The 57,671-nt window shown below is 46.4% G+C and carries 58 protein-coding genes (2 of these 58 cut by a window edge); 36 read left to right on the top strand and 22 right to left on the bottom strand.

Translation table 11 applies throughout. The annotated features are described in order from the left end of the window. The 24 genes from F5971_RS09835 to F5971_RS09720 all read left to right on the top strand — a co-directional run. Positions 1–741 carry the final stretch of an NAD(P)/FAD-dependent oxidoreductase gene (locus F5971_RS09835; RefSeq protein ID WP_193494864.1) on the top strand. The gene continues 1,074 nt to the left of window position 1, outside the view, so 741 of the gene's 1,815 nt are visible here — the last part of the coding sequence; its start codon lies beyond the left edge, outside the window; it ends in the stop codon at positions 739–741. Between the two features lie 143 nt (positions 742–884). Then, the gene (locus F5971_RS09830; protein ID WP_193494863.1) at positions 885–1,796 is read left to right on the top strand and encodes a DMT family transporter; all 912 of its coding nucleotides are present in this window, start codon (positions 885–887) and stop codon (positions 1,794–1,796) included. Between the two features lie 298 nt (positions 1,797–2,094). Continuing rightward, complete coding sequence (locus F5971_RS09825) at positions 2,095–3,564, top strand: FAD-binding domain-containing protein (RefSeq protein WP_193494862.1); 1,470 nt, start codon at positions 2,095–2,097, stop codon at positions 3,562–3,564. A gap of 1 nt (position 3,565) precedes the next feature. Continuing rightward, complete coding sequence (locus F5971_RS18685) at positions 3,566–3,751, top strand: DUF2256 domain-containing protein (RefSeq protein ID WP_081763879.1); 186 nt, start codon at positions 3,566–3,568, stop codon at positions 3,749–3,751. Next, positions 3,723–5,246: a cryptochrome/photolyase family protein gene (locus tag F5971_RS09815; protein ID WP_036512785.1), complete on the top strand. Its 1,524-nt coding sequence runs from the start codon at positions 3,723–3,725 to the stop codon at positions 5,244–5,246. Before F5971_RS18685 ends, F5971_RS09815 begins: the two co-directional genes overlap by 29 nt. A gap of 112 nt (positions 5,247–5,358) precedes the next feature. Next, positions 5,359–6,687, top strand: coding sequence for an aspartate aminotransferase family protein (locus F5971_RS09810; protein ID WP_193494861.1), 1,329 nt, complete (start codon positions 5,359–5,361; stop codon positions 6,685–6,687). Between the two features lie 12 nt (positions 6,688–6,699). Further along, positions 6,700–7,257 carry a carboxymuconolactone decarboxylase family protein gene (locus F5971_RS09805; protein WP_036512790.1) on the top strand — a complete coding sequence of 186 codons (558 nt, stop codon included), beginning with the start codon at positions 6,700–6,702 and terminating at the stop codon, positions 7,255–7,257. 822 nt (positions 7,258–8,079) lie between these two features. Beyond that, positions 8,080–9,978 (top strand): tRNA uridine-5-carboxymethylaminomethyl(34) synthesis enzyme MnmG, encoded by a 1,899-nt coding sequence (gene mnmG / locus F5971_RS09800; RefSeq protein ID WP_036512877.1) that lies wholly within the window; start codon positions 8,080–8,082, stop codon positions 9,976–9,978. Beyond that, positions 9,975–10,598 (top strand): 16S rRNA (guanine(527)-N(7))-methyltransferase RsmG, encoded by a 624-nt coding sequence (gene rsmG, locus F5971_RS09795; protein ID WP_193494860.1) that lies wholly within the window; start codon positions 9,975–9,977, stop codon positions 10,596–10,598. The genes mnmG and rsmG overlap by 4 nt, the downstream gene beginning before the upstream one ends. 2 nt (positions 10,599–10,600) lie before the next feature. After that, positions 10,601–11,416 (top strand): ParA family protein, encoded by an 816-nt coding sequence (locus F5971_RS09790; protein WP_036512795.1) that lies wholly within the window; start codon positions 10,601–10,603, stop codon positions 11,414–11,416. After that, positions 11,416–12,336, top strand: coding sequence for a ParB/RepB/Spo0J family partition protein (locus tag F5971_RS09785; RefSeq protein ID WP_193494859.1), 921 nt, complete (start codon positions 11,416–11,418; stop codon positions 12,334–12,336). The genes F5971_RS09790 and F5971_RS09785 overlap by 1 nt, the downstream gene beginning before the upstream one ends. 120 nt (positions 12,337–12,456) lie before the next feature. Then, complete coding sequence (locus F5971_RS09780; protein WP_036512802.1) at positions 12,457–12,906, top strand: ATP synthase subunit I; 450 nt, start codon at positions 12,457–12,459, stop codon at positions 12,904–12,906. Between the two features lie 16 nt (positions 12,907–12,922). Continuing rightward, complete coding sequence (atpB, locus tag F5971_RS09775) at positions 12,923–13,747, top strand: F0F1 ATP synthase subunit A (protein WP_036512805.1); 825 nt, start codon at positions 12,923–12,925, stop codon at positions 13,745–13,747. A 77-nt stretch (positions 13,748–13,824) separates the two neighbouring features. Then, positions 13,825–14,049: a F0F1 ATP synthase subunit C gene (gene atpE / locus F5971_RS09770; protein ID WP_036512808.1), complete on the top strand. Its 225-nt coding sequence runs from the start codon at positions 13,825–13,827 to the stop codon at positions 14,047–14,049. Positions 14,050–14,125: 76 nt separating this feature from the next. Beyond that, entirely contained in the window at positions 14,126–14,596 is a 471-nt protein-coding gene (locus tag F5971_RS09765) for a F0F1 ATP synthase subunit B (RefSeq protein ID WP_036512810.1), read from the top strand. A gap of 12 nt (positions 14,597–14,608) precedes the next feature. Further along, entirely contained in the window at positions 14,609–15,145 is a 537-nt protein-coding gene (locus tag F5971_RS09760; protein ID WP_193494924.1) for a F0F1 ATP synthase subunit delta, read from the top strand. 16 nt (positions 15,146–15,161) lie between these two features. Further along, positions 15,162–16,706: a F0F1 ATP synthase subunit alpha gene (atpA, locus tag F5971_RS09755; protein WP_036512813.1), complete on the top strand. Its 1,545-nt coding sequence runs from the start codon at positions 15,162–15,164 to the stop codon at positions 16,704–16,706. Positions 16,707–16,797: 91 nt separating this feature from the next. Next, positions 16,798–17,664 carry a F0F1 ATP synthase subunit gamma gene (gene atpG / locus F5971_RS09750; RefSeq protein ID WP_036512816.1) on the top strand — a complete coding sequence of 289 codons (867 nt, stop codon included), beginning with the start codon at positions 16,798–16,800 and terminating at the stop codon, positions 17,662–17,664. Between the two features lie 37 nt (positions 17,665–17,701). Then, positions 17,702–19,081 (top strand): F0F1 ATP synthase subunit beta, encoded by a 1,380-nt coding sequence (gene atpD, locus F5971_RS09745; RefSeq protein ID WP_036512819.1) that lies wholly within the window; start codon positions 17,702–17,704, stop codon positions 19,079–19,081. Between the two features lie 32 nt (positions 19,082–19,113). Then, a complete protein-coding gene (locus F5971_RS09740) occupies positions 19,114–19,539 on the top strand; it encodes a F0F1 ATP synthase subunit epsilon (RefSeq protein WP_193494858.1) in 426 nt (141 codons plus the stop codon). 140 nt (positions 19,540–19,679) lie between these two features. Further along, the gene (glmU, locus tag F5971_RS09735; RefSeq protein WP_193494857.1) at positions 19,680–21,053 is read left to right on the top strand and encodes a bifunctional UDP-N-acetylglucosamine diphosphorylase/glucosamine-1-phosphate N-acetyltransferase GlmU; all 1,374 of its coding nucleotides are present in this window, start codon (positions 19,680–19,682) and stop codon (positions 21,051–21,053) included. Positions 21,054–21,064: 11 nt separating this feature from the next. Next, complete coding sequence (gene glmS / locus F5971_RS09730) at positions 21,065–22,891, top strand: glutamine--fructose-6-phosphate transaminase (isomerizing) (protein WP_193494856.1); 1,827 nt, start codon at positions 21,065–21,067, stop codon at positions 22,889–22,891. Positions 22,892–23,409: 518 nt separating this feature from the next. After that, positions 23,410–23,586: a hypothetical protein gene (locus tag F5971_RS09725; RefSeq protein ID WP_205126703.1), complete on the top strand. Its 177-nt coding sequence runs from the start codon at positions 23,410–23,412 to the stop codon at positions 23,584–23,586. Continuing rightward, the gene (locus tag F5971_RS09720; RefSeq protein WP_223116306.1) at positions 23,583–24,110 is read left to right on the top strand and encodes a virulence RhuM family protein; all 528 of its coding nucleotides are present in this window, start codon (positions 23,583–23,585) and stop codon (positions 24,108–24,110) included. Before F5971_RS09725 ends, F5971_RS09720 begins: the two co-directional genes overlap by 4 nt. A gap of 93 nt (positions 24,111–24,203) precedes the next feature. On the opposite strand, the gene F5971_RS09715 is transcribed toward F5971_RS09720, so the two are convergent. The 4 genes from F5971_RS09715 to F5971_RS09700 all read right to left on the bottom strand — a co-directional run bounded on the left by F5971_RS09715 (position 24,204) and on the right by F5971_RS09700 (position 28,184). Then, positions 24,204–25,064: an ABC transporter permease gene (locus F5971_RS09715; protein WP_237748676.1), complete on the bottom strand. Its 861-nt coding sequence runs from the start codon at positions 25,062–25,064 to the stop codon at positions 24,204–24,206. Next, the gene (locus F5971_RS09710) at positions 25,061–25,894 is read right to left on the bottom strand and encodes an ABC transporter permease (RefSeq protein WP_036513401.1); all 834 of its coding nucleotides are present in this window, start codon (positions 25,892–25,894) and stop codon (positions 25,061–25,063) included. Before F5971_RS09710 ends, F5971_RS09715 begins: the two co-directional genes overlap by 4 nt. A gap of 70 nt (positions 25,895–25,964) precedes the next feature. After that, positions 25,965–27,113 (bottom strand): ABC transporter substrate-binding protein, encoded by a 1,149-nt coding sequence (locus tag F5971_RS09705; protein ID WP_036513404.1) that lies wholly within the window; start codon positions 27,111–27,113, stop codon positions 25,965–25,967. A 3-nt stretch (positions 27,114–27,116) separates the two neighbouring features. Then, positions 27,117–28,184 (bottom strand): ABC transporter ATP-binding protein, encoded by a 1,068-nt coding sequence (locus F5971_RS09700; RefSeq protein ID WP_051514595.1) that lies wholly within the window; start codon positions 28,182–28,184, stop codon positions 27,117–27,119. 168 nt (positions 28,185–28,352) lie between these two features. Here F5971_RS09700 and F5971_RS09695 point away from each other — a divergent pair, with 168 nt between their 5' ends. From F5971_RS09695 to chrA, 4 genes are read left to right on the top strand one after another with little or no spacing between them, the layout of a single operon-like run. Next, on the top strand, positions 28,353–29,135 hold the full coding sequence (locus F5971_RS09695) for a ribonuclease Z (protein WP_193494855.1): 783 nt from the start codon (positions 28,353–28,355) through the stop codon (positions 29,133–29,135). Continuing rightward, positions 29,128–30,153 (top strand): LacI family DNA-binding transcriptional regulator, encoded by a 1,026-nt coding sequence (locus F5971_RS09690; RefSeq protein WP_193494854.1) that lies wholly within the window; start codon positions 29,128–29,130, stop codon positions 30,151–30,153. Before F5971_RS09695 ends, F5971_RS09690 begins: the two co-directional genes overlap by 8 nt. Before the next feature lie 7 nt (positions 30,154–30,160). Continuing rightward, positions 30,161–30,946 carry an inositol monophosphatase family protein gene (locus tag F5971_RS09685; protein WP_112159156.1) on the top strand — a complete coding sequence of 262 codons (786 nt, stop codon included), beginning with the start codon at positions 30,161–30,163 and terminating at the stop codon, positions 30,944–30,946. A 41-nt stretch (positions 30,947–30,987) separates the two neighbouring features. Next, on the top strand, positions 30,988–32,193 hold the full coding sequence (gene chrA, locus F5971_RS09680) for a chromate efflux transporter (protein WP_193494853.1): 1,206 nt from the start codon (positions 30,988–30,990) through the stop codon (positions 32,191–32,193). 98 nt (positions 32,194–32,291) lie between these two features. Here chrA and F5971_RS09675 read toward each other — a convergent pair whose 3' ends face one another. Continuing rightward, positions 32,292–33,407: an SLC13 family permease gene (locus tag F5971_RS09675; RefSeq protein WP_246187787.1), complete on the bottom strand. Its 1,116-nt coding sequence runs from the start codon at positions 33,405–33,407 to the stop codon at positions 32,292–32,294. Positions 33,408–33,456: 49 nt separating this feature from the next. Further along, the gene (locus F5971_RS09670) at positions 33,457–34,620 is read right to left on the bottom strand and encodes an alpha-hydroxy acid oxidase (RefSeq protein WP_193494852.1); all 1,164 of its coding nucleotides are present in this window, start codon (positions 34,618–34,620) and stop codon (positions 33,457–33,459) included. Between the two features lie 150 nt (positions 34,621–34,770). Here F5971_RS09670 and F5971_RS09665 point away from each other — a divergent pair, with 150 nt between their 5' ends. After that, entirely contained in the window at positions 34,771–35,670 is a 900-nt protein-coding gene (locus F5971_RS09665) for a LysR family transcriptional regulator (RefSeq protein WP_193494851.1), read from the top strand. A gap of 82 nt (positions 35,671–35,752) precedes the next feature. Here the strand turns inward: F5971_RS09665 and F5971_RS09660 are convergent, their stop codons facing one another. Genes F5971_RS09660 through F5971_RS09650 form a run of 3 tightly spaced genes read right to left on the bottom strand, consistent with a single transcriptional unit; the run spans position 35,753 to position 39,883 of the window. After that, the gene (locus F5971_RS09660; protein ID WP_193494850.1) at positions 35,753–37,696 is read right to left on the bottom strand and encodes a tripartite tricarboxylate transporter permease; all 1,944 of its coding nucleotides are present in this window, start codon (positions 37,694–37,696) and stop codon (positions 35,753–35,755) included. Positions 37,697–37,727: 31 nt separating this feature from the next. Further along, positions 37,728–38,798: a type 2 periplasmic-binding domain-containing protein gene (locus F5971_RS09655; protein WP_193494849.1), complete on the bottom strand. Its 1,071-nt coding sequence runs from the start codon at positions 38,796–38,798 to the stop codon at positions 37,728–37,730. A 26-nt stretch (positions 38,799–38,824) separates the two neighbouring features. After that, positions 38,825–39,883 (bottom strand): 4-oxalomesaconate tautomerase, encoded by a 1,059-nt coding sequence (locus F5971_RS09650; RefSeq protein ID WP_193494848.1) that lies wholly within the window; start codon positions 39,881–39,883, stop codon positions 38,825–38,827. A 110-nt stretch (positions 39,884–39,993) separates the two neighbouring features. On the opposite strand from F5971_RS09650, the gene F5971_RS09645 reads away from it, so the two are divergent. Further along, positions 39,994–40,887 carry a LysR family transcriptional regulator gene (locus tag F5971_RS09645; protein WP_193494847.1) on the top strand — a complete coding sequence of 298 codons (894 nt, stop codon included), beginning with the start codon at positions 39,994–39,996 and terminating at the stop codon, positions 40,885–40,887. A gap of 52 nt (positions 40,888–40,939) precedes the next feature. Here F5971_RS09645 and F5971_RS09640 read toward each other — a convergent pair whose 3' ends face one another. After that, on the bottom strand, positions 40,940–41,143 hold the full coding sequence (locus F5971_RS09640; RefSeq protein ID WP_193494846.1) for a PA3496 family putative envelope integrity protein: 204 nt from the start codon (positions 41,141–41,143) through the stop codon (positions 40,940–40,942). Between the two features lie 187 nt (positions 41,144–41,330). After that, positions 41,331–42,221 carry a transcriptional regulator HexR gene (gene hexR, locus F5971_RS09635; RefSeq protein WP_036513452.1) on the bottom strand — a complete coding sequence of 297 codons (891 nt, stop codon included), beginning with the start codon at positions 42,219–42,221 and terminating at the stop codon, positions 41,331–41,333. Positions 42,222–42,411: 190 nt separating this feature from the next. Between hexR and F5971_RS09630 the strand changes: the two genes are divergently transcribed. Genes F5971_RS09630 through F5971_RS09620 form a run of 3 tightly spaced genes read left to right on the top strand, consistent with a single transcriptional unit; the run spans position 42,412 to position 43,718 of the window. Next, positions 42,412–43,014: a YjaG family protein gene (locus tag F5971_RS09630; RefSeq protein ID WP_036513455.1), complete on the top strand. Its 603-nt coding sequence runs from the start codon at positions 42,412–42,414 to the stop codon at positions 43,012–43,014. Continuing rightward, complete coding sequence (locus tag F5971_RS09625) at positions 43,014–43,274, top strand: hypothetical protein (RefSeq protein WP_036513458.1); 261 nt, start codon at positions 43,014–43,016, stop codon at positions 43,272–43,274. The genes F5971_RS09630 and F5971_RS09625 overlap by 1 nt, the downstream gene beginning before the upstream one ends. Positions 43,275–43,286: 12 nt before the next feature. Next, a complete protein-coding gene (locus F5971_RS09620) occupies positions 43,287–43,718 on the top strand; it encodes a hypothetical protein (protein ID WP_193494845.1) in 432 nt (143 codons plus the stop codon). A gap of 3 nt (positions 43,719–43,721) precedes the next feature. On the opposite strand, the gene F5971_RS09615 is transcribed toward F5971_RS09620, so the two are convergent. The 11 genes from F5971_RS09615 to F5971_RS09565 all read right to left on the bottom strand — a co-directional run bounded on the left by F5971_RS09615 (position 43,722) and on the right by F5971_RS09565 (position 54,346). Next, positions 43,722–44,663, bottom strand: a complete 942-nt coding sequence (locus F5971_RS09615) for an NADP-dependent oxidoreductase (protein ID WP_193494844.1) — start codon at positions 44,661–44,663, stop codon at positions 43,722–43,724. Between the two features lie 42 nt (positions 44,664–44,705). Continuing rightward, positions 44,706–46,037, bottom strand: coding sequence for a phosphate regulon sensor histidine kinase PhoR (gene phoR / locus F5971_RS09610; RefSeq protein ID WP_036513468.1), 1,332 nt, complete (start codon positions 46,035–46,037; stop codon positions 44,706–44,708). A gap of 51 nt (positions 46,038–46,088) precedes the next feature. Then, positions 46,089–46,784, bottom strand: a complete 696-nt coding sequence (gene phoB / locus F5971_RS09605; RefSeq protein WP_036513471.1) for a phosphate regulon transcriptional regulator PhoB — start codon at positions 46,782–46,784, stop codon at positions 46,089–46,091. Between the two features lie 108 nt (positions 46,785–46,892). Next, a complete protein-coding gene (ubiA, locus tag F5971_RS09600; RefSeq protein ID WP_036513474.1) occupies positions 46,893–47,753 on the bottom strand; it encodes a 4-hydroxybenzoate octaprenyltransferase in 861 nt (286 codons plus the stop codon). A gap of 60 nt (positions 47,754–47,813) precedes the next feature. Then, a complete protein-coding gene (locus F5971_RS09595) occupies positions 47,814–47,996 on the bottom strand; it encodes a YgaP family membrane protein (RefSeq protein WP_193494843.1) in 183 nt (60 codons plus the stop codon). Between the two features lie 83 nt (positions 47,997–48,079). Next, entirely contained in the window at positions 48,080–48,622 is a 543-nt protein-coding gene (locus tag F5971_RS09590; protein WP_051514599.1) for a chorismate--pyruvate lyase family protein, read from the bottom strand. A 73-nt stretch (positions 48,623–48,695) separates the two neighbouring features. After that, complete coding sequence (gene phoU / locus F5971_RS09585) at positions 48,696–49,454, bottom strand: phosphate signaling complex protein PhoU (RefSeq protein WP_036513479.1); 759 nt, start codon at positions 49,452–49,454, stop codon at positions 48,696–48,698. Between the two features lie 40 nt (positions 49,455–49,494). Continuing rightward, positions 49,495–50,298 carry a phosphate ABC transporter ATP-binding protein PstB gene (pstB, locus tag F5971_RS09580; RefSeq protein WP_051514608.1) on the bottom strand — a complete coding sequence of 268 codons (804 nt, stop codon included), beginning with the start codon at positions 50,296–50,298 and terminating at the stop codon, positions 49,495–49,497. A gap of 12 nt (positions 50,299–50,310) precedes the next feature. After that, positions 50,311–51,711, bottom strand: coding sequence for a phosphate ABC transporter permease PstA (gene pstA / locus F5971_RS09575; RefSeq protein WP_193494842.1), 1,401 nt, complete (start codon positions 51,709–51,711; stop codon positions 50,311–50,313). 9 nt (positions 51,712–51,720) lie between these two features. Then, complete coding sequence (locus F5971_RS09570; RefSeq protein WP_193494841.1) at positions 51,721–53,382, bottom strand: ABC transporter permease subunit; 1,662 nt, start codon at positions 53,380–53,382, stop codon at positions 51,721–51,723. After that, complete coding sequence (locus tag F5971_RS09565) at positions 53,372–54,346, bottom strand: PstS family phosphate ABC transporter substrate-binding protein (RefSeq protein ID WP_051514602.1); 975 nt, start codon at positions 54,344–54,346, stop codon at positions 53,372–53,374. The genes F5971_RS09570 and F5971_RS09565 overlap by 11 nt, the downstream gene beginning before the upstream one ends. Before the next feature lie 220 nt (positions 54,347–54,566). Here F5971_RS09565 and F5971_RS09560 point away from each other — a divergent pair, with 220 nt between their 5' ends. From F5971_RS09560 to pstA (F5971_RS09550), 3 genes are all read left to right on the top strand, one after another. Then, positions 54,567–55,601, top strand: a complete 1,035-nt coding sequence (locus F5971_RS09560; RefSeq protein ID WP_036513485.1) for a substrate-binding domain-containing protein — start codon at positions 54,567–54,569, stop codon at positions 55,599–55,601. Between the two features lie 78 nt (positions 55,602–55,679). After that, on the top strand, positions 55,680–57,065 hold the full coding sequence (pstC, locus tag F5971_RS09555) for a phosphate ABC transporter permease subunit PstC (protein ID WP_193494840.1): 1,386 nt from the start codon (positions 55,680–55,682) through the stop codon (positions 57,063–57,065). A gap of 6 nt (positions 57,066–57,071) precedes the next feature. Beyond that, positions 57,072–57,671, top strand: partial view of a phosphate ABC transporter permease PstA gene (pstA, locus tag F5971_RS09550; RefSeq protein ID WP_081763902.1) — the beginning only. It continues 777 nt past the right edge of the window; the window shows 600 of its 1,377 coding nt (coding positions 1–600); it begins with the start codon at positions 57,072–57,074; its stop codon lies off the right edge, out of view.

Raw genomic sequence — 57,671 nt, 5'->3', positions numbered from 1 at the left:
GATGTCACCATGATTCAACGTTCTTCGACTCATATCATCAAATCGGATTCGCTAATGGAGCTGGTGTTAGGGGGGCTTTATTCAGAGGAGGCGGTTGAAAATGGGATGACGACCTACAAAGCAGACCTCACCTTTGCCTCCATTCCCTTTGAAATTATGCCGCAGTTTCACATTCCAGCGTATGAAGCGGTTGCAGAAAAGGATGCAGAGTTTTACCAGCGCTTAACCGATGCTGGATTTATGCTCGATTTTGGTGAGGATGGTTCAGGTCTGTTTATGAAATACCTACGCCGTGGTTCAGGCTATTACATTGATGTAGGGGCATCGGACTTAGTGGCCAACGGCGATATAAAATTAAAATCGGGTGTCTCAATCGAACGCATCAACCCCAAATCCGTGGTGCTAACCGATGGCACTGAGCTAGACGCCGACTTAATTGTCTATGCAACGGGCTTTGGCTCGATGAACGGATGGGCGGCAAAGATTATCTCGCAAGAAGTGGCCGATAAAGTCGGGAAATGCTGGGGGATGGGCTCCAACACCGCGAAAGATCCTGGTCCTTGGGAAGGTGAACTGCGCAATATGTGGAAACCCACGCACCAAGAAGCGCTGTGGTTCCATGGTGGCAACCTCCATCAATCTCGTCACTACTCACAGTACCTTTCACTGCAGATAAAAGCACGTATGGAAGGAATCGATACGCCTGTTTATGGCATGGAGCCTGTTTACCATCTGAATTAAACACGCAGCTGTTGAGCAACTCTGCATTGTAGTTGCTCGACTTTTAGTCCATTTTTTACAAAAAAAAATCAAAAATCATCCGTCATTACGCAGGCTTAAGGTACTCTATAAAGCTTAATCATTTGCCATGAACTCTCAATTCGATGAAAAATCAAAAAACCGCACTCATGTTTGCACTGGCCGCTGTTGCGTGTTGGTCAACCGTCGCCACTGCGTTTAAGCTCTCACTGAATTATTTTGCGCCCGCTCAATTGCTGCTTGTTGCGACCTTAAGCTCAGCGGTGCTGCTGATCCTATTACTTGGCTATCAGGGTAAGCTCGGCTTGTTGAAAACGCTCTTCCGTGAACGGCCTTATTTTTACTTACTAATGGGGGCGCTTAACCCCGCACTCTATTACCTTATTTTATTTGAGGCTTACGACTTACTGCCGGCGCAACAAGCACAAACGCTCAACTACACTTGGGCAATTAGCCTAACCTTGCTGGCCGTGCCTTTTTTGGGACAACGTATTCGACGTCAGGATTGGATTGCCATTGGCTTGGGCTATTTAGGTGCCTTAGTCATTGCCACCAAGGGCGATCTCCTCGGCTTACACTTCGAAAGTCCGCTCGGCGTTTCACTGGCATTGCTGTCCACCTTGATTTGGGCAAGTTACTGGATTCTCAACACACGTAATCAGGGGGATTCACTGGCAAGCCTTGCCTTAAGTTTCTTACTGGCACTTCCAATTGTCTTGGCTGCAACTGCGATGGGTCCTGGGTTTTCAATGTCGGCATGGCAGGGTTGGGCAGGGGCCATTTACATTGGCATCTTCGAAATGGGCATTGCCTTCTTTTTTTGGTTGATGGCAATGAAATACGCAGAAAACACAGCGAAAATTTCAAATCTAATTTTCATATCACCTTTTATATCATTGATTTTATTAAAATTTATAGTTGGAGAAGCGATATATCCTGCCACACTTGTCGGCTTGGTGTTAATCATTGCGGCCTTACTGATCCAACAAATATCAACATCGAGAAAACCATCAACACCTGTAAAAACGATTGAATAACCTTACGCACAGTTGGCCTGTTAAATACTTGGATTTATCCATTGATACAAAGGCTTATTCAAGAAGATATACAGTTAGCTAACAGACTTATCAACAGGATTAAATGTATTTTTTATTATATATTTCAATATATTATGTTTTTACTTTTAATCCTTGATATTTTTTAATCACAAACAGAAAGGGTCAGTAGTCAAGAATTGTTGGTAAGTATGTGTATAAGTTGAATGTTTGCTGAAATAGATCCAGAAGTGTTGTTTTTTCGTTAATAGCGACGGGGAAATCTGATTTAGGATCGACGGTGCAAACAATCAACTTAGTATGGCTAAAACGAGATCTTCGTCTACTTGATCACAAACCACTCTCTGAAGCCTGCTCATCAGAGCACCCTTTATGTATTTTCTACACCTTCGAACCCACATTACTTACAGATCCTCACATCAGTAACCGCCACCAAGTGTTTATTGTGCAAAGCTTGAGTTGTTTATCCACACAACTTAAACAGTTAGGCCATCAACTCTACGTATTCTGGTGCGATATGCCTGATCTTCTTATGGCCTTTCAACAATCATTTTTTATCAACAGCCTATTTAGCCACGAAGAAATTGGATTAGATTCTACCTATCAACGAGATAAACGCGTTAAACAACTGTGCGCCGAACTCAACATTCCTTGGATAGAATATCCACAAGTGGCCGTAAGAAGAGGGCAAAACGGGCGAAAAGGATGGAAAAAATTTGCGGATCGCTATCTCAAAGACCCCATCGCTCCCGTTCATCTTAACAAGGTTGCATCGATTCAACTCTCAGAGGACCATCCTCTGCAAGCATTAAGATGTCGCGCACTTCCCAAAGCTTGGCTCAAAACCAACGAAAACGTCCAAAAAGGCGGAGAGCTGGCCGCTTTAGATCGGTTGTATGAATTTTTAAACTCGAAGCTTGCGTCTTACTCAAAAAGTATCAGCAAACCCATGCTCAGTATTACAAATGCTTCGCGACTCTCAGCCTATCTAGCTTATGGCAATCTATCCATCCGCTATGTTGTCCAACAACTCAAATCCATGTCTGAAGCAGATCGTTCAACACGCGCGTTCTATTCACGATTACGTTGGCATTGCCATTTCATTCAAAAGTTTGAATCCAACTCTCTCACTGAATTTAAGCCACTGAATTCAGGGTATGTTGAACTACTCAATACTCAGAAAATGAATCAATCAGCAAGTTATGCACAGCGATATCAGGCCTGGTCGAAAGGTGAAACCGGCTACCCAATGGTAGATGCCTGTATGAGAGCCTTATTAACAACCGGCTATTTGAATTTTAGGATGCGTGCAATGCTGGTCAGTGTTGCGTGCCATCACTTACAACTGGATTGGAAAGAGGTTGCAGAGCATCTTGCACGCTGTTTTTTAGATTTCGACCCTGGAATACATTATCCACAGATTCAAATGCAAGTCGGGTTAACAGGCTACAACACCCTCAGAATCTACAATCCTTTGCAGCAGTCACTGGATCAAGACCCAGATGCCGCCTTTATCCGACGCTATGTACCGGAAGTCGCCCATTTGCCTATTCCTTTAATTCATCATCCTTGGTTATTAACTGAGATGGAAAAACACTTTTATCCGGACTCGCATCAAGTAAGTTATCCACAGCGTATGTTTAACCACGAAGAAACGGGGAGTGAAGCACGTCAGCGTCTCTGGGCATGGAAAAAGCACCCGAAAGTTCAGGCAAACGTCCCTAATTTGTTGAAGAATCAAGTTGAGTAAAATGCATAAAAAACCCCATTTACCCGAGAAAATGTGCCCCGTCTGTCAACGTCCGTTTAGCTGGCGCAAAAAATGGGAAAAAAACTGGGAATCGGTTACCTATTGCAGCCATGCCTGCCGAACTAAACGCAAACCCCATGCACCTAAAGAGGATTCACATGAAACGACTCAAGCTTATTTTAGGTGATCAACTCAATGCTAAGCATTCTTGGTATAAAGCCCGAGATAACAGCACCTATTTTGTTATGTTAGAGCTGCATCAAGAAGCTAAGTACGTAAGGCACCACATACAAAAACTCTTAGGCTTTTTTGCTGCCATGCGTGCTTTTGCTCAGGCCTTAGAGGCAGCCGGACATCAAGTCATTTATATAACTCTTGATGATGCACCAGCGGATTGCTCACTGACTGATCAGCTGAACATATTAATAGAAGAGTATGATATTGATGAGTTTCACTACCAAGCACCGGATGAATACCGCCTAGATAAACAGCTAAGGGAGTGGTGTGAGAATCTAAACATTCCAACCATTATGGTTGATACGGAACACTTTTTGACACCACGTGACGCTTGGCAAACCTACCCAATGTCACGTATGGAGTTTTTTTATCGAGCACTGAGAAAACACTACAGAGTTCTGCTTGATGACCAAGGAAATCCCTTGGGTGAACGTTGGAATTTCGATACGGAAAATCGAAAAAAACTTCCAGAGTCCAAAGTCATTCCAGAGCCTCTGTGCTTTGCAAAAGATGTCAGGGATCTCCTCGCGATGATCGAGCGTCATCAAATCGCCACGTTAGGGACCGTTGATGCTACACAGTTTATTTGGCCAACCACTCGCACAGAAGCGAGAGAATTGCTTAATTTTTTTCTGTGTCATTGTCTTCCCGAATTCGGGCACTATCAGGATGCAATGACATCAAGGGGTTGGAGCCTTTATCACAGTCGCTTGTCCTTCGCGCTGAACACCAAAATGTTGCATCCATTGGATATCATTCGTTGTGTGGAAAGCTATTGGAAAGAACATCCAGAGGAGATAGACCTGGCTCAGGTCGAAGGCTTTATTCGTCAAATTCTAGGATGGCGTGAATTTGTCAGAGCCTTATATTGGCAACATATGCCCGATTATGCACAGCTAAACAGTTTAAATGCCAATCGGAATCTTCCAGACTTTTTCTGGACAGGCAATACGAAAATGGCCTGTGTCAGCCATGCGATTAAACAGTCCTTAGCGCAGGCATACGCCCACCATATCCAGCGCCTAATGATCACTGGCAACTTCGGACTGCTCGCAGGCATTCATCCTGATCAAATGGATCAATGGTATTTAGGCATCTATATTGATGCAATCGAGTGGGTCGAAATGCCCAATACACGTGGCATGAGTCAATATGCAGATGGAGGTATTATCGCGAGCAAGCCTTACGCTGCGTCTGGCAATTACATTCATAAAATGGGGCATTATTGCAAATCCTGTCACTATGATGTGAAAAGCAAGTTTGGCGACAAGAGCTGTCCCTTTAACAGTCTTTATTGGCACTTTTTAACACGGCATGAAGAGCGCTTTCGTAAAAATCCGCGCATGAGCTTGGCCTATAAAGCCTGGGAAAAACAATCCAAAGAGCAACAAACCGCTATTCTGAAAACAGCGGACGATTACTTACACCATCTAAACGATCTTTAGTGTTTAGATCTTTAATTCATCGGAAACTGCCTTATACTGAGATTTCACATTGATGAAATCTCAATTAGATTCGTCTCAAATATGCCCCTTGAATGAAAAATAGGAATGACTCATGAGCCATGTGTTGCACCGCAGTTTACTCCAAGACTATCCAGTCGCGGTTAAAGGAGACGGTGTGTATATTATTGATGCTGACAATAAACGTTACTTAGATGCCTGTGGTGGAGCGGCTGTTTCGTGCCTTGGTCACAGCGATCCTGATGTGATTCAAGCCATTCAACAACAAGTCAGCCAACTGGCCTATGCCCATAGCTCATTTTTTACCACTGAGCCGATGGAAGCCATTGCTGAGTTTTTAGCCAAACGCGCTCCGGGTCATCTCAATTCAGTTTACTTTGTCTCCGGAGGGTCAGAAGCCGTTGAAGCGGCATTAAAACTGGCACGTCAATACTATGTTGAAAAGGGAGAGCCACAACGTAAACATATTATTGCACGTCGACAAAGCTACCATGGCAATACACTGGGCGCGTTAGCAACCGGTGGCAATCTTTGGCGTCGACAACAATTTGAACCCTTACTCATTAATATTCATCACCTTAGCCCATGCTATGCCTACCGCGAGAAACTGGAGCACGAAAGTGATGACGCATTTGTCACGCGTTTGGTCGATGAGTTAGAGGATAAAATTCTTGAACTGGGCGCCGACCAAGTCATGGCATTTATCGCCGAGCCTGTTGTGGGTGCTACGCTGGGTGCCGTACCTGCCGTTGGCCGTTATTTTGAAAAAATGAAAGCCGTTTGTGAAAAATACGGCGTATTACTCATCGCCGACGAAGTCATGTGCGGAATGGGCCGTACTGGTGCATTATTCGCCAGTGCACAAGAAAATCTGGTTCCTGACTTACTGTGCATAGCCAAAGGTTTAGGCGCGGGTTATCAGCCGATTGGCGCAACGCTGGTCAGTGATGACATTATTAACACCTTGAAATCAGGCTCGGGTTTTTTTCAACACGGTCATACCTATATTGGACACGCAACAGCCTGTGCAGCCGCCTTGGCCGTGCAACATAAGATAGAAGATGCCCAACTGCTCAGCAATGTTGAGGCAATGGGCACACAGCTCCAGCAAGCACTCCTTCACCAATTTAAAGATCATCCTCATATTGGTGATATCCGTGGCAAGGGTCTGTTTAGAGGATTGGAGCTGGTCAAAGACCGAGAGACAAAAGCGCCTTTTGATAGCGGCCTTAAATTGCATGCCAAGATTAAGAAAGCCGCCATGAATCAAGGCCTGATGTGCTATCCAATGGGCGGCACTATCAATGGTCGAGATGGCGATCATATTTTATTAGCACCGCCTTTTATTTTTAATGAAGAACACATTGATGAGCTGGTCACAAAACTCAGTGTTGCCATTGATCATGCACTCAAAGTGTCTTAACGGAGGTGTCATATGAAATCAAGATTGAGCCATTTACACTACGATGAAATGACAAAACCTCAGCAGCTGGTTTTGGAGGATATTTTAAAAGGCCCACGAAAAAATCTGGACGGCCCGTTCCTTGCTTGGATTCACAGTCCTGAGTTGGCCAATCATGCCCAAAAACTGGGTGCCTTTTGCCGTTATCACACGCAACTTCCACTGCTACTCAGTGAGTTAGCCATCTTAACAACGGCATCGTTATGGAAATCTCAAGCCGAATGGCAAATTCACGAACCGATTGCGTTGGAAGCTGGGCTATCACCGTCAGTCATAGAAGCTATACGTCTTGAACAAGTGCCTGAGTTTGAAAATGAAGCTCAAAGCCTTGTTTATCAACTAACCAAGACACTCTACGAAACGAAACGGGTCAATCAAGGTTTGTACGATCAAGCCCTTGCTCAGTTTGGCGAAAGTGCCTTGGTCGAGCTTGTCGGTATACTCGGTTACTACGCTTTAGTGGCCATGACACTGAACGTATTTGCTGTTGATCGAGAAACAGGGCAACCACTGCCCTTCATTGAGCCTTAAATTTCGGCCTTTATACTTGGCCTTAACGGCCTGTCAGACGGTTACGCACACCAGCATGGATGCAGGAACCTGGGTGATATCCAGTCGATCGGCGCTAAGTCTGACAGGCTGTTCGTCAATAATCCTCTTATCCCCCTTGTTTAGTCCCTCGTCACTCCATTCATCCACAGCTCTTCTCAATTTTTTTCAGGGTTAATGTGTTTTTTATGCATGCGAAACACTGAATTTTGTCCTAAAAATCCTCATTTTTTCAGCCAAAACCCCGTTATTCAGATCATGATGAAAATAATTTAAAATTTTTTTCACAAAGTTATCAACAGAGAGTGCTATAAAATCAATTAATTGATTTTAATAATAATTTAGAATTTACTCTAGCGTTTTTATGCACATAAATCACACCTTATTCACAGAAAAATAGGGGGTTAAAACTATCCACATTTTTCTGTGTACAATATGTATAACTAGAGAGGGTAAAAATGGTATGAATCTGTTGATAACTTCAGTTGTGAATAACCAGCCCTTTTATCCACAATCGATGAACAGGCAGAAGACCCGAATTAACTGTGCATAACCACACGTTAGCAGGTATGATAAGTACATGATTTTTAGTTAACTATTAAGTTTGTTAACAGAAAAGGTCGTCTTTAATAACAATCACCACTATAAAACTATCTTTTAAAAGATTAGTTTTTATTTTAGTAAATCGCTTTGTAAAAATTTGATCATTTTTTGAGCATTTCTTATCTGTGCATAGAGCGTTATACTTAGCCCATCGAAATTGTCTTGTTTGTTGTTCTTTTATTTAATGGGTGAAACCTGATGGTGGATTATCCTGACCACTTTGATGTGATAGTCGTAGGTGGCGGTCATGCCGGTACAGAAGCGGCACTAGCCTCGGCTAGAATGGGCGTAAAAACGTTATTGCTGACTCATAACATTGAAACACTGGGCCAAATGTCCTGTAATCCAGCGATTGGTGGGATTGGGAAGAGTCATTTGGTCAAAGAAATTGATGCATTCGATGGTGCAATGGCGCGTGCAACGGATAAGGGCGGAATACAATTTCGAATTCTAAACGCTCGTAAAGGTCCAGCCGTCAGAGCAACACGTGCACAAGCGGACCGAATTTTATACAAAGCGGCCATACGCCACATTCTTGAAAATCAAACGAACTTGTCTATTTTTCAGCAAGCAGTTGATGATTTGGTCATTGAAAATGGTCAGGTCAAAGGTGCAATTACACAAAGCGGAATACGTTTTAAAGCACGATCTGTGGTGTTAACCGCGGGTACTTTTCTGGGGGGGGTCATACACATCGGCTTGGAAAACTACCAAGGCGGTCGCGCAGGTGATCCTCCATCCGTGCGTTTAGCTCAGCGTTTAAGAGAAATGCCGTTTAGGGTCGAACGTCTAAAAACAGGCACTCCGCCACGAATTGATGCGCGCAGCGTTGATTTTTCAGTGATGCAGGTTCAACCCGGTGACACACCTACGCCTGTCATGTCCTATATGGGTCAATTAAGCGATCACCCGGAACAGGTCAACTGCTACATCACCCATACGAATTTAAAAACGCACGATATTATTCGCGGTGGATTGGATCGATCACCCATGTACAGCGGTGTTATTGAAGGCATTGGTCCGCGTTACTGCCCATCCATAGAAGACAAAATCCATCGTTTTGCCGATAAAGATCACCACCAAATCTTTGTTGAACCGGAAGGGTTAACAACACACGAACTGTATCCAAATGGGATTTCAACCAGTCTGCCATTTGATGTTCAGCTCGATTTGGTTCGCTCAATACGCGGATTTGAACAAGCGCATATTACGCGTCCAGGCTATGCGATCGAATACGATTTCTTTAATCCGCAAGATTTAAAACACAGCTTGGAAACTCGCTTTGTTTCCGGTTTGTTCTTTGCAGGCCAGATCAACGGGACAACTGGATATGAAGAAGCGGGCGCTCAGGGTTTATTGGCAGGCATGAATGCGGCGCTAATGGCGCAAGAAAAAGAGACATGGTATCCGCGCCGAGATGAGGCCTATATTGGTGTTTTGGTTGACGATCTCATTACTCACGGAACATCAGAACCCTATCGGATGTTTACCAGCCGTGCGGAATACCGCCTGATTCTGCGTGAAGACAATGCGGATATGCGCTTAACTGAAAAGGGACGTGAATTGGGCTTGGTCAGTGATGAACGTTGGCAGCATTTTGAACGCAAGCGTGAAGCGATTGAACTTGAAAAGCAACGAATGCTGTCCACTTGGATACAACCGTCAACGCCTGAAGCTGAACAACTCAATACTAAGTTGAATCATCCCTTGGCACGAGAGTACAATCTCGCCGATCTTATCAAACGTCCTGAATTGACGTATCAAGATGTTGCCAATCTCAAAGGGCAGGCCGTTGAAGATATCGCAGTTGCGGAACAAGTTGAGGTTCAATTTAAATACGCAGGTTATATTGATCGGCAGTCGGAGGAAATTGAACACCTGCGACGTCAAGAGCATACACAACTGCCCGATGATCTGGATTACCAGCAGGTCAGTGGGCTTTCGAATGAACTTAGAACGAAATTAAGCTCGGTGAGGCCCGTCAGTATTGCGCATGCATCGCGCATTCAAGGTATGACGCCTGCCGCGATATCCTTATTGTTGATTTATCTGAAAAAGCGAAAAATGTCTGAAAAACAACTGCAGGCGGTCAGTGAATGACGGAGTTAAAGTCTTTACTGCTTCAACAAAGCAAGGCACTGGGATTGTCTATTTCAGACAAACACGCCGAACAGTTAATGGCTTACCTGTCTCTATTGGTCAAATGGAACAAAGCCTATAATTTGACGGCCATCCGTGATCCTAACGAAATGGTGAGCCGGCACTTGATTGACAGCTTGAGTGTCTTGCCGTATCTCAAGGGCGAACGTCTGATTGACGTTGGCAGTGGTCCAGGATTGCCAGGCATCCCCCTGGCCATCTGTTTACCGGAACTACAGGTTACGACGTTAGACAGTAATGGCAAAAAAACACGTTTTCAACAGCAGGTTAAAATGGAGTTGGGGTTAAGCAATCTTGACGTTATTCACAGTCGCGTTGAAAAACTCGATGCACCGGCCTTCGACATGGTGATTTCTCGTGCGTTTGCATCTTTACGGGACATGTTGATATGGACTGGACACTTAGCGACTGAGCAAGGCGTCTTTTTGGCGATGAAAGGCCAATTTCCAGAAGGTGAACTCAGCGAAATACCGAACACCTTTATGCTTAGAGAAAGCCATCGTTTAGGGTTACCGGACAATGATGCCGAGCGACACTTGTTGATTTTAGGGAGAGCGTAATCGTGGCTAAAATCTTAACCATCACCAATCAGAAAGGTGGCGTGGGGAAAACAACCACCTGCGTGAATCTGGCGGCCTGCTTAGTTGCGGTAAAAAAACGAGTCTTGTTGATTGATTTGGATCCGCAAGGCAACGCAACCATGGGCAGTGGTGTGGATAAACATCAAATTGAACACTCATCCTATGAGTTACTCACAGGGGACAGTTCTGCAAAAGAGTGCATTATTTCCGGGCTTCCAGGCGGTTTCGATGTTATCGGAGCCAATGGTGACTTAACCGCCGCTGAGGTGGAGTTACTGCAGTTGCCGCGTCGAGAGTTTCGCTTGCGAATGGCGCTTACCGATGTTCAAGAGGAATATGATTTTATTCTGTTGGATAATCCACCCTCGTTAAATTTATTGACGGTAAATGCATTGTCAGCGTCCTCGGGTGTGCTCATTCCTATGCAGTGTGAATACTATGCGTTGGAAGGAATCAGTGCTTTGATCGGTACCATTGAGAAAATTAACAAGCGTCTCAATCCCGAATTGCGCATTGAAGGGATATTGAGAACGATGTTTGATCCGCGCATGAGCTTAACCAAAGATGTATCCGTGCATCTGGTCGAGTATTTTGGCGATAAGGTGTATCGAACCGTCATTCCGCGTAATGTCCGATTGGCCGAAGCGCCAAGTCATGGCCTTCCTGTTTTACAGTATGATAAAAACTCACGAGGCGCTCTGGCATACTTAGCCCTTGCTGGTGAGTTAATTCGACGGACCGAAGCCGAAGCGCTTGCACAACTTCAAGAAGAGTCAGAAAGTCAGGAAATTGCATAATGGTAGTGAAAAAGCGGGGACTGGGTCGCGGTTTAGATGCTCTTTTGGCGGGCATAGGTGATGAAGCCGTTGCGGTGCCTGTTTCTAAAGCTAAAGAAGAGTTACAAGCCGATACTCGCCAGAGTGTTGATGGCGAGCTCAAGCATTTACCCTTGGGGACCATCCAGCGTGGGCGTTATCAACCGCGCCGAGATATAGAACCGCAAGCGCTTGAAGAGCTGGCGGCCTCCATTAAAACTCAGGGAATCATGCAGCCGATCGTCGTTCGAGCGATTGAAGATGGACACTACGAAATCATTGCCGGAGAGCGTCGCTGGAGAGCCGCTCAGTTAGCTGGCTTGCAAAGCATTCCTGTACTGGTTCGAGATGTCGGTGATGAAGCCGCCAGTGCTATGGCGCTCATTGAGAACCTGCAACGTGAAAATTTAAATCCAATGGAAGAAGCCATTGCACTGCATCGTTTGCAAACAGAGTTTGAACTGACGCAACAGCAGGTCGCCGATGCCGTGGGTAAATCACGTTCGGCCATCAGTAACTTATTGCGTCTGATGAATTTAACGGATGCTGTTAAAAAGCGTCTTGAGCATGGTGACATTGAAATGGGTCATGCTCGTGCATTGTTGGCCTTAGAAGATGAGCTACAGATTTCAGCGGCTGAGCAGGTGATACACAACAACCTTTCGGTGAGAGAAACCGAACAACTGGTGAAAAAACTCAGTGCAGGTGAACCCTTAGCACCCGTTGTAAAAGCCAAAAAAGTCGATGAGAGCCTGCAAAACTTATCTGGAAGCTTATCTCGGTACTTTTCGACACCAGTTAAGATTACCGAAAATGCCCAAGGAAAAGGAAAAATCAGTATTAGTTATGCTTCAGCTGAGCAACTGGAGCAAATTATCGCGCAATTGCAGGCGAATACCTGAAATATGGGGGAAAATAGTTGTAAACGTTAAGACCTTAGTGCTAGAGAAACTCTATAGCTGTTGAGTCATGGCGTTTAAACCCATATAATCCCCCGACTAAGTTAAAGTTGCGATAATCTGATGTTAGAAAAACCTGAAGAGAGTGGTCTTAACCTTGCGGGGGTGAGATCCAGAGTCCAGGGCTCACAGGGAAAAGTAGTCGCGCAAGCCTTTGCTAAGGTGTTGTTAATACAGGTTTTTATAACCTCGGCCTTATCCTTAGCACTGATATTTAAAGATTTTGTAGCCGCCTACTCGGCATTCATCGGCGGCATGCTGTACCTCATACCGACGGCTTACTTTACGTTGAAGGTGCAGTTTAAGAATAACGCTCATACGGCAAAGGAAATATTAGCCAATGTCTATATGAGCCAATTTGGAAAGATGGTCTTGGCCATTGCGTTGTTTAGCCTTACCTTTATGTTGGTAGAGCCGCTGAACCCTCTTTCCTTATTTGTAACGTTTATATTGATGCAGATATCCGGTTGGTATCTGCAGTTTAAAATCAATAATCGATTTCTGAAACGTTGACTGAGAGTAACTGAGAATGGCAAGCGAAAACCCTACATCCTCAGAATATATTGCCCATCACCTCAGCAATCTCACATTCGGTAAGCATCCTGTTGAAGGATGGTCTTTTGCCGGCGGTGAGAAAGCTGCGGAAATGGGATTCTGGGCGATCAATGTCGATACCATGTTCTTTTCCATCCTGACGGGCCTATTTTTTATATGGCTTTTCAAAAAGGTGGCGGACAGCGTGGTGGTTGGTGTTCCGAACAATCTACAAAACTTCGTTGAAGTGGTCATAGAGTTTGTTCAGGATAACGTCAAGAGTATATTCCATCACAATAATCCAACGATAGCGCCTCTGGCGTTGACAGTATTCGTTTGGATATTTTTGATGAACCTTTTGAAACTCATACCAGTGGATTTTATTCCTTTCATCGCAGGTGAAATGGGTATTCCTTACTGGAAAATCGTACCAACAACCGACATTAACGCGACGTTGGGCATGAGCTTCAGTGTGTTCTTCCTGATCGTTTACTACAGTATCAAAGTTAAAGGTGTCAAAGGTTTTGCCGCTGAGCTGTCCTTGATGCCATTGGGTAAGTACTTTATTCCGTTTAACCTGTTCCTTGAGCTGGTTAACTTATTAGCTAAACCTGTTTCGCTAGGCTTGCGTCTATTCGGAAACATGTATGCTGGTGAAATTATCTTTATCCTGATCGCACTTCTGCCTTTCTGGGTACAGTGGGTGCTGTCTGTGCCTTGGGCAATTTTCCATATCCTGGTAATTGTGCTGCAGGCATTTATCTTCATGGTGTTAACAATCGTTTATATGGCGATGGCCCATGATGAGCATGATCACTAATCATTGATTAGTGATCTGCAATGAAAATAGTTTTTTTGTAAAATTAACTTTAACCTTAAAAATGTTGGAGAAAAAAAATGGCTGAACTGCTGTTTATCGCTGTTGCTCTGCTTCTGGGTCTTTCTGCACTTGCTGGTGCTTTGGGCGTAAGTTTGCTGGGTGGAAAATTCCTTGAAGGTGCTGCTCGTCAGCCAGAATTGGTTCCTTTACTACGTAGCCAGTTCTTCATTGTGGTAGGTCTTGTTGACGCTATCCCAATGATCGGTGTAGGTATGGCACTGTACATGCTTTTCGCAGGTTAATAACCGGTTTTTTTATAGCCTTGGGGCTTACCCAAAGGGGTATGAACCTTATTAATCAATCGCGAGGGGTAATGGCGTGAATATAAATCTCACCATCATTGGTCAGGCCATAGCATTCGCCATTTTTGTTGTTTTCTGCATGAAGTATGTATGGCCGCCGATTACGACCGCCATGGCAGAGCGCAAAAAGAAGATTGCCGAAGGTTTGGATGCAGCTGACCGTGCTGAACGTGATCTGAAGCTTGCTCAAGAAAAAGCGGCTGACAATCTACGTGAAGGTAAGGAGCAAGCTGCTGCCATCATTGAACAGGCCAACAAGCGCGCGAACCTGATCATCGAAGAAGCCAAAGAGAAGGCTCGTGAAGAAGCGGCTCGCGTAAAAGCGGCAGCTGATGCTGAGCTCACCCAGGAAGTTAACCGTGCGAAAGAAGCTTTACGTGCACAGGTTGGCGTTCTGGCTCTTGCTGGGGCTGAAAAGATATTGGAAGCCTCTGTTGACCAAAAAGCACATGCCAAGCTAGTTGAGAAACTGGCAGCTGAGCTTTAAGCGAGGTTTATGATGGCTGAACTCAACACTATCGCTCGGCCTTACACAAAAGCAGCGTTCGATTTTGCGCTGGAAAAGGGCGAAGTCGATCAATGGTCAAATATGCTGTCATTGGCTGCGGCTGTAGTGAATGACAGTGAAATGAAGCGTGTACTGGGTACACCTTCACTGAGCGTGGAGCAAAAAGCAGACTTGTTAATCGCAGTATGCGGTAAACAAGTTAACGAAGCAGGCAAAAATTTTCTGACACTCTTGTCACAAAATCGCCGCTTGGCTTTGCTTCCCGAGATTTCAAATCAATTCAATGAATTGAAAGCAAATCATGAAAAATCCATCGAGATTGACATGGTCACTGCCTACGATTTAGACGCCGAATTGGTTGAAAAATTAGCTCAGGCTTTACGTACTAAGCTGGGGCGTGAAATTAAAGTAACATCAACAACTGATAAATCAATTATCGGCGGTGTTATTATTCGCGCTAATGACCTTGTGATCGACGGTTCTGTTCGTGCCAAATTGGCAAAACTAGCCGAAGCGATGAATTCCTGAGTAACGGGGAATAACAATGCAGCAACTGAATCCATCTGAGATCAGCGAGATTCTCAAGAAGCGCATCGAAAAACTTGATGTGTCTTCTGAAGCCCGTAATGAGGGCACAATCGTAAGTGTATCTGATGGTATCATCCTGATTCACGGTCTAGCCGATGTAATGTACGGCGAAATGATCGAGTTCCCAGGTGGTATCTACGGTATGGCGTTAAACCTAGAGCGTGACTCTGTAGGTGCCGTCGTACTGGGTGACTATCAAGGTCTGGTAGAGGGCATGACTGCTCGCTGCACAGGTCGTATTTTAGAAGTTCCGGTTGGACCTGAACTCTTAGGTCGTGTCGTTGACGCATTGGGTAACCCAATCGACGCGAAAGGACCGATCGAGACAAAACTGACCGACGCCGTTGAAAAAGTAGCACCGGGTGTAATTTCCCGTAAATCGGTTGATCAGCCTGTTCAAACAGGTTTGAAAGCAATCGATGCGATGGTTCCGGTGGGTCGTGGTCAGCGTGAGCTGATTATCGGTGACCGCCAGGTTGGTAAATCAGCGATTGCGATCGATGCGATTATCAACCAGAAAGGAACCGGTGTTAAGTGTATCTATGTTGCGATAGGTCAAAAGCAATCGACTATCTCCAACGTAGTGCGCAAGCTCGAAGAGCACGGTGCAATGGATCACACCATTGTTGTAGCTGCAGGTGCTTCAGATCCAGCGTCAATGCTGTTCTTGGCTCCTTATGCTGGCTGCTCTATGGGCGAATACTTCCGTGACCGTGGTGAAGATGCGTTGATCATCTATGATGACTTAACCAAACAAGCTTGGGCATATCGTCAGATTTCCTTGTTGCTACGTCGTCCACCCGGACGTGAAGCATACCCAGGTGACGTATTCTATCTTCACTCTCGTCTACTTGAGCGTGCTGCTCGTGTTAACGCAGATTATGTTGAAAACTTTACCAAGGGTGAAGTGAAAGGTAAGACAGGTTCGTTAACGGCGTTGCCGATTATCGAAACTCAAGGCGGTGACGTGTCTGCCTTCGTTCCAACCAACGTAATTTCGATTACGGATGGTCAGATATTCCTTGAATCAGACCTGTTCAACTCGGGTGTTCGTCCTGCGATCAACGCAGGTTTGTCCGTATCCCGTGTAGGTGGTGCTGCTCAGACTAAGATCATCAAGAAATTAGGTGGTGGTGTACGTCTGGCATTAGCGCAGTACCGTGAATTGGCGGCATTCGCTCAGTTTGCATCTGACTTGGATGATGCGACACGTGCTCAGCTTGAGCATGGTCAGCGCGTAACCGAGTTAATGAAACAAGCGCAGTACTCACCTATGTCTGTTGCAGAAATGGGTCTTAGCTTGTTCGCAGCGAACGAAGGCTATCTAAAAGACGTTGATTTGAACAAAATCGGTGCATTTGAAACAGCTTTGATTGCTTTCTTCAACAGCGAATTTGCTGATCTGATGAAGTCAATCAATCAGTCCGGCGACTATAACGACGAGATTGCTGCTAAGTTCAAGGCAGGGATTGAGAAGTTCAAATCTACCCAAACTTGGTAAGCACTTTGTTGAAGTAACTTGCAACGAAGTAATGCGGTCTGTAAACCAAGGTTTACAGACCCTACACTGAGTGAGGAATAGAGGCGGAACTATGGCAGTCGGAAAAGAAATTAAGACACAGATTGCGAGTATTGGTAGTACGCGCAAAATTACCAGTGCCATGGAAATGGTGGCTGCGTCTAAAATGCGCAAAGCCCAAGATCGTATGCGATCCTCCCGCCCGTATGCCCTAGGCATCAAAGGTGTTATTCAGCACGTTGCCAAAGCAAATCCTGAATATAACCACCTTTACATGCAAGAGCGTGAAGTGAAACGCGTTGGTTTTATCGTCGTTTCGTCTGATCGTGGTTTGTGTGGCGGCTTGAACGTAAACGTGTTCAAGAAAGCTGTTATTGCTATGAAAGAGTTCCATGAGCAGAAAGTCGAAATCGACATCTGTGCACTGGGCAACAAAGCCATTACTTTCTTCAAAAACTATGGGGGCAATGTTATTGCTGCCAAAGGTCATTTAGGCGACTCACCTGAACTTGCAGATCTGATTGGATCTGTAAAAGTGATGCTCAACGCCTTTGAAGAAGGAAAAATTGACAAGATCTTCATAGTATCGAATGAATTTGTTAACACGATGACACAACAACCCGTCGTCGAACAAGTTCTTCCAGCGCGGGCAGACGATAACGGAAATGAACAACTGAACCGTAGTTGGGATTATCTGTATGAGCCAGATGCAAAAGAGCTGCTTGAGGCGCTTTTCATTCGCTATATAGAGTCGGTTGTTTATCAAGCAGTTATTGAAAATATCGCCTGTGAGCAAGCAGCACGTATGCTAGCGATGAAGAATGCAACAGATAATGCCGGTGACCTGATTGATGAGTTGAAGATGGTTTACAACAAAGCTCGTCAGGCAGCGATTACCCAAGAAATTTCTGAAATCGTGAGTGGTGCGGCAGCTGTTTAATGCAGTTCACAGGTTTAAAAGTTAAGAGGATCCGGACATGAGTAGCGGACGTATTGTTCAGATTATCGGTGCGGTTGTCGACGTGGAGTTTCCACGTGACTCTATACCGAAGGTTTATGACGCATTAAGCGTCACGAAAACCGGTCTGACTCTTGAAGTTCAGCAACAGCTGGGCGACGGTGTAGTCAGAGCCATTGCGATGGGTCAAACCGAAGGTGTAAGCCGTGGTCTTGACGTCGTCAATTCAGGTGCGCCAATTTCTGTACCTGTAGGTACAGCAACCCTAGGTCGCATCATGGATGTTTTGGGTAACCCAATTGATGAAGCGGGCCCAATCGGTGAAGAAGAGCGTATGCCTATTCACCGTAAAGCACCTTCCTACGCTGATCAAGCAGCTTCTAACGAGCTGTTAGAAACCGGTATCAAGGTTATTGACCTTGTTTGTCCATTCGCTAAGGGTGGTAAAGTCGGTCTGTTCGGTGGTGCGGGTGTAGGTAAAACCGTTAACATGATGGAATTGATCCGTAACATCGCGATCGAGCACTCAGGTTTCTCTGTGTTCGCGGGTGTGGGTGAGCGTACTCGTGAGGGTAACGACTTCTACTACGAGATGAAAGAATCCAACGTATTGGATAAAGTATCTCTCGTATACGGTCAGATGAACGAGCCACCAGGAAACCGTTTGCGTGTTGCGCTAACAGGTTTGACCATGGCTGAAAAATTCCGTGACGAAGGTCGTGACGTACTGTTGTTCGTTGACAACATCTACCGTTACACCTTGGCCGGTACTGAAGTATCTGCGCTTTTAGGTCGTATGCCATCTGCGGTAGGTTATCAGCCTACACTGGCAGAAGAAATGGGTGTACTGCAAGAGCGTATTACCTCAACGAAAGTGGGCTCTATCACCTCTATCCAAGCGGTATACGTACCTGCGGATGACTTGACTGACCCATCTCCAGCGACCACCTTCTCTCACTTAGATGCGACCGTTGTATTGTCACGTCAAATTGCTGAGTTAGGTATCTACCCTGCGGTTGATCCATTGGATTCAACTTCACGTCAGCTGGATCCTTTAGTGATTGGTCAAGAACACTACGATGTTGCACGTAATGTACAGGGTGTTCTTCAGCGTTATAAAGAGCTGAAAGACATCATTGCCATTTTGGGTATGGACGAGCTTTCTGATGAAGATAAGCAAGTTGTATCTCGTGCACGTAAAATTCAGCGTTTCTTATCTCAGCCATTCTTCGTGGCCGAGGTATTTACCGGTTCTCCTGGTAAGTACGTGCCACTAAAAGACACCATCAGCAGCTTTAAAGGTATTTTGGAAGGTGAATACGACCATATGCCTGAGCAAGCTTTCTACATGGTAGGCGGCATCGAAGAAGCGATTGAAAAAGCCAAGAGCATGAAGTAAGTTCTGGCGGAACCTTTTAAGAGGTAATCAACATGGCTGTAACTGTTGAATGCGAAATCGTAAGTGCTGAAGAAGAAATCTTCAGAGGCAAAGTCGAGTTCGTTTCAGTAACAGGAAGCCTGGGTGACTTGGGTATTATGCCCGGTCACACTCCGCTATTAACGGAACTGAAACCAGGCCCGATCGAACTGCGTAAAGAAGGCGGTGAGCAGGACATTTTTTATGTCTCTGGTGGCTTTATTGAAATACAGCCTTTCAAGATAACGGTGTTGGCTGATACAGCCCTACACGCGCAGGATCTTGACGAAGCTGCAGCAATGGAAGCTCAGAAACATGCTCAGCATGCCATTTCTGATAAGTCTGGCGAGTTCCAGTACTCACGTGCTGCTACTCAATTGGCTGAAGCGGCTGCGCAATTGCGTACTTTACAGCAGATTAAGAAAAAATTGGGTAAGTAAGTCTATAGCGACTGACTACCGGTACAAGAAAAGCAGCTTTCGGGCTGCTTTTTTTTATGCTTAAAAATGCTCTAGGGAGTCAAGAGTCGCATATCGGTGTAAAATATCCCTTTGCGATTATCCCGTCAGGAGAAAAATGGATGAAAACAGACATCGTTATTTTAGCGGCAGGTCAAGGAAGCCGAATGAAATCTGCCCTACCTAAAGTCCTCCATCCCTTGGCTGGAAAACCTTTACTATTCCATGTAATTGACAGTGCTTCACACATAACCGATGGTCAGCTTCACCTTGTCGTCGGGCATGGTGCCGATCAGGTTGAATCCGCCATTCGCGATAGCGCAGCAGACGTAAAGCTTGCCGTACAAGATCAGCAGTTAGGTACAGGCCATGCCGTAGCCCAAGCTCTACCCAATTGTGCGGAAGACTCCATCGTGTTAATTCTCTATGGTGATGTGCCTTTAACCCCAAGTGCCGTGTTTACATCACTGATTACCGAAGCAAACAAAGGGCAATTGGCTCTGTTAACTGTTACTTTAGATGATCCTACGGGATACGGTCGAATTCTTCGCAATCATAGCAATGAAGTCATCGCGATTGTTGAACAAAAAGATGCCACGCCAGAAGAGTTACAGGTAGAAGAAGTCAATACTGGCATCTTAGCCGTCCATGTGCGTTATCTACGGAAATGGTTACCCTTATTGTCGTCTGAAAATGCCCAAGGTGAATACTACCTAACGGATATCATCGCAATGGCGGCTGCAGATGGTGTACCGATTGCAGCGATACAACCTCAGTACGAACAAGAAGTACAAGGCGTGAATACACGTTGGCAATTGGCTCAGCTTGAACGTTGGTATCAACAACAACTCGCTGAAGCCTTGATGGCGTCTGGCGTGACGCTTGCGGATCCGAGCCGCTTTGATCTAAGAGGTAATTTATCCACAGGCACCGATATCTTTATAGATATTAACTGTGTATTTGAAGGTGACGTTGAGATTGCCGAACAGGTCAGCATTGGCCCTAACTGCATGATACGTAATTCACGCATTGGTAAACATACGGTGATTGAAGCCAATACCCATATAGACGGTGCAGAAATCGGTGAGCACGCGCATCTTGGCCCCTTTGCACGCATTAGGCCTGGCACTCAGCTGGGTAAGGCTACCAAGATTGGTAATTTTGTCGAAACTAAAAAAACTGTCTTAGGGCAGGGCAGCAAAGTAAACCATCTGAGTTACATTGGTGATGCTATTATTGGAGAATCGGTGAATATAGGTGCAGGAACCATTACCTGTAACTACGACGGTGTGAATAAGTCGACAACCAAAATTGGTGACAATGTCTTTGTCGGCTCAAACACAGCCTTGGTTGCACCTGTGGATATCTCTGCCAATGCCACGATAGCTGCAGGATCTGTAATTACCAAAACCGTTGAAGAAGGCCAACTTGCCATCGCGCGGGGCCAACAACGTAATATTATCGGTTGGAAACGACCGCAGAAGCGTCAATCTTAAGGAGCAAGCGCATGTGTGGAATAGTAGGAGCTGTTGCAGCTAGACCCGTAGCTGAAATTCTGCTTGAGGGATTACGTCGGCTTGAATATCGCGGCTATGATTCAGCGGGAATGGCCTTGATTGCGGATAAGGATATCCACAGATTAAGACGGGCAGGTAAGGTCTCTGCCTTAGCCGATGCGTTATCCACAGAACCCTTGCGCGGGCACACTGGAATAGCACACACGCGTTGGGCAACTCACGGTAAACCGAATGAAGTTAACGCACATCCACACATGTCAGGTGAGCAGCTAGCGGTTGTCCACAATGGCATCATCGAAAACTACGAACCCATCAAAGCTCAGTTGATTGAACAAGGCTACGTGTTTGCGTCGGAGACAGATACCGAAGTCGTGGCACACTTACTGGACCAAGCCATTAAATCCGGTATGTCTTTGAAACAGGCAGTACAAAATACTGTGTCGCAACTGGAAGGCGCGTTTGCCTTAGGAGTTATCCACAAAGACTTTCCTGATCTATTAGTGGCGGCACGAAAAGGTAGCCCTCTCGTCATTGGTGTGGGCATGGGTGAATATTTTATCGCCTCCGATCAGCTTGCCTTATTACCCGTTACTGATCGGTTTATGTTTTTAGAGGACGGTGACATCGCTTTACTGACACAAGATCAAGTTGAAATTGTGGATAAGTATGGCCAGGACGTACAGCGATCTATTTCAGTGTATGAACATGGCATTAGTGCTGTGGATAAAGGTGAATTTAAACATTTCATGCTGAAAGAGATTTATGAACAGCCTGATGTAATGGCACAGGTGCTTGAAGGTCGTATTGCCAACGGGCATGTTCTGGAACAGGCTTTTGGCGTCGATGCCAAGCATGTGTTCGATCAAGTCAAACAAGTTCAAATCGTCGCGTGTGGTACGAGTTATCATGCGGGCATGGTGGCAAAATACTGGTTTGAAGAATTGATTGGTTTGCCTTGTATGGTGGAAGTGGCCAGCGAATTCAGGTATCGATCCGTGGTGATACGTGAAGGCACCCTGTTGATAACCTTATCCCAATCGGGTGAAACCGCCGACACCCTCGCGGCGTTAAGGGATGTTAAATCGCAAATTCTTGCCAGTTTGAGTATTTGCAACGTACCGGGTAGTTCATTGGTGCGTGAATCGGATCTCTGCTTAATGACCAATGCGGGGCCCGAAATAGGCGTCGCCTCCACGAAAGCCTTTACCTCGCAACTGGTTGCTCTTTTGCTGACCTGTTTGGTGATAGGGTGCCGTCATGGTCTAACGTCGGAACAAGAAAAGCAGATCGTCACCGATTTGCAAAATTTACCGACCCTTACCCGCACCATTCTCGACCTAGACGAGCCTGTAAAAGCCATGGCAGAGGCCTTTGCAGAGAAGCATCATGCGTTATTCTTAGGGCGTGGAGCACTGTATCCGATTGCCTTGGAAGGAGCGTTAAAGCTAAAAGAGATTTCCTATATTCATGCAGAGGGCTACCCAGCCGGTGAATTAAAACACGGGCCTTTAGCGCTTGTGGATAAAGATATGCCCGTTGTCACTGTTGCCCCGAATAATGAAATGCTGGACAAGCTCAAAGCCAATTTACAGGAAGTACGTGCCAGAGGTGGTGAGCTGTTTGTGTTTGCGGGTTGTGAACAAACATTAAAATCTGAAGAGGGCATGCAAGTCATCGCCCTTCCGGCTTGCAGTAAACTGATGGAGCCGATTGTCTATACGCTGCCTTTACAGCTCCTGTCCTATCACGTCGCGGTGTTAAAAGGGACGGATGTGGATCAGCCGCGTAACTTGGCGAAGAGTGTTACGGTGGAGTAGGAGGATAATCACGATCATTTTTAAGTGTCAGAGAATAATAAATTTTGATAATTATAGGCCTCCTTCTATGCGTGAAGTATATGGAGGCCTTTTTTATGTCAGATACCAATAGGTCAATTGATCCGAAGCACAAGAAGTTACTTTCCTATCTCGTTGGAAGGGATATGGGCGAGACTAGGCATCCTTTATCAAGGCTCATGAATTATGTAACCAAGGTGAAAGTGTCTGTATTCACAGTGCAACCGTTGGCCAAATTCATCACTTGCTTTCTGGTATCGAACTTCATGCATTTCTTATTTTTGACCAGTATCAGCAAACGGTTAATATCAGAGAACAGTTTCCTATCGATGTGGAAGATACCCCTGTGGTTGTTTTACCTTTGGCAAAGCAGCGAGCGATCATTGCGATGGTCAATACCCTGGCAGAAGAACAAAGGTTGATACAGAAGTGAGTTAATAATGGTGAGCGCATGATGGGTGCGATCATTAAGATTTATTCGAAAACAAGGAGGTAATCATATGAGAGATCAGCATCAACCCTTCGAGCAACTGAAGCAGATTGATGAAAATGACATGGAATTTTGGTCAGCCAGATCAATTTCTAAACTATTAGGCTATTCCGAATACTGTCATTTTCAACCTGTTATTACAAAAGCATTACATCAGAACCATGTATTTGACGAGGTTAAGGCATGACGGATAAGCAGCAACCCCAAGCCCCAATCGGCGAGTTTGTTATGTTCGCAAGCGCGGATGGCAAGGTACGTATCGAGTGTCGCTTCGAGAACGAAACGCTGTGGCTCTCGCAAGCGATGATTTGTGATCTGTACGGCAAGGCTAAGGCCACCATCAGTGGGCATATCAAAAATATATTTGAAGAGGGTGAGCTGAACGAGGATTCAGTTGTTCGGTTTTACCGAACAACTGCCGCAGACGGTAAAAACTATCAGGTGCAGTACTTCAGTTTGCCCCTAGTGCTGGCCGTTGGCTACCGCGTGCGCTCAACCCGTGGTACACAGTTCCGCCAGTGGGCGAAACAGACACTGCAGGAATATTTGATCAAAGGTTTTGTGATGGATGACGAGCGACTGAAAAATCCGCCCGTTGGCCAGTTGGTTGTACCGGATTACTTTGGCGAAATGCTGGAACGCATCCGCGACATTCGCGCTAGCGAGCGGCGGATTATTGCCAGAATGAACTGGCTAGGCCAACAGTTGTAAACAAAACAGTTTACAACTGTTATCGACCCAAAAGACAATCTTACACCGACTCTGTAACCTTAAGTGTATGTTATACGGAACGCCCCCCTTAACCTACTTACCCAACTTCGACAACATCTCAGGCCGCATAAACTTATTGATAATCAACATAAATCCAATGGATGGAATCAATAAAATCAGTGCGGTAATCGACGATATCTGGTAATTCCCTTCCATGCTGGCGGTATAGAGCAATAAGGGTAAGGTCGTTACCTCTGGCGCCCCGACAAAAAAGGTGCCGGTAAACTCATCCAATGACTCCAAAAATACAAAGATACTGGCCGCAATGAGACCCGGTGCTGCTTGTGGCAGTACCACATGGATAAAGGTGTAGATTGGCCCGGCTCCCAAATTACGCGAAGCACGGGACAGCATGGGATCAATAGAGGAGAAGGCCGCGACACTTATCCACACGGAATACATCAGCCCATGCACGCTGTGCACCAACACGACACCGAGCAGAGTGCCGTTGAGTCCCCAGTCATAGAAAATGCGGGCAATATTGATGTATACCGTTAAATTCGGGAAGGCTTGAGGAATCAAAAACAGCAGCATAAATCCTACCCGCCAAGGCATGGTGTGTTTGGATAGCGCATAGCCAGCCGGTATCGACACCAGCAAACACACAACAACAGCACAGAGGGCGATGATAATGCTGGTCATCAGTGAACCCGAGACATCACTGTAGGGATTAAACACTTGCTGCCAGTACTTCAATCCCCACTGATTGGGTAAGGTGTGTGGGAAATACCAGGTTTCTGCAATTGTCCAAATCAATAAATTCGCGATGGGGCCAAAAAGCGCCAAGGCTAAGAGGGTGATAAATGCAGTTTGCGCCCAAAAACTCCAGCGTAAGGTGAATCGGGCTTTTAGTGATCGAAATCCTCTGTGTTGGGTTGTCATCGTTTGACTCATGATAAAGCCCCCTTATCCTTTAAACTCTGACGCAAGTAGAACCATGCTAGGCCTGCACAAATTAAGTAAGACACCATGCCTAGGGCATTGGCGACAGGGTAATCACCGTAAGAATTCACTCGAAACGCGATATCGGCGGTGATCATGGTGGGTGAGCCTGTGCCTATCATGAGCGGCACGGATAACACCGACATAATGGTCACAGTGGACAACACAAGCGCTACACCAATGGTTGGCATTACTTGCGGCAAAATTACATCCACTAAAATGCGTAGACGCGAGGCGCCCAGGTTTTGTGCCGCTTGAATCTGGTCTCGGTTTAACGCGGCCATTGCGCCACTGATCAGCAAGGTTGAAAAGGCTAACTGTTTCCAGACAAAGGTAATGATAATGCCGCTCCAGCCAAGTAAAGAAATCGTTTCAAAAGGGGTCATCACACCCATCGCGACAAGGGTGTTGTTCATCAAACCATTTTTCGCTAAAAACGTGCGCATCATTTGTGCGGCAACGATAAATGGAATGAACAAGGGCAAGCGATAGAGCAGGGCCAATACGGCCACCAGCTTGGGAAAAGGAGACAAGGTCAGTGTTGCAGCAATTCCAATTGACAGGATCGCCAGCAATACAACTGAACTCAGGACAATGATTATGGTGAACTTGATATCGTTTGAGTAGAGTTCGAATACCTTTACAAAATGATCGAGCGTGAAAGACAAATCATCCTGAGTAAACGCCGAGACTAGCGAAAAAAACAGCGGATACAAGAATAACGCCACGACCATTAATGCAGCTGGCCCAATGAGTAATAGGTTAGAAGTGGATGCTCGCATAGTAAACCTGAGACAAAACGCTGAGACTAAAATAAGCCCTAAGCAAGCGTATCTCGCTTAGGGCTTGTTATTAATTGGATACCTGACGCTCGTAGCCTTCCTGGATCGCATCAAAGTAAGGGGCGATCGGGAAGCTCTTACCGAAATTGGCAAGATCGTCTGGTGTGATCTCAACAAACAGCTTGTTCCAACTCTCGGTGTCGAGTTCAGGTTGAACAAACTCAGCATCAATGCCGGGGTACCAGTTAAATTGCTTCACAATACCTTCCGCTTGAACCTCAGGACTGGTTGCCAACTCAATAAAGGCACGTGCAAGCTCAGGATTTTTGGCTTTATCCGGTGTGACGTAATACATCGGCTGACCAGGCATTCCTGGGGCAATCAGCGCAAGCTTTAACGAAGGTGGAATCTTTTCATCGGCTTGCCAGCTGTAAAACATATCCACCCATACTGGGCCCATGAAAATTTCACCACGGCTGAGCATGTCTAAGGTGCCTGCATTACCGGGTGTAAAGGTTACGTTCTTGTTGAACTCTTTTAGCTTGGCAAAGGCATCCTCCCAAGAAGCTTCAAGGCTCTGGTCATAAGGAGCACTGGACAAACGTTCAGCATCGGTGCCATAGGCATAGATCCAACCTGTTACGAAGCTGACACCCGACATACCGTTCTTGATGCCGTTATAACCAAAGGCTTTTGGATGTTGCTGTGTCCATTCCACTAGCTCATCGTAGGATGTGGGCGGATTGGCAATGAAATCGCTGTTGTAGGCAAGAGCAGTTTGACTGTGGAACATGGGCATGACATAGCCATCGACATCTGTACCTAACGCATTCTTTGCGGTATCACGTGTCACCAATTTACCTGTACTGATGTCATCACGGAACGCAGCCAATAAGCCTTGCTCGACCATATCGCCACCGGTTTTTTGATGAACAACGGCCACATCCAGATCCCACGTCTCTCGACCACTTTTTTGTTGAGCGCTGAGTTTTTCCATGATTTTATGAGAGCCCGCATCACCAGGACCTGTGCCCACTACGTTGACTTTGACATCTGGATGCATCGCTTCAAACTTAGGTGCTAAGTAGGTTTTGACATAGTCGACCATATTTTGGCTTCCGGCGGTCGCAACATTAAGCACGGTTTGGGCATGGGCGTTTGCCCCAAACTGCGTTACACACACCATCGCTAAAACAGAGAGTTTCGTTTTGAAAAACATAATTTATCCTCGTAGGTTTGATTGAAAAGCATTGGATGTTTCGTGCGTTGCAAGATCAAACACGTGCAGTGCCTGAGGTGGAACAAATAAGGACACCTGTGATGCGATAGGCCAGCATTCGCGAGAGTCGGCTTGTAAAACCTGTTCACCAGAGCGGACGGTATGGCGGTATTGCTGCCCTAAAAACGCGGTTTGCTCGACTAGACCGGATAGCGTTAGGCCTGCCTCATTCTTACTGTTAGAGAACGCCTGCACTTGAGTGGCGGAACTTCGAAAATACAGGGCAAATGTTTGGGCTGTTGAGCGATTGGGTAAGTGTAACTGTACGTTTGGTTCCGAAGTTTTATAGATAATGCAATTATCAGCGCCCATAAAATCGGCAACGAAAGGGGTTTCGGGTTGTTGATAAATATCTTCGGGGGTACCGAGTTGTTCAATGCGACCTTGGTTAAGCACCGCGACACGGTCTGCCATGACTAAGGCTTCTTCCTGATCATGGGTGACGATCAGCGAGGTGAACCCTAATTTCTTTTGTAAAGCTTTTAGTTCGTGGCGAACGCTAAGGCGAACTTTGGCGTCTAGATTTGATAAGGGTTCGTCCAATACCAGTACGTCCGGCTCAACGGCTAAGGCCCGGGCCAGTGCCACACGTTGACGTTGCCCCCCAGATAGGTTGGTTACTTTTTCGTTTTCAAACCCCTCTAAGTTAACAATGCTCAGCAGATCCAATACGCGTTTGTGTGCTTGAGCCTTTGGGATTTTGCGTACCTTTAAACCATAACTAATGTTTTGTGCGACGCTCATGTGTGGCCACAAGGCATAGCTTTGAAACACCATGGTGATATTGCGACGCTCTGCAGGAAGCTGCGTAATCTCGTGTCCAGCGATATGCACTTCGCCTGATTGCGTGGGCACAAAACCGCATATCGCATTTAATAAAGTGGTTTTCCCGCATCCAGAGGGTCCCAATAAAGCAATCATCTCACCTTTTTGCACTTGTAAATTGATGCCATGCAAAATGGTTTTATCGCCATAACCCACTTGTAGTTGTCGTATATCTAGGTGTGCCATCGATTAAATCCACTATCAAATTGCAAAAAAATGCACTAATTTGTATAAATGAACACGTGTTCATCGAGTTGTAAAAAAAATGCAACTTAGTGTCGACATTATGTGTGTCTACTTTGTCGCCTATGTGTGACAGTTTCATTAAGCAAAAAAGAAATTTTCTGGGGTGTTATGAAAATCGACGTAATTGGCAGTGGCAGCGCATTTTCTTTAACGCGCAATACCTCTTCTATTCTGGTAACGGACAAGCATGATCAACGCTGGCTCATCGATTGTGGTCCTACGGTGCCTCGTGCGTTGTGGCAGCGCGCGCTTGATGTGAACGACATCGATGTGCTGTATTTCACTCATATCCACCCAGACCACTGTGCAGGATTGCCGGTTTTACTCAATCGCTGGAAAAGTTTTGGGCGTCGTAAACCGCTGATTATTTATTGCCAGGCGCAGCAGCGTGAATCCCTCCAACAGCTTGTCTCTCTAGCAACCTGGCCTGTACCTCACATCTGTTTTGACATCGACTGGCGGGATAGCCAAGCGCAATGGCAATGGCAGCAATGGCACTTATCCACAGCCGCGACTCAACATGAAATGTCTAACTTATCCTTGCGCATTGAAGCCGATGGACAGGCGCTTTTTTACAGTGGAGATGGTCGTCCAACCGAGGCCAGTCAGGCGTTAATGCAGGGCTGCGATCTAGCGTTTCAGGAGTGCGCCGTTTCAACGCCCTTATCAAAAGAGGCTTCTCATGGCGATGTTGTGAGTTGTTTAGCGCTGCAGCAATCGCTTTCCTTGCCAGTATTAGGGCTTTATCACTGTTACGATGAAGAAATCCCTCATATAGAGGCTCAGATTACAGGGAATCCTCAGGTGTTCTTATCCTATGACGGCCTACGCTTGGATTTAGATCTTGGTGTTCCACTGGACAAGCTGGTACAAGGGCGTTGCCATGAGTAAGCCTCATAAAAGCATTACCGCCCAAGACGTCGCCGATCATGCCGGAGTGTCGCGTGCGGTGGTGTCTCGCGCCTTAAGTGACAAGGGCAGTATCGCCCCCGAAACCAAGACAAAGGTCATTGCGGCGGCTAGGGAGCTGGGCTATCAAGTCAATTTCCTTGCGCAAGGTTTAAACCGTAAGCGCAGCCAGTTAATTGGTGTCGTTGTTGCACGCATTAAAGATCCGTTTCGCAGCAGTTTGCTGGAAGGGTTGATTCACATGATTCAGCGCCGTGGCTATCAAGCATTGGTAACAGAAGTGAACTCAGACAAAGAGTTAGAAGCGACCATGCGTCAGTTTACTCAGTTTCGCGTGTCTGGCGTGATTGTCACATCCGGTCAACCGCCAGCGACGCTTGTAAACGAATGTGTTCAATTCAAAATCCCAGTCGTGGGCATTAATCGTGAATTGGATATCCCATTGGTTGATTTTGTTTGCTCAGACAATCAGCAAGGGGCTGTATTGGCGACGGATCACTTTCTAAAGTGGGGGTGTCATCGCTTTGCTTGGTTAAATTACGCGGGCTCCACTTGGGCCGGGGTGCAACGTGGTTTGGCATTTGAGCAAGCGCTTGAGAGCGCCAAAGTTGGGCCACATTCTGTTCAACAGGTTATCGCAGAGCAGGATGGATACGAAGGCGGTGAAGCGGCTGCGCTCGCGTTCGATCTTAGTCAGGGGTTACCTCAGGGCATTTTCTGTGCAAATGCCCAATTGGCCTGTGGTTTCTTAGATGGTATGCGCCAGCGAGGGTTTGATGCGCCTAAGGATTTTCATTTAATCGGCTTTGATAACACCCCTCAGACAGCCCAGTACAGCTACCGATTGACCACACTTAATCAAGATATTCCCGCCTTGTGTTCTGAAGCGCTCAATTGTCTTGAAAGCCGAAATAAATCGCCTAATCAAGCGGCACGTTTGATAAAGGTTCCCGTTTCTCTGGTCGTACGTTATACCAGCCCTGTTATTAATCTAGGATAATTTTTCTATGCGGATCGAAGCCGAAACCTTACAAAACATTATAGACACAATTGTTGAAATCGGTCAGCAAGCTCAGGTGATCCGTGATGAGGGTCTAAACATCACCACTAAAGCTGATCAGGATTTTGTCTCACAAGCCGATATTCTTGTTGAAAACGCGCTGCAAAACTACTTGGCGCAAGCGTTTCCAAACTCTGGCTTTTTAGGCGAAGAAAGCGGTGTAAAAGAGGGAAAAGACGGTATTTGGGTGATCGATCCGATTGATGGCACCACCAACTTTACGCTGGGCATGGACTATTGGTGTATCTCGGTGGCGTATGTTGTGAAGAATGTTATCCAATTGGGCATCGTGTATGCGCCTGACCGGGATGAACTGTTTATTGCTCAGAAAGGCAAAGGAGCGACTCTAAATGGAGCAACACTCAAGATTGTGGAGCCACTGCCTGAGCGCGTGGTAGTCGGGCTTGGGCGCTCAAATCGTCATCCACTGAATCACTATTTAAACACGCTTGAGCACCTGATTATTGAAGAAAATATCGAATATCGTCGCTTTGGTGCTGGCGCTTTAATGCTGTGCCACGTGGCATCTGGACAGGTACATGGGTATTTTGAAGCCCATTTGAATAGTTGGGATGCCTTAGCGGGGTTATTGATTTGTCAGGAAGCCGGTGCTGCAAGCAATGACTTTATGGCAAATAATGGACTATACGAAGGGAATACCCTTTGGGTTGCGGCTAGCGGCGTTTGGCAGCGCCTGTCAAACTATTTCGATGTCAAAAAAGTGTCTCTATAATCAGTTAGCCTGATTGATTTTATAAGGTTCAAGGAGTCTGTATGCGCGAAACTCACGAAACAAATCAGAGCGCTTGGTCTGTTTTTCTGATTTTTCTTCGATTGGGGTTAACCTCGTTTGGCGGGCCGATTGCTCATCTTGGTTATTTTCGAGAGGAGTTTGTGACCCGAAGACAATGGTTGTCTGAGCGCAGCTATGCAGACTTAGTTGCCTTGTGCCAGTTTTTGCCAGGACCTGCCAGTAGTCAGGTTGGCATTGCCATCGGCTTATCTAGGGCGGGTTATAGCGGCGCGTTGGCGGCCTGGACCGGGTTCACCTTGCCTTCAGCCCTGGCTCTGATTCTATTTGCGTTGGGTATCGCCAGCTATGAAGAGGCGATGCCGCATGGCGTCTTGCAGGGGTTAAAAGTGGTTGCCGTTGCTATCGTGGCTCAGGCCGTCTGGGGGATGGCACGTAGTCTTTGTCCGGATGTTCAGCGCATCACGTTGATGGTGGCAGCGACCTGCTTTGTCTTGCTGATTCCCTCTGTCTGGGGACAAGTGGGGGTCATTGTGTTAGCCGGTATTCTAGGCCTTTTTCTGTTTAAGGCCCAAGAGCAAGCGGATCATGATCCTTTGCCACTTGTTATCTCTGCGCGTGCTGGGGGTGTCTGGTTAGGCCTTTTTGTCATTCTGTTGTTTGGACTGCCACTACTGGCCAGTGTGTACTCGAACCAAACCCTTGCCCTTGTGGATGCTTTTTACCGATCAGGCTCATTGGTGTTTGGTGGCGGTCATGTGGTATTACCCTTGTTGCAAGCCGAAGTTGTTCCCAGTGGCTGGGTTGACCCCGACGCCTTTATTGCAGGCTACGGGGCAGCGCAAGCGGTACCGGGCCCCTTGTTTACCTTTTCGGCATTTCTGGGTGCCTCAATGAATGAGGGGCCGACAGGGGTGTGGGGCGGCTTGATTGCGCTCTTGGCTATTTTTATTCCTTCATTTCTCTTAGTCCTCGGTGCACTTCCGTTTTGGGAAAGCCTACGCCGCAATGTGCGGATGCAAGCAGCACTCTTGGGTATTAATGCAGGGGTTGTGGGATTGCTGCTCGCGGCACTTTATCAACCTGTCTGGACCAGCGCCATTCAAGGCCCTCAAGACTTTGGTTTGGCGTTAGTTGCCTTGGTTGCGCTGATGTTTTGGAAATGCCCTGCTTGGTTGGTGGTGATAGGGGGGGCAGTCGTTGGCGCTTTCTTAGGTGTCGTTGTTTAGCCGTTTGCCTTCCTAACGACTGTATGGATGCGGCCACGCAAAGCGTCAAAGCCGAGTTGATCAGTGCTAAGTGTGGTGGAATTATCGATACTGATTCATTAAAAAAACCATGGTGCTAAAAAAAATGCTCCCAAAGAGCTGAGCAATAACACTGGAATTGACCAAACATGGAAGTGTAACCCCAGGCCTTTTTGCTTGCTTAAGCGCAGTGCGATGAGATTCGCTAGAGAACCTATGGCAAGCCCAAATCCCCCAACATTAGCGCCCCAAGCCAGCTTGTATCCATCCTGAGTAAATTCAGACAAGAAAAGGGTTGCGGGTACGTTTGAAATCATCTGTGAGAGAATAATTGCTGCTGTGATCTCATGCCCAGGGAGGTCAATAAGATATTGTGCGACCACGGCCATGATAGGCAATTTGGCGAGTAGACCTAGCACAATAAACATCAAAATAAAGATGAGAATAATCTGCCAGTCCACGCTCCATAAAATCTTGCGCCAGCCTGTTAAAAAAACAATCAACACTGCGCTGACACCAATCATCACATAGTTCCACTCGACCAAGATCAGAAAGATAGGGTAGCTGAGCAAGGAGAGGTAAAAGAGTGGCAATAACAGGGGAGCGCTTGTGTGGCAACCATCTAACTCAACGCGTTCATTTTTAAAAGCAAATATCGCAAGTAGCAGAACAACCAATAACATCCACAGAGAAATGGGCAGCATCATGGTTAAAAAGGACATAAAACTGTCATTGCTGAGTTGCCAAAGGTACAGATTTTGTGGATTACCGATGGGGCTCGCGGCTGAACCTGCATTGACGGCCAATGCCTCGAAAATGACTAACTTTCCGACTGGTATTTTGGCAACTCGATTAAGCCCAAGCGTGAGTGGAACAACAATGAACAGCGCAACATCATTGGTTATGACCGCTGACAATAAAGCCGAAAAAATGACGATGGCGACCGCTAACTTTCGCTCCGTATGCATGTGAGTGAGCAAAAACAACCCTGCGCGGGTGAGCGCACCGCTGTCTTCAAGGCCTCGACTTAAAACGATTAACCCCACCAGTATTGCAATCGTATTCCACTCGACCAGTTGAGGTAAGTCTTTTAGGTAGCCGGGCATCATGGCGATTAACACCACAAAACCGATCATCAGAGACAGAAGTAATAAATCTTCGGTTAACCGAGAATAAATATAACGTATGAGTTTCAAGGTATTAATGTCTCAGTAAGGTGTAGGTTCTGCATTAAATGATCTCTATTCAGTAGTGCTCCCGTCGAGCAAGATACTCTTTGGAGAGTTGAGCCAAGTCTGTGACGCCTAGTAAGCCCATATCCCGATCTACTTCGTCCATAATGAGTTTAAGCGCATGCGCGACGCCAGCGTGTCCGGCAATGGTGGCCGCATAATTAAAGGGTCGTCCAATTAAGACACCCTTAGCACCCAGCGCGATGGCTTTGAGTGCATCCGTCCCGCGTCGCACACCGCTGTCGAGCAGTATCTCCATCCTCTGCGTAGCCGCCGCAATCTCGGGCAATACGTCCAAGGGAGCGATACTGCCATCCAGTTGTCGTCCACCGTGATTGGACAGAATAATGCCATCAACGCCTATCTGTTGTGCTTTCAGGGCATCCTCAACATGCAGAATACCCTTGATCACCAGCTCACCTCGCCACTGTTGACGAATTTGAGTGATGTGATCCCAGGTTAAATGGCCGCGGTCTGAAAAGTCCCTTAACACATTGCGAGACATAATTGGTGCACCACGTGTGGCGTAATTATTTTCAAAATGCGGCATGCCATGGCGTATCAAGGTTTGAAAAAAAGTATTAATCAACCAACGAGGGTGGCTAATACCTTGCCAAGCGAGCGATAGAGAAGGGCGCAGAGGTGTGGAAAAGCCTGAGCGAATATTGTTTTCGCGATTGGCGGCAACGGGCATATCCACGGTAATCACCAGTGTTTTAACCTTGGCCTGTGCGACGCGTTGAATTAAGGCATCAATCTGTTCTTGGTGACCGGGTAAATAGGCTTGGAACCAGGTTCCAGGTGCGGCTTCCATAACCTCCTCAAGACGAATAAGTGAAGACCCACTCATGATACAGAGCGCGCCCGCGGCCTTCGCCGCTTCAGCAAGGACAACATCGCCTCGATAGCTGGTTAAGGCTGCAATCCCCATAGGGGCAATTCCGACCGGTGTCGTGTAGCGCGTGCCAAACAACTCCATTGACGTGTCACGTTTAGACACATCGACTAAAAACCGGGGTTTGAAAGCGTACTGTGCAAACGAATGGCGATTGGCATGTAAGGACTGATTGTCTTCAACAGCGCCTGAAACGTATCCGTACAGTGGTTTTGGCAGCTGGCGTTTGGCAGCAGCTTCAAAATCCTGCAGTGATAAGAACTCGTGTAAGGAACGTGGCATGCCTAAATCTCCCAAGCGATCTAAATAAAAAGCGATCTAAATAAGAACTGGTGTAAAGATATGAGCATCAGTCTACGAAATGTAAAATTGTTTAAAAAGCGAATAATATCGATGCTATTATTTCGATTTTATTCAACAGTAAAGGTGCATATGACGTTTAAACAGCTGGAAGCCTTTTATTGGGCAGCGTCTTGCAACAACTTTTCGGTGGCTGCCACGCGCTTGAATATATCGGTGTCATCTTTATCCAAGCGAATTTCTGAGCTAGAGGGCTTGTTAAATGCAGAGCTATTTTCCCGTTCAGCCCGTCATGCGGTCCTGACCCCCTTTGGTAAGGAGCTATTGCCCTACGCCCTCAATGTCTTGCGCAGTGCTGATCAGTTCCAACAACAGGCGACCAAAGCAATTACCTTATCCGGTCGCTGCCGTTTTGGCGTTGGTGAATTGACGTCTTTAACCTGGCTACCCAAGATGATTGCAAGGATTCAGCAGCGACATCCAGATCTTCGTGTTGAAACCACGGTAGCCGTGGGTCAGCAACTTGAGGAGGAGCTTGAAGCAGGGGAGTTAGATTTTGCGATCATTGCCGGTCCTTCCACGCGAAGTGTCATTGCCTCGTACATTATAGGTGAGGCCAATTTCGAGTGGGTGATGGCCGCAACACGCAAGGATCAGGAGAGTGAGATGCGTCCTGAGTCGTTAGTGAGTGAGCGCTTAGTAACCTTGCCAAGAGGAGCAGGCACCGTGCGCATTTTAGATGACTGGTTAACGCAGTATCAAGTGACGCCTGCTCAACACCTTTTCTGTGAAAATTTAGGTGCTTTAGCGGGCATGATTCAACAGGGGTTGGCCGTTGGATTTTTACCTTCTGCTTGGGCTGAGTCTTTGATTCGGCGTGGCGATTTGATCAGACTGCAGCACTTTCCAAAGTTAAGACCCTTATCCTATGCGTTTCAATGGCGGCGAGATGACTCGCGTCTCTTGATCCAGCAACTACGGACGATTGCACAGGACAGTATTCATTTTGATCAGTCTGTGTGTTGGGGATGATACATTCCTCTCCTGCAAACGATAAAAGGGCGTGAGCACGGATGCACTCACACCCTTTTTGAACTCATGAGAGTATATAGGACTAATTAATAAGCAATATCTTGTACAAATATGGATCTATTATCCCTTCTGGATAATAAACATTCATTTGTATCTTCATGACTGTTAAAAAAGCTACGAAACCGACAACAATCAATATGATCTTTTTAGCTTTAACTTCGGAAAGATAATGTAAAAATAGCGCTATAAAGATAATTGATGAGGCGATAAACCCAATGTAATAGTAAGCTAAAGATACAAATAAGAAGGCCGTAATGTAGATAATTTCCTTTTTAAAGTACATCTTAGACTCACTACCCATCAATGAAAGTTTGCAAGAGGCAAAAATTCCGATAATCGAAATTACCGTGATTGATAACGCGACAAGAGGAAATGCTTTAGTCAGCTTAGTGCTCTCGTAGATGCTAAAAAATGAAAATGCACAAAATGCAATGGTTAACATGATAATCATGATATCCAACACTTCAACTTTTTCTTTTTCTGTAGGAATAGACGTTGTATCTTTTTTAGAGCGTATTTTTTTGATAATCGGCAATAGAAAACTAATCAGAATTAAAGAGCCAATAATGAGAACGCCAGGCCTATCAATCCAGTTAAATCCATGAAACTGAATACTCTGGAAAAAATAGTTTTCTGCACCCGGTGCCAGTACAAAACCGATTAGAAACGCAGGTCTTGACCAACCGGAGAGTTTCATCAGAATACCAATCGCGCCAATGACACAGAGTACAACTAAGTCAGCCACATTATTTGTAGCCTGATAAGCTGCAAACAGTATGATTGACAGCAGAATAGGTGCCATATTACTGAATGGGATGCGCGTTAGCATCGAAACAGGCGAGGCCATGGTTAAGCAGAGCAGCGCCCCGAGTATATTGGCTAACGCAAGAGACCATACGATGGTATAGGTAAGGCTAAGATTAGCATCGACCATCGAAATCCCAGGCTGAATACCGAGTAACAGCATCCCCCCTAAAAATACCGCCGCTGTACCTGAACCCGGAACGCCAAATAGAATTGTTGGAATCATGCTGCCACTGGCGCAGGCATTGTTGGCTGACTCAGGTGCAATGACGCCACGGATGTCGCCATGACCAAATTGAGAGTTATCTTTACTTGATTGTTTTGCGAACCCGTAGGTCATCCAATCGACTACAGAGCCTGCTAAGCCGGGTATAGCTCCGACTAAGCTACCAAAAACAGAGCATTTACCGACCAATGGTAGATTGGAAAATACATCTTTTATCCCTGTAATCCAGCCTTGTCCTAATGACACAGATTTACTGGATATAGACTTGTTCTTGATCAGTAAGTCGATGATTTCGGGTAGAGCAAAAATACCTAATCCAATGATTACGAGGGGGATGCCATCATATAGGTAATCAATCCCCATCGTCATTCGAAACTCACCTGTTGCTGGCGCTGAACCGATGGTTCCAATTAAGAGCCCAATACCGCAGGCGGCTAAGCCTTTAAAAATATTGCCACCCGATAAGGTGGCGACGACACTTAACCCCAGCAGAGTTAGCATAAAGAGTTCGGCTGATGAGAACGCAAGGACAAGTGGTCGTGCGACCACGATAAAAATGCTGAGTATTAGAGCGCCGACAAGGCCTCCCAGCAAGGATGAGGTGAAAGCCGCGGATAAAGCGCGAGCGGCCATGCCTTTTTTCGCAAGAGGGAAACCATCCATAACGGTCGCTTGTGATGCACTAGAGCCGGGAATTCCCATCAGAACAGATGCAAATGTATCCCCTGTTGGGATCACAGCAATTAACCCCATCAACATACCTAAGCCGACACTAGGATCCATGCCGTATAAGAAGGGTAAAAGCAGTGACATCCCAGCAATACCGCCAAGACCTGGAATGATTCCAACAATAAGGCCAATAACAACGCCCATTAGCAAATGGCTAAAATGGGCGAAAGTTAATATTTGGCCGAGTGCGTCTACTAAATCAATCATGAGTTATAGTGCTCCCGGTTTTTTATAATAGTTATTCAATCGTTACATTGTACTTAGACTTTAACCAATCTTTAACCCAGGAATGTAACTCAGGCGTCATTGCAATGGCTTGTTCTAAATGTGCTCCAGCAAGCTCCCCAAGAATATTTTCGTAGGGACCAATTTGCTCCATAGCATCATTTTTAAAGTCAGGATCCTCAACCATCTTTGTTAAGGCTTCCAATAGTTTAGTTTTTACACTTTCAGGAGCTTTGCTGGGAATGAGTATAGCTTTTTGTAGCGCAAAACCTGCCGTCATAAATTTATTATAGGCTTCGTATTGGAGGCCAGAAGGCTCCTCTCCTTTACTTAACGTATAAAACTCTTCAAAGGTTGGAATGTCTGGGAAAGCCGGGTCTCTGATTGTTTTTCCAGACTCATCCAAAATACCTAATGAAAATAAAGGAATGGCTTTGCCATCATTGACTAAACCAGCTACGGAGTTTATGTAAGCGGATGTAGTTTGGAAATCAATTTTCGACTCACCTCTTTCAAACGCTAAACGACCTTCACCACGGCTCGTCATCCCAAATACAGCGCGAACATTAAGACCGAGCATATCGAGCGCTATTAAGACCGGGAGCTCAAGCTGTGTAGGGCCCTGAGCTGCAAAGGGTAAAACGACATCTTGAATTTTATGTAAGTCCTCTGCAGAGGTTACATTGAATTCAGGTTGAATATAAACAACGCCACCTGTTGGAGACGCCATTAAAGGAGTCCATTTATCAAAGCTGTATCTGACACGAGAGTCTCCCAACATTAACGGAAAAATGGTGGAGGCGGAGATACCAATGATATTACTACCGTTTTCTCGTGCTCTCTGATAAAAAAGGTTCGTACCTGTGATCGATCCACCCCCTGGAACATTTTTGATAATGAATGTTGTGGGTGTATCAAGTTGCTTTGATAGGTGAGGTGAAATGAATCTGGCCCATACATCGGTGCCACCTCCGACTCCAAAGGGAATGGTCCACTCAATATTAGAGGGAACCTCTTGTGAAAAAGAAGGTGAGCTTATTAAAGAAAAGGTTGCAACAAGGCCTGCTATAATTATTTTTTTCATTTTAGATTTCCTGGTTTTTTCTGTTATTATGGAAGGTAAATTGTTCCGGTCAAAATTTTGCGTGCCGTTCTGATTAAACTGACAGATTCGGGTTTTCCATCTCGAATTTTAACGGATAGGTCAATTTTTCCAGAAGGATGCTCAATGGTTATCTCATTATCATCTCCTATATTTTTATTTTCAATTAAGTTAGAGCTTACAGTATTTTCCATCGCATACGAGGTGGATATAGCAATACTGCCCGTGACGGCTAAGGATTTATGACACGAGTTTGGTACAAAGTACCGTGCGCAAATATTGCCCCCATCTTTTGGTTTAGCAACGATGACGGGTTTAGGGATCACTTTATCTGTTACATCTCCCAGGCCCATTAAAATACCCGCTTGAATTCTAATGGACTCTAGTTTTTCCATGAAAATTAAATCGTTGTCTAGTTCGGATGGTTGCTCATAACCTGTTTTTTCAACATCCTTTGCATTTATAATAATGCAAGGTGTTGCAGCATCGATACATGTCACAGGAACGCCATCAATAATATCGATTGATTTTCCTGTTGGAAAAAGCTTCCCTGTTTTAGCACCCGCTACATCAAAGAATGTTAATTTAATAGGAGCCGCTGAGTTAGGAACGCCACTGATAAATGTGTCACCTGTATAAACAACCTCGCCATTCGCTGTCTTTACGTCTGCATGAATGATTTTATTTGTGTTTAGGTTTCGTATTCTAACACAGGTGATATTATCTTGTGGTGTTACTAAGCCATTATCTATTGCAAAGGGACCTACGGCCGATAGCATATTCCCGCAATTCGGTGAGAAGTCTACCTTTAAATCACGCGTGCCAACCTGTGCAAATAAATAATCAACATCAGCATTTTCATCAGATGAGGGTCCCACCATCGCTACTTTACTCGTTAAGCTGTAGCCTCCACCAATTCCATCAATTTGAAGTTCATGCCCAGAACCCATAATTTCCCGTAAAAGATCCGCGCATTCCTCTATGGAGCTAGGCATCTCATCTAACTTTAGGATTGGCCCTTTCGAAGTACCGCCTCTCATTAAAGTACATGAAATCGTTTTAGTCATTTTAGTGGCTCGATGTTTAGTTGTTTACACGGCCATAATTTCATAAAGTTGATTTTTGCATCAAATGAAAATATAATCGGCAATTGATAACAATTTTGCAATAATAATCAATGCATCAAATAGAATTCAAAGACTTAGCCATATTTATTCGAATAGCTGATAGTGGTAATTTTCATGAAGCCGCTCAGTTTGTTCACTTGTCACAACCGGCTCTGAGTCGACGTATGCAACGCTTAGAGTCGTTACTTGGTACAGCTTTATTTGAGCGAACGACTCGGAAAACATGGCTAACGCCTGCGGGCAGAGAGTTTTTACCTAAAGCACGTCGAATGTTGGAAGACTTTGAACTATCTGTGTTAGGTATTAAAGATATGGCCAGTCACCAAAAAGGTAAGGTGACAATTGCCTGTATACCGACAGCCGCTTTTTATTTTTTGCCAACGGTCATCAGTAACTTCAACCAAAAATATCCAGGAATTAGAATTAAAATTTTGGATGTAAGTGCGAATGAAGGCCTAGAGTGTGTGATTCGAGGGGATGCGGATTTTGGGATTAATATGGCAATTGCTCAGTACCCAGAGGTCAGTTTTACGCCATTACTTGACGACCCTTTTGTACTCTGTCTCAGAAGAGATCATCCATTATCAGAAAAAAAAACCATTTTGTGGAAAGACCTTGAACCCTATAAATTGATTACTGTAAGTAAAGACAGCGGTAATAGAATACTGCTCAATACAGCATTAGTAGAGAGAAACGTTCAGCTTAATGGTTTTTATGAGGTCCAACACTTATCGACCTCATTAGGATTGGTCGAGATGGGGTTAGGTATTGCAGTGGTACCGAGACTTGCCTTACCTGTGAATGAAAGTAATATGCTTACGTTTCGATATATTACGGATTTACCTTTAAAGAGAGTCATTGGCGTTGTCAAACGAACGTCAACAAGTGTAGCCCCCTCTGCCGATCTGTTTATAAATATGTTGCTGGATAAATGGATAACCTAAAACATATGAGACAAGTCCTTAATCACTTGTCTCACAAATTCAAAGTACTTAATTAACCTTCAAACCAGCTTTCTTGATCCGTAAAGGCGGCAAGTTCAAGTTCTTCTCGTCGTTTTTCAATGGCTCGACGTGCCTCCAATAAGCGTTTAGAAGCAAGCTTCTTACGCATGTTTGTTTGTTCAACATCGTACCCAATCAGCAGGTCGAATACTTCCGTTTGAATTGGCGATAGATCCTGTTCACTACGTATCAGCATAATGACCACTCCGATCTGAATTATCAGACTCACGGGCGTCGGCCTAGGATGCCTCGCCCGGCTCCAAAGGTTGTCACAGATCAATTATTAACCGATTTTAGGGCTGAGATCAATTGCAAACGGTTAATTTTTGATCTACGGACTGATCATATAGAGGGAAAATGACAGAATAATGACGTTTTATGGCTTAATCGGTTAAATCGTTTTGACGACGTGTCGGCAGTAGACGGTCGTTCTGCCGCAAACTGCGTAAGCTTCGTTTGATGGTCTTTAAATGGTCAAACAAGCTAGGGCCCAACTTCATGGCCACGCCCACGGCTAAAATATCAATGACGACCAAATGCACCACACGAGACGACATTAAGGTGCTGAGATCTTTATCTTCTTCGACGTCAACGTGGATTGGAATCGTGGCGAGCTCTGCTAAGGGAGTGGTGCCTGGACACAGAGTAATCACGGTTGCGCCCGTCTCTCTGACTAACTTCACCGTATGGAGCAAGTCTTTCGTGCGGCCGGTTTGTGAAATGGCAACGACCACATCACCTTGACGCAGCGTGACCGCCGAAATGGTTTGCATGTGCGGGTCGGAGTAGGCGGCAGCCGAGACCATCAGTCGATAAAACTTATGCTGAGCATCCGAGCAAACGGGTGCTGATGCACCAAACCCATAGAACTCAACACGATTGGCTTTGGCGAGCGCATCGATGGCTTCTTCTAGGGTTTCTGGATCAAGCTGTTCGCGAATGTTAATCAGGTTGCCAATCATCGAGTCAAAAATCTTTTGCTTGAACTCGATAACGGTGTCTTTGGTGTCTAACGAGAATTTTTCAAAACTGGTGTTGCTCGCCAACCCTTGCGCTAACGTCAGTTTAAAGTCTTGAAAACCATCATAGTTGAGTGCCCGACAAAAACGGACAACGGTGGGTTCGCTCACGTTGGCTTCAGAAGCTAAATCCACAATTCGCATATGAATGACGTCATTGGGGTTTGCTAACACATAGTCAGCCACTTTTTGCTCAGATTTACGCAGTTTTTCACGCGACTCTGCAATCGATTTAAGAAGATTGAAGGGGTTCAACTCTGGTTCCTGTCGGAGCAATTGGTTTCAAGGCTTTAGTATAGCAATGAAAGTTGGCTTGAACGAAGCGTTTTACACTGTCGTCTGTATTTGTTTGCGACAAATGCGTGAAAAAAGCCATTGATGCTACAGATCCGAGACTCAAGCACGTACAATAGACTTAACACAAGCCAATTATGCGGAGCGCTCAATGGGCGATAGTCAAACTCTTATCAAGCAATTGAATCAGCTGAAACCCTGGCAACTGACCGCAGTGTCGGCTGCGTTTACTGAACGCATGTTGCCGAACTTCATGCTTTTCTCCAAATTATTGAATTTTGGTGATACCGCTAAGGTTCGCACCGTCATGGATGGCGTTTGGCAGCACTTATCCGGTGGCGCCAAAATGAACTTTGAAGTTCAATTGGATCATATTGATAGCAACATTCCATCTTTAGATGAGTTTGATATGTATGGCGCCATGCCAGCCCATGATGCGATTGTAGCCTTGTACTCAACCCTGACCTGCATATTGGAAGAAGATGCGTCCGAGGTGCTGAGTGTGATTAGCTTATCGCATGAGTCCGTCGCGACCTTTATTGAAGTGAATCAAGCGGACACTCAGATGTCAGATGTTGATCTGATGCGCTTTATTTCAACGCATGAACTCATGCAAGACGAAGATGCCTTTACAGAAGAGGTGTTCGAGCGCATTTTGAGTCAGGAGCATCCTGATAAAGCCTTTATTCAAAGTCTTCGGACGTTGGCTGAAAATCAGGGTATTAGTAACATTGGTATTAGTGATAGCGAGTAATGCTTAGAATTGGTTTGTGTCTACTGATTATTCCCGGTCTTGTTCTGCTGTTTATATTTTTTCGTGAGCTGATGTGGGTCGACGATTGTTTGGCCAGCGGAGGCTCTTGGAATTATGTCAAAGCAGTCTGTGACTCGTCGCAACAACATCCCTTTGTGCCATTGATGACTCGCAAGCCGTTGCTGGTCAATGGTGGAATGTTGCTGTCTTGTTTGGGTTTGCTGATCACCATCGCAGGCCTGTATCGTCGTCGGTCTTAAAGCGAGCTTTTCATGCGTCGTAAAATTGTTCTGTTCAGTCTTGTTTTTCTAGTTGCTATTGGACTTATCGCTTGGCAACAATCGCCACAGTGGTTGGAGTCTTTTAATGAAACACGAGCAGAAGAGGCTAAGCAGTATCGAGCGAAGGGCCTAGCGCTCGGAGACGTCTCAGATCAAGAGACTTGTGTGACCCGCGCGCTCAGCGACTATGCAAGTTGCACCGATTCGACCTACGCCTGCACGGTCAATCAGGGCATTCAGTTAAAAGCCTGTTTAGAAGTGGCTCAACCGAGCGAAAACTTCTGTGCAGATGTCCCTGAGTTCAATGAAAAAGCCACCGAAGAAGAGAAGAACTGGGCGCGTTACGGATGTTGGGATGCGGATATTGCTGGCGAAGGCTGCAGATTGCTGCTGCGTCAAAAGCAGCAGTTCTGCAGCCAATAGGTCTTATTCCGAAATACTGAGCAGGATCTTACCCACGGTTTTGCCTGTTGCACTCAGTTTATGAGCGGCGGCGGCATCCGATAAGGGGAAGGTCTTCGCCAGCTTTAAAATCAACTTGCCGTCGGCCACTAAATTGGCAAGGGATGCCAGTTGTTGTGGGTTAGGCACCACACGGATCGGCTCAACGGTGACATCGGTGCCTTCTGCCGCAGCGGTAACCTGAGCGGCTGTGACGGAAGGTAAGGTCACCATGCGTCCACCGGGTTTCAGCGTAATCAAAGCATTGATGGCCGTATCGCCGCCTACACCATCGATAATTAAATCAAAGGTGTCTGCATAATCACGCATATCAGCACGTGTGTAGTCAATCACTTCTTGGCAACCCAAGCTTTGAAGAAACTCAATATTGGCCGTTGAACAGGTTGCACTGACTTGCGCCTCATGGATGGCAGCTAATTGAACAGCTAAATGACCCACTCCACCCGCACCCGCTAGAACCAGCACTTTTTGTCCCGTTTTTAGCTCGCCTTTGTCGAATAAGGCTTGCCATGCTGTTAAGCCCGCTAAGCCTAAACCGCCAGCGGTTAAGGCATCCAATCCTTCTGGACGCAGTGCGATTTGGTCAGCTGGCGCTGTTAAATACTCGGCATAGGTACTGGCGGGTGTTGGAAAACGAACGAACCCTAAAACAGCGTCTCCTACGTTAAAAGTGTCAACTCCTTCACCACAGGCTTCAATAATACCGCTAAATTCCCATCCAGGAATAAAAGGAAATTGTTCAATGAAGCCAGAAGCGCCGCCACCTGAGCAGGTTTTCCAATCGATTGGGTTGACGCCAGCCGCTTGATTGCGAATTAAGACTTCGCCAGGGCCTGCTTTTGGCTGCTCGGTTTCTTCGTAGACTAAATTGTCGGGTTCGAACGCATGAACACGGATTGCAAACATCAGGTGTACTCCACAGATATTGGCTAAAAACTCTCCACTGAGTCAGTGGTGACTGATGTTATTATCTACTTCAGACTCTTCAATTTCTACGTCGGTGAGCATATCAACAGGGAAATGGCAGATAAACTCACTGCCCACACCCAATTTGCTTTTGATTTCAAGTTTGGCGCCATGCCGAGCCAAGACATGTTTGACGATGGATAAACCCAGTCCAGTGCCGCCTGTTTCCGATGATCGCCCTTCATCAACGCGGTAAAAGCGTTCGGTGAGATGCGGAATATGGTGTGATTCAATACCGCGCCCGTTATCAATGACACTTAAGTGCCCGCCGGATGCGTCGCTTCGCCATTCTATCTTTATTTCACACCCTTCTGGCGTGTACCTGACGGCATTAAATACCAAATTGGAAAAGGCGCTGTGAAGTTCGTTCGGTTGTCCGAGCAGGTCTTTATCTGACGCAATGTTGAGTGTCAGGATGTGTTCTTTTGTACCACTGAGTAATATGCCGTCACGCTTGATTCGATATAGAAGAGAAGGAAGGTTAACGGGTTGCTCATCTTTCACGTGTTGGCTTGACTCTAAACGTGACAGTAACAGCAAATCGCTGACTAGACTTTCCATGCGCAAGGTTTGTTGCTGCATTTGGCTTAAGCCACGCATAATGGGTTTGGGTAACTCTTGATCTAAGAAGGTTTCAAGATACCCTCGAATCACCGTTAGCGGGGTTCTTAACTCATGGGATGCATTCGCGACAAAGGTTTGGCGAGTCTGCTCAAGCTGCTTAAGGCGGGTGATATCACGTGCAACGAGGAGTCTGTCACCTTCACCAAATCGAGTAATGTGATATTGCAATGTCATCTGGTGATGAACGGGTGACATTAACTCAAAGGGTTCGGAGTATTCTTGTTTTTTGTAATAACGAATAAAGCGCGGGTCGCGCAGTAGGTTGAGAATGGACTTTTTCTTATCGATTTTGGGTTTGAGGCCCAATAAGCGCTCAGCTGATCGATTCCACCATTCTAACTTGTCTCTGGCATCAATAATGACAACGGCATCTTCTAACGCAGCGGAGGATTGTTGGAAGCGTCTGATGACCGACAGGAGCTTTGTTTCATGCTCCTTGTTGGAGCGTTGTAAGCGATACAGAGCATAGGATAAATCGCCCCAAGAGGACGGCAGATCCGGTGGTTCACTGTTGTCTGTTTTGATGGCCCAGGCATATAAACGCTGAAACTGTCGCAACTGATAGAGGCTCCACGAGAGCGAGCCCAGCAATAAGCCAAGCAGAAAGTGCTCAGTGACGAACCCAACCAAACCCCCGACAACACAAAAAGTGAATAGGCTAACAAACAATTTTGGTTTGGAGATAACCATAAATATGGGGGTCCATAGCGGGTTGGTTCAATGCTAAGTAGAAGGTTAACTCTAACTCAGTTGAGCTGAAAACCGATAGCCTGTTCCTCTCACGGTTTGAATTAAATAATCGTGTCGTTCGCCCAGTGCTTTGCGAAGGCGGCGAATGTGCACATCAACCGTGCGCTCCTCAACGTAAACATTCCCACCCCAAACCATGTCCAATAACTGCCCACGGGAGTATGCCCTGTCTTGGTGTGTCATGAAGAACTGCAACAGACGGAATTCTGTTGGGCCCAGTTCTAAGGGTGAGTTGCTGGACAAAACACGGTGAGAAATAGGATCAAGTGTTAAATCATCCACGGTAACCGGCTCTTCAATGCCTTTTGGGGTCGTGCGGCGCAGGACGGTTTTTAGACGAGCCACTAATTCGCGCGGTGAAAAGGGCTTGGTGATGTAGTCATCAACGCCGACTTCAAGGCCTTGAATTTTATTATCTTCTTCGGCTTTGGCCGTTAACATAATAATCGGGATGTTGGACGTTACTTCGTCACGACGTAAACGACGCGCGAAATCGATTCCATTCGTACCTGGCATCATCCAGTCCAGCAATACCATATCCGGCTTTTGGTCCAATACAGCGGCATGCGCTTGTTGAGCATTCTCAGCTTCTATGCATTCGTAGCCAGCCATCTCAAGTGCGACAGCAATCATCTCGCGGATAGGCGCTTCGTCATCAACAATTAATACCCGTTTAGCAACAGACATCCCTAAAACCTCAACATTAAAAACCAGATACCTATTACAAGACGTTTCTGTTACATAAATATGACAATCACGGCCTTAGTATTATCTATTTTATGAAAACAACCAAGTTTAGGCAGCATAATGCAGAACAATCCCGATCAGAACGGATAATTCGGCCAGGTGATTATTTAAAAAGGCTTTAAAGCACGGGTCGCGTTCCCTGTGCCGAATCAGCAAAAATTGATAGACAAAAAAGCCAGCGGCACCCAGTAGACCCGCATAGTACCAGCCACTCATAGAGAGCTGCAGGCCGACAAATGCCAACAATCCTAAAGCAGACAATTGAAGAAGGCTAATGATGAGCACATCGCGCTGACCAAACAAAATGGCGGTGGATTTAACGCCGATTTTCAGGTCATCGTCACGATCCACCATGGCGTATTGAGTGTCATAGGCAACGGTCCAGAGCACTTTTGCGAGATATAACAACAGCGCAAGGGTTGGCAGACTTTCAGTGACGGCGGTAAACGCCATAGGAATGGCCCAACCAAATGCAGCGCCTAACACCACCTGCGGTAAATGCGTGTAGCGCTTCATAAAGGGATAGGTGAATGCAAGTGCGATGCCCACCACTGACATTAAAACCGTCATGGTGTTGGTAAAAAGAACGAGAAAGAATGAAATCAGCATTAAGCCGATGAACAAATAAATGGCTTCCTTCTCAGAGACTTCGCCAGTGGCTAAAGGGCGATTGGCGGTGCGCTTAACATGACCATCGATATGCCGGTCTGCATAGTCATTAATGACACAGCCAGCCGATCGCGTTAAAAATACACCCAAAATAAAAATAATGAGGAGATGGGGAGCGGGGACGCCTTCCGATGCAATCCAGAGCGCCCAAAGTGTGGGCCACAGCAGAAGCCAGGTGCCGATAGGTCGATCAGCACGCATTAAACGAATATAAACGGAAACTTTATTTGCAACATTCATGACTCAGCTCCTTTTAGAGGCGCTATTGTACGCCTTAAGGCGCTGAGTCAAAATAACGTCTTACTTTTTCGTGCAAATTCCCAAAAGTGGGTAGAGTGGGCAATAGCCGACCAATCCCGTCAACAAGGGTACAATACCGATCCAACCCCAGATAGGCAGTGCACCGAACAGGGTTGCGAGGACCAACGCTGCGCCAATCACAATTCGTAGGATGCGATCAATTCCGCCGACATTCAGTTTCATGATATAACTCCTTTATCTAAATTAGACTTTATTGTAATAGATAGAGTTGAGAATAGAAACGTTTAAACGATCTTACAAAGCACTTAAGCGTTAGGGTGATAGGTAATTTGCTGCATCGGCGGTAGGAAGATTTCGGTGACGAGTAGCGGATGTGCCGCGATCCAAAACACAGAGCGGCGGCTCGGGTAGGCTTGTCCATTGGCGTAGAAGTGGCAAAGCTCAATGTCACCTCTTTTGATGGTTGGGTCTGTAAACAGCATCGTTCCTAACGAGCGACTGCCGAGTCGATTCAGACGCTGATGACACTGTTTTAGTGTTGCGACAGGAACAACTGAGCGCGCGTAAACCCAAGGTTGTTGGTGACCCAAGAGCTCGACTTCACGAATGAGAACACGTTGTTTTGGGTTTAAGCCCAAGGCGGATGCTTCATCTTTTGTGGGGATAGCTAGGTTTTGAGAGAGAAGCTTAACAGAAAACTGTCCGTGACTGGCGCGAATTAGGGCCTCAGTTAATGAGCCCTTGTCGCACAGCCAATTGCGCCAGTGGCTAGACAGGGCAGGTCTGCGTTTTGCACTGAGCCAAGTGGATCGTGTAAAGCCGTTAAGTGGAATGTCTGAATAGTGCACAAAAACATCACATAGCCGTTGTTATGGGGTCGGCAGTATAACATTTTTGTGCAAATGGATACGTTCTGAGCGGCTAATTATCTTCGTTCAGCTCCATTTCATCGTCTGGAGATTCGTTGCGTAATGAGCGTTTAATGCTGATGAGGCTTTGGTGACGTACATCCATGCCGCTGACTTGATAAATTAAGTGTTCGGAAAGGTTTCGGGCATGATCACCGATACGCTCAAGACTTCTGAGTACCCACATAACGTTTAAAATGGCAGAGATTGAACGCGGGTCCTCCATCATATACGTGGCCAAGGAGCGCATCGCTGTACGGTATTCCATGTTCACATTGCTGTCTTGTTTGGCCACGTTATAGGCCAACTCCAGATCGCTGCGTGCGAAAGCCGTTAGAACATCTTTGACCATACTCGAAACGAGCTTACCGATATGACGAACCTCTTGATAGCCTTTAGGAGAAGGGCCACTTTGTGCAATCTCGATCGCATGCTTACAGATGCGGCTGGCTTCATCGCCCATGCGTTCAAGGTCAGTCACTGAGCGGCTAATTGACACAATTAAACGTAGATCACTGGCCGTGGGCTGGCGCGTGGCGATCATTTTTGTGCACTGATCATCAATGCTCAGTTCCATCTGATTGGTTTGCTTATCCATGCGTCGCGACTCTTCAGCCATATCGAGGTTATTGTTGATCAGTGCCTCAATCGCATCACTGACTTGCCGCTCAACAATCCCGCCCATGGCTAAAAGTTCAGTTCGTATTTTTTCCAACTCATGATTGAATTGTTGTGAAATGTGCCGTGAAAAGCCTTCGTTACTTGTGAACATGATGTTGTCCTATTATTGTTTGATGTCAACGCACATCGTGTTATTCAACAAATCGGCCTGTAATGTAGTTTTCGGTAGCTCGTTTACGAGGGTTTGTGAATAGCTGCTGTGTTTCGCCATACTCAATGAGAGTGCCTTGGTGCAGATAAGCCGTATAATCCGATACGCGCGCAGCCTGCTGCATATTATGCGTCACTATGATTATAGTGTAATTATGTTTCAATTCTGTGATGAGCTCTTCAATTTTAAGTGTCGAAATTGGATCCAATGCGGATGCGGGCTCGTCTAGCAGCAGAACTTCAGGTTCAACAGCTAAGGCTCTGGCTATCACCAATCGTTGTTGTTGACCTCCGGAGAGCTCATAGGCATTGGTGTTTAATCGATCTTTCACTTCATCCCATAAGGCTGCACGCGTCAAGGCATGCTCAATGGCGGTGTCCAATCGGCGACGGCTGCGGATGCCTTGTATTCGCAATCCATACGCGACATTCTCGTAAATGGATTTAGGGAAAGGGTTTGGAAGCTGGAAAACCATGCCAATACGCCGTCTTAAGTCTGCAATATTCATACTGGGTGCGTAGATATCCTGGTTATCCAAATGTATCTGGCCAGACACTCGACACTCTGTTGATAAGTCATTTAAGCGGTTAAGGCTGCGCAGTAAGGTTGATTTGCCACAGCCAGAAGGGCCGATCAGGGCGGTAACATGATTGGCAATCACATCCAGATCAATCGATTTGAGAATTGGGGTTTGGCCAAAGCTCAAATTGAAGTCACGAATTGACAGTTTAATCGGGAAGGCTTGACCTGGATCAGGCAGCGTCCTTGGTTGATAGGGGGTCATGGTGTTATCCATCTAAATAGGCTTCTTGTCATCTTGAAAACGAACACGCAAACGATTGCGCAACAAGATCGCACTGAGATTCAGCAAAATGATCAGCAATATGAGCAGTAGAGCCGTTGTGAAGACGAAGGGTAAACTGGCATCTGTCCGGCCTGTTTGAAAGGCAAGGTCAAAGATATGGTAGCCTAAGTGCATAATTTTTCGGTCAAGGTGTAAAAATGGAAACTCCGCATCCAAGGGAAGCTCAGGAGCCAATTTGACAACTCCGACCAGCATGAGCGGGGCGACCTCACCTGCGGCGCGTGCAATGGCGAGAATCAAGCCTGTTAGAATCGCTGGTGTTGTTAGCGGCAGGACAATGCGCCACAGGGTTTCTGTATGGCTGGCACCAAGTGCTAGGCTGCCTTCTCGAACGGATTTTGGAATACGGGCGAGCCCTTCTTCCGTTGATACGATGACGACAGGCAGCGTGAGCAGAGCTAGCGTTAACGACACCCAAATAAGACCTGGGGTACCAAACGTTGGCATCGGCAAGGACTCTGAATAGAAGAGCTGGTCGATACTGCCACCGAGCGTATAGACAAAAAAGGCCAGCCCAAACACACCGAAGACAATCGAGGGCGTGCCCGCCAAGTTGTAGACTGCAATGCGGATGGTCTGGGTTATCCAGCCAGGGCGAGCGTACTCATGTAAATACACAGCGGCCATCACGCCAATTGGCGTCACGAAAACGGTCATAATCAAGACGGTAATAACGGTTCCAAATAGCGCGGGAAAGATGCCCCCTTCAGTTCCACCTTGTCGGGGCGATTCGACCATAAACTGCAAGAGTCCCTTGCCAAACACCTGCATTTTTTCGACCCATGACAGTTGATTGGGGAAGTGAATCTCTAAAATATCAACCAGATTGAGGGTTAACGCTTCGCCATTGCCGAGTAGCAGCGTTAATTGGGCATCTTTCTGTGCAGTTTTAATCTGTTCCGGCCAGTCTACAGGGGGTGGGGTGATCGTTGAGGTTGGGCTGAGCCGGAGCAAGATGGGCTCTGCAATTAAGCGTCCAAACGTCCTGTGTTCCAATGTCATTAATTCTGGGCGCTGAGTCATTGTGTTGATTTGGGCGTCCGTTAACCAAATAAAGTCTTGATAGGCGGCTTGCGCTTCTGAGCGTCTGAATAAGTATTCCTGTGTGCCTTGATCTGTGCTTTGATACGAGATGCGCTGTCCGATCAGGCGTTGCATCGATGGGTCATCCTGTTCGTGATAATGAACGTCAAAAATGGGCGCAGGCCAGAAATGACTGAGGCCTTTAACGGCAATAAAGCCAATCAATATCGCGACCAATAGTAACGACACAGACAAAGCGCCAGCACTTAACCAGATCCAAGCGTGTCCACCGGAAAGCCAACGATTCATAGCGCTTCCTTAAAGTTGTTGATAGCGTTTCTTCAACCCTTGTCGAATCAACGCCGCCAGCGTATTAAGGACAAAGGTAAACACAAACAGGATCAATACCGATAACAGCAGCACACGATAATGAGTGCTGCCGGCCTGAGCTTCGGGCAGCTCCATGGCAATATTGGCAGACAGACTGCGCATGCCTTCAAAGAGGTTCATATTCACCAACGGCGTATTTCCACTGGCCATTAATAAAATCATGGTTTCGCCTAAGGCACGACCAAAACCAATAATGATCGCTGAGAAAATACCCGCGCTGGCGGTCGGAAGGATAACACCCTGTAGGCTTTGCCAAGGTGTTGCGCCTAAAGCTAATGCCCCTTCGGTGAGATGTTTTGGCACCGATGATAATGCATCCTCTGCCAGTGAAAAAATGGTCGGAATAATCGCAAACCCCATGGCGATACCGATCACCAGCCCATTGCGTTGAGCGTAATCGATATTGTGATGAGCTAACCACTGACGTAAGTCCTGCGCAAATACCCAAGACTCAAATAACGAAGAGGCATAGGGGAGTGCCCAGACAAATGCCACTAGCGCCGGAATGAGCAAAACCCATAGGCTGGATTTTAGGCGATAGTGCGTTGAGTCGGGAAAAATTGACCATAACCACGAGAGCAAAACGAGGTATAACGGCAGGGTGATCAGGCCAAACAACACTTGAACGAGGTAGGCTTCAATGAGGGGGGCCAGATAAATACCAGCAATAAACCCTATCACCACGGTGGGTAGAGCCTCCATCAGTTCGACACTCGGTTTGATCCAATTGCGCAACCGTGTGGGCATAAAATAGGCCGTATACACAGCCCCCATTATGGCCAATGGCATGGCAAACAGCATCGCAAAAAAAGCGGCTTTTAACGTGCCTATACTTAACGGCACAATACTGTACTTGCCATCATGATACTCTGCCGATGGCGCAGATTGCCAAACCCATTCAGCCTGGTTGCGACCCTCATACTGCACTTTATGCAGCAATGAGGTGATGGATATTTGAGGGTGAGGGTTCAGCAGATGCCAATAGCGGGTTTCGCCAGAGGCCAGCCGTACTCCAAGAATTTGGTTGGACGAGGACAAGCTATAGGCCTTAATGGGTTCATTGGTTAAATACCCTGACCACAGGGTTTCGCCTGTGGGGGCATAGTGAATAGCAAGATGCCCTTGTTGGTCCAAGCTTAAAAAGCCTCGCCGTTGAGATTCAGGGATTAAAGCCAGTATCGGCGCCCTGTGGGATGTAAACTCATGTACCTTTTGAAAAGAGGCGGGAGTTCCTGCATCGCCCATCAGCCAAAACCACTGTTGAATACCACCATCTGAAGTGGTGGTGAGTAAAGACCGCTGATTTTCGGCAAGTCGGTAAACCAAAGCCGAGGGGTCAAGGTTGACTGGGTGCCATTGAAAAGATGACCTGTGTTCTTCAGACAGGCGTTCAGTCTCTATAGGCGTGACTTGGATGGGCTTGAAAATCGGGAACACTTGATAACCGAGATAGACAAACATGAGCAACAAAGAAATAACGACGGTATAGCCGCTGCTGCGGATCATCAAGGACATAACCGCATCTCGACAGCGTCGCCAAGTTTGAAAAGCCGACTGCTTGGCCTGCTTCGGCTTAGGGTTAGGACGCATCTAGATCAAGGCTCCTGAGGATATTGATCGCTTCGTCAGCCGGTAAAGCTACAAAGCCTTCCTGCATGAGAATAGATTGCCCCGTAGTCGAGTAGAGCATACGAATGAACTCGGCATGCAAGGGCGATAAAGGTTTAGACGGAGGATGATTAAGATACAGGTATAAAAAGCGCGCCAACGGGTAGCGCTGCTCCAATGCATTCTGTGCCGTGGGCAGTATTGCCGCATCCGTGGGGCGAATTGAAATGGCGAGTGGTTTGACATCCACGGACGCTGCGCCTAAGCCAGAATAGCCAAGGCCATTGAATGAGCGAGAAATGCTGCGCACGACGGCCGCTGAGCCAGGCTGCTCACTGACTTGGGGACGAAAATCTCCACCCAAAAGAACTAAATCACGAAAAAAACCATAGGTCCCAGAGGCGGCGTTGCGTCCAAACAAGGTAATGGGTTGATCATGCAGTCGCCCCTCAAGACCTAGGTCTCCCCAGCGTTGAATCGACATACCTGCGCTTTGATACTGAGTGACGGAGTAGAGTGCATCAAGCTCAACCAGGCTAATGCGGGTTAAGGGATTGTCTCTATTGACAAACACGGCGATTAAATCGAGCGCAATGGGTAACTCTAAAGGCGGGTAGCCGTACTGTTGTTCAAACTCGTGTCGCTCAGACAAACGCATGGGGCGACTCATCGGGGCTAGGGAGGCCGTACCTTGAATCAGTGCCGTCGGGGCGGTTGATGATCCACTGCCTTGTACCTGAAGGGTGACCTGAGGGTGGAGTTGAGCGAACTGTGTGGCTAATTGGGTCATTAATGCGTTGAGCGTGTCCGATCCAGTGGAGTGTAAACTGCCTGATAAGACAGCCGTTGGCTGATACTGTGGATAACTCGACAGGTCCTCAGCATGACCAAAGGATGGAACATACAGCAGGCTCAACACACATAGGTATAAAACGCGAAAGTACATCAATGACGTATCCAAATAGTTCAACGTTGACTCAACACATTTCCAAAAAAGTTAAATGAATTCAAAACGCCAAGATTAAGGGCGCTCCCAGCTGTAATACAAATGTAATATTTAATTCATTTTTCTGTCACATTTATCAGACACACTAGCCTCAGTAAGAATTAGCGATCCTCCTAAAGGTTAGGTGGGTCGTCTCCACTAACTTAATGAGGACACTTACATGACCTTTCGTAACAATGCCCTTGCAATTGCCATGACCGCTGCCACTGCTGTTGCGTTTGCAGCCCCTGCAATGGCTCGTGATACGATCCAGATCGCTGGCTCTTCAACTGTACTGCCTTTTTCTTCAATTGTCGCTGAGGAATTCGGTAATTCTTTCGCACAGTTCAAAACGCCTGTTGTGGGTTCAGGCGGTTCAGGCGGTGGCTTGCGTCAATTCTGCCAAGGCGTAGGTGCAAATACCATTGATATCGCAAACTCTTCACGCGCGATTCGTCCTAACGAGTTAGAAAACTGCTTCGCAAACGGCGTAACCGAAGTGATCGAAGTCAAATTCGGTTATGACGGTATCGTGTTTGCATCACGCACAGACAGCGGAAGCTTTGCTTTGGAACCACACCATGTATTCTTAGCTGGCGCTGCACAAGTACCACAAAACGGTCAAATGGTTGCGAACCCTTACTCACGTTGGAACCAGATTGACGCCAGCTTGCCAGACCAAGAAATTTTATTGGTTATCCCAGGTTCTAACCACGGTACTCGTGAAGTCTACGAAGAAAAAGTTGTGCACCCAGGTTGCGATAGCTTTGATGAAGTGAAGGCGCTTTCTGGTGAAGAAAAAACAAACTTCTGTAATGCGATTCGTACAGACGGCCGTGTTGTAGAGGTTGCAGGTGATTACACTGAAACTCTGGCACGTTTGGATGCACAGAGCAACGCGTTGGGTGTGTTTGGTCTGAGCTTCTATGATCAAAACCGTGACCGTTTGCAAGTGGCGACAGTGGGTGGTGTGACGCCAAGCTTGGAAACCATTGCAACAGGTGAGTACCCAGTATCTCGTCCTCTGTTCTTCTACGTTAAGAATGCACACGTTGGCGTGATTCCAGGTCTTCTGGAATATGCTCAGTACTTCATGAGCGCCGAAGTGGGTGGCATGGGTAGCCCATTAGAAGCTGCGGGTCTGATTCCAATGGATGACGATGAGCGCGCTGAGGTTATCTCTGCGATTCAATCACGTACGTTAATGCAGCCGTAAGGCACGCTGAACGGAACCGGGGCTCTGTTTTGGCATCCCCGGTTTTGGCATTTATGAGGACACTACGCTGGAGCGAGTATGAGTAATCTCGTATTGTTAACAGTGCTGCTGATGGTAATGGCAGTGGCTTATCAAATTGGACTGGTGCGCAGCAAGCGTATGTCGGTTGCGGCTGTGGACGGTGGAACGCGTATGCATTCTCGACCGGCTTACCACGGCACATTGGTTGCGCTGTGGACGGTGGTGCCAGCGGCCTTAATCTATATGGTCTGGAGCTTTTTCCAGCCGAATATCCTGAACTCAATGGTGATGAGTCAGTTGCCATCTGAGGTCTTAACCGCCTCTGATAACGAGCTGCGTATACTCCTGAATCGCATCATTAATTTATCCACAGGCTTTGGTTTAGCGGATGAGGCGCAGGCCTACGAGCTGGCGGCGGCCGAGATGCTGAGAGAACTTCGTAATCAAGGCAACTTTATTATGTTGGCGTTGATGGCATCGGTTGCATCGGCAGGATTAGTCTTGACATGGCGACGTATTCAACCGGATTTGCGTGCGCGCAATCAGGTCGAAGTAGTCACACGTTTCTTACTGATTCTCTGTTCAACAATCGCCATATTGACGACGATCGGCATTGTTTTTTCCATGCTGGGCGAAGCGTTACGCTTTTTTTCTTTTGTTAGCCCTGCTGACTTTTTCTTCGGGACGACCTGGAACCCTCGCTTTTCGACCGTAGGCACCTCTGGACAAACGGGCTTTGGGATGCTGCCGCTGTTATGGGGTACCTTAATGATCGCCATCATTGCTCTATTAGTGGCGGTTCCGATTGGCTTAATGACGGCCATTTATTTGGCAGAGTACGCGCCTTCTAAAGTGAGAGCAGTTGCCAAGCCGGTCATTGAGGTGCTCGCCGGTATTCCAACCATCGTGTATGGTTTTTTTGCCCTAGTGACCGTTGGCCCTTTTTTGAATATGTTAGGTGCCACATTGGGATTGGAAATACGCGCTACCTCGGCCTTAACGGCGGGTGTGGTGATGGGTATTATGATCATTCCTTTCATTTCCTCTCTGTCTGACGACATTATCACCCAAGTGCCAAAAGCCATGCGCGATGGCTCACTCGGCTTGGGCGCTACCAAATCTGAAACAATTCGTAAGGTGGTGATTCCCGCTGCTTTACCAGGGATCGTGGGTGCTATTTTGTTGGCGGCAAGCCGCGCCATCGGTGAAACCATGATTGTGGTATTGGCCGCGGGTAACAGCCCAGTATTAACGGCCAATCCGTTTGAGGCGGTATCCACTATGACCGTCACCATCGTGAACCAATTGACGGGCGACTTGGATTTCGCAAGTCCACAATCTTTGGTTGCGTTCGCATTGGGGCTGACGCTCTTTGTGATAACCCTGTGTCTGAACGTGGTGGCACTGGTTATTGTTCGTAAATACCGTGAACAGTATGAGTAAGTTGTTATGACGACATCAACGCAAATAACCTCAGAAATGAGCCTAGCGGAAAAGCGCGATATTATGCAGCAGCGTGTAGCTAAGTCGCTAAAACGTCGCCATGCGCAAGAAACTCGGTTCAAAATGATTGGCATGGGCGCTGTGGGATTGGCCTTGGCCTTTGTGGTCATCCTGTTTGCCACCATTTTGTCTAAAGGCTTACCAGCCTTTTGGCAGGCGCACATCACGCTGGATGTGTACTTTGACCCAGACGTGATTAAAATTGACGATAAGCCTGTTCGCCAAAGCACCGAAAGTGAAGCCGCATTTAATCAACGCATGCTGGCATGGCAGACACAATTGGGGTTTGTTAACTTCAACCGAATTATTCTGGACTCTCTTGAAAAGGTGATTCCGGATGCTAAGGCCTATCAGCGCGATGCCATGCGTCTTGTCACCAGCGGTGAGCGTTTTGCGCTAAGGGGCATGGTTGAAGAAAACCCATCGATTATCGGACAAACGCTCAAACTTAATTTGTTGGCCGATGCCAACGTTGATGTTTGGATAAAGGATAATATCGACCGTAGTTTACCCGATGCACAGCAGCAATTGAGTGCTAAAACGCGC

The sequence above is a fragment of the Nitrincola alkalisediminis genome, from assembly GCF_009821115.1.
Lineage (GTDB): Bacteria > Pseudomonadota > Gammaproteobacteria > Pseudomonadales > Balneatricaceae > Nitrincola > Nitrincola alkalisediminis.
Note: the sequence above shows the minus strand (reverse complement) of the source record. Positions and strands in the feature narration are given on the sequence as shown.

What these genes read in the sequence shown, in the direction of transcription:
- atpE (WP_036512808.1), top strand. Translation starts at nt 13,825, where the DNA reads ATGGCTGAACTGCTGTTTATCGCTGTTGCTCTGCTTCTGGGTCTTTCT.
- F5971_RS09805 (WP_036512790.1), top strand. Translation starts at nt 6,700, where the DNA reads ATGAAATCAAGATTGAGCCATTTACACTACGATGAAATGACAAAACCT.
- F5971_RS09815 (WP_036512785.1), top strand. Translation starts at nt 3,723, where the DNA reads ATGAAACGACTCAAGCTTATTTTAGGTGATCAACTCAATGCTAAGCAT.
- F5971_RS18685 (WP_081763879.1), top strand. Translation starts at nt 3,566, where the DNA reads ATGCATAAAAAACCCCATTTACCCGAGAAAATGTGCCCCGTCTGTCAA.
- F5971_RS09560 (WP_036513485.1), top strand. Translation starts at nt 54,567, where the DNA reads ATGACCTTTCGTAACAATGCCCTTGCAATTGCCATGACCGCTGCCACT.
- F5971_RS09785 (WP_193494859.1), top strand. Translation starts at nt 11,416, where the DNA reads ATGGTAGTGAAAAAGCGGGGACTGGGTCGCGGTTTAGATGCTCTTTTG.
- F5971_RS09740 (WP_193494858.1), top strand. Translation starts at nt 19,114, where the DNA reads ATGGCTGTAACTGTTGAATGCGAAATCGTAAGTGCTGAAGAAGAAATC.
- rsmG (WP_193494860.1), top strand. Translation starts at nt 9,975, where the DNA reads ATGACGGAGTTAAAGTCTTTACTGCTTCAACAAAGCAAGGCACTGGGA.
- F5971_RS09710 (WP_036513401.1), bottom strand. Translation starts at nt 25,894, where the DNA reads ATGCGAGCATCCACTTCTAACCTATTACTCATTGGGCCAGCTGCATTA.
- F5971_RS09715 (WP_237748676.1), bottom strand. Translation starts at nt 25,064, where the DNA reads ATGAGTCAAACGATGACAACCCAACACAGAGGATTTCGATCACTAAAA.
- F5971_RS09650 (WP_193494848.1), bottom strand. Translation starts at nt 39,883, where the DNA reads ATGACTAAAACGATTTCATGTACTTTAATGAGAGGCGGTACTTCGAAA.
- F5971_RS09640 (WP_193494846.1), bottom strand. Translation starts at nt 41,143, where the DNA reads ATGCTGATACGTAGTGAACAGGATCTATCGCCAATTCAAACGGAAGTA.
- F5971_RS09660 (WP_193494850.1), bottom strand. Translation starts at nt 37,696, where the DNA reads ATGATTGATTTAGTAGACGCACTCGGCCAAATATTAACTTTCGCCCAT.
- F5971_RS09595 (WP_193494843.1), bottom strand. Translation starts at nt 47,996, where the DNA reads ATGAAACTGAATGTCGGCGGAATTGATCGCATCCTACGAATTGTGATT.
- pstC (WP_193494840.1), top strand. Translation starts at nt 55,680, where the DNA reads ATGAGTAATCTCGTATTGTTAACAGTGCTGCTGATGGTAATGGCAGTG.
- F5971_RS09690 (WP_193494854.1), top strand. Translation starts at nt 29,128, where the DNA reads ATGAGTAAGCCTCATAAAAGCATTACCGCCCAAGACGTCGCCGATCAT.
- F5971_RS09700 (WP_051514595.1), bottom strand. Translation starts at nt 28,184, where the DNA reads ATGGCACACCTAGATATACGACAACTACAAGTGGGTTATGGCGATAAA.
- pstA (WP_193494842.1), bottom strand. Translation starts at nt 51,711, where the DNA reads ATGAATCGTTGGCTTTCCGGTGGACACGCTTGGATCTGGTTAAGTGCT.
- chrA (WP_193494853.1), top strand. Translation starts at nt 30,988, where the DNA reads ATGCGCGAAACTCACGAAACAAATCAGAGCGCTTGGTCTGTTTTTCTG.
- F5971_RS09780 (WP_036512802.1), top strand. Translation starts at nt 12,457, where the DNA reads ATGTTAGAAAAACCTGAAGAGAGTGGTCTTAACCTTGCGGGGGTGAGA.
- F5971_RS09620 (WP_193494845.1), top strand. Translation starts at nt 43,287, where the DNA reads ATGCGTCGTAAAATTGTTCTGTTCAGTCTTGTTTTTCTAGTTGCTATT.
- ubiA (WP_036513474.1), bottom strand. Translation starts at nt 47,753, where the DNA reads ATGAATGTTGCAAATAAAGTTTCCGTTTATATTCGTTTAATGCGTGCT.
- F5971_RS09630 (WP_036513455.1), top strand. Translation starts at nt 42,412, where the DNA reads ATGGGCGATAGTCAAACTCTTATCAAGCAATTGAATCAGCTGAAACCC.
- F5971_RS09830 (WP_193494863.1), top strand. Translation starts at nt 885, where the DNA reads ATGAAAAATCAAAAAACCGCACTCATGTTTGCACTGGCCGCTGTTGCG.
- pstB (WP_051514608.1), bottom strand. Translation starts at nt 50,298, where the DNA reads ATGACCCCCTATCAACCAAGGACGCTGCCTGATCCAGGTCAAGCCTTC.
- F5971_RS09670 (WP_193494852.1), bottom strand. Translation starts at nt 34,620, where the DNA reads ATGCCACGTTCCTTACACGAGTTCTTATCACTGCAGGATTTTGAAGCT.
- F5971_RS09685 (WP_112159156.1), top strand. Translation starts at nt 30,161, where the DNA reads ATGCGGATCGAAGCCGAAACCTTACAAAACATTATAGACACAATTGTT.
- F5971_RS09760 (WP_193494924.1), top strand. Translation starts at nt 14,609, where the DNA reads ATGGCTGAACTCAACACTATCGCTCGGCCTTACACAAAAGCAGCGTTC.
- phoR (WP_036513468.1), bottom strand. Translation starts at nt 46,037, where the DNA reads ATGGTTATCTCCAAACCAAAATTGTTTGTTAGCCTATTCACTTTTTGT.
- F5971_RS09570 (WP_193494841.1), bottom strand. Translation starts at nt 53,382, where the DNA reads ATGCGTCCTAACCCTAAGCCGAAGCAGGCCAAGCAGTCGGCTTTTCAA.
- atpD (WP_036512819.1), top strand. Translation starts at nt 17,702, where the DNA reads ATGAGTAGCGGACGTATTGTTCAGATTATCGGTGCGGTTGTCGACGTG.
- phoB (WP_036513471.1), bottom strand. Translation starts at nt 46,784, where the DNA reads ATGTCTGTTGCTAAACGGGTATTAATTGTTGATGACGAAGCGCCTATC.
- F5971_RS09705 (WP_036513404.1), bottom strand. Translation starts at nt 27,113, where the DNA reads ATGTTTTTCAAAACGAAACTCTCTGTTTTAGCGATGGTGTGTGTAACG.
- F5971_RS09615 (WP_193494844.1), bottom strand. Translation starts at nt 44,663, where the DNA reads ATGTTTGCAATCCGTGTTCATGCGTTCGAACCCGACAATTTAGTCTAC.
- F5971_RS09625 (WP_036513458.1), top strand. Translation starts at nt 43,014, where the DNA reads ATGCTTAGAATTGGTTTGTGTCTACTGATTATTCCCGGTCTTGTTCTG.
- glmU (WP_193494857.1), top strand. Translation starts at nt 19,680, where the DNA reads ATGAAAACAGACATCGTTATTTTAGCGGCAGGTCAAGGAAGCCGAATG.
- F5971_RS09665 (WP_193494851.1), top strand. Translation starts at nt 34,771, where the DNA reads ATGACGTTTAAACAGCTGGAAGCCTTTTATTGGGCAGCGTCTTGCAAC.
- F5971_RS09810 (WP_193494861.1), top strand. Translation starts at nt 5,359, where the DNA reads ATGAGCCATGTGTTGCACCGCAGTTTACTCCAAGACTATCCAGTCGCG.
- F5971_RS09725 (WP_205126703.1), top strand. Translation starts at nt 23,410, where the DNA reads ATGAGAGATCAGCATCAACCCTTCGAGCAACTGAAGCAGATTGATGAA.
- atpG (WP_036512816.1), top strand. Translation starts at nt 16,798, where the DNA reads ATGGCAGTCGGAAAAGAAATTAAGACACAGATTGCGAGTATTGGTAGT.
- F5971_RS09695 (WP_193494855.1), top strand. Translation starts at nt 28,353, where the DNA reads ATGAAAATCGACGTAATTGGCAGTGGCAGCGCATTTTCTTTAACGCGC.
- phoU (WP_036513479.1), bottom strand. Translation starts at nt 49,454, where the DNA reads ATGTTCACAAGTAACGAAGGCTTTTCACGGCACATTTCACAACAATTC.
- F5971_RS09655 (WP_193494849.1), bottom strand. Translation starts at nt 38,798, where the DNA reads ATGAAAAAAATAATTATAGCAGGCCTTGTTGCAACCTTTTCTTTAATA.
- F5971_RS09720 (WP_223116306.1), top strand. Translation starts at nt 23,583, where the DNA reads ATGACGGATAAGCAGCAACCCCAAGCCCCAATCGGCGAGTTTGTTATG.
- F5971_RS09565 (WP_051514602.1), bottom strand. Translation starts at nt 54,346, where the DNA reads ATGTACTTTCGCGTTTTATACCTATGTGTGTTGAGCCTGCTGTATGTT.
- F5971_RS09645 (WP_193494847.1), top strand. Translation starts at nt 39,994, where the DNA reads ATGCATCAAATAGAATTCAAAGACTTAGCCATATTTATTCGAATAGCT.
- atpA (WP_036512813.1), top strand. Translation starts at nt 15,162, where the DNA reads ATGCAGCAACTGAATCCATCTGAGATCAGCGAGATTCTCAAGAAGCGC.
- glmS (WP_193494856.1), top strand. Translation starts at nt 21,065, where the DNA reads ATGTGTGGAATAGTAGGAGCTGTTGCAGCTAGACCCGTAGCTGAAATT.
- atpB (WP_036512805.1), top strand. Translation starts at nt 12,923, where the DNA reads ATGGCAAGCGAAAACCCTACATCCTCAGAATATATTGCCCATCACCTC.